Source organism: Vibrio sp. JZG10 (assembly GCF_054064075.1).
The window spans coordinates 57672-115342 of sequence record NZ_JBSUGE010000019.1 but is presented as its reverse complement, the minus strand read 5'-3'; the positions used below and the strand labels follow the sequence as shown (position 1 = coordinate 115342).

52 protein-coding genes (1 of these 52 only partly in view) are annotated in these 57671 nt (G+C 45.3%); 23 read left to right on the top strand and 29 right to left on the bottom strand.

The features are described 5' to 3' along the window. Positions 1-51: 51 nt before the first annotated feature. Positions 52-924 (bottom strand): Tim44 domain-containing protein, encoded by an 873-nt coding sequence (locus ACWYVB_RS19120; protein ID WP_046874203.1) that lies wholly within the window; start codon positions 922-924, stop codon positions 52-54. Positions 925-1302: 378 nt separating this feature from the next. Between ACWYVB_RS19120 and ACWYVB_RS19115 the strand changes: the two genes are divergently transcribed. From ACWYVB_RS19115 to ACWYVB_RS19105, 3 genes are all read left to right on the top strand, one after another. Continuing rightward, the gene (locus ACWYVB_RS19115) at positions 1303-1893 is read left to right on the top strand and encodes a TetR/AcrR family transcriptional regulator (RefSeq protein ID WP_006743255.1); all 591 of its coding nucleotides are present in this window, start codon (positions 1303-1305) and stop codon (positions 1891-1893) included. 13 nt (positions 1894-1906) lie between these two features. After that, complete coding sequence (locus ACWYVB_RS19110; protein ID WP_046874204.1) at positions 1907-3781, top strand: MFS transporter; 1875 nt, start codon at positions 1907-1909, stop codon at positions 3779-3781. A 116-nt stretch (positions 3782-3897) separates the two neighbouring features. After that, positions 3898-4833 carry a YeiH family protein gene (locus tag ACWYVB_RS19105; RefSeq protein ID WP_457529783.1) on the top strand — a complete coding sequence of 312 codons (936 nt, stop codon included), beginning with the start codon at positions 3898-3900 and terminating at the stop codon, positions 4831-4833. Here ACWYVB_RS19105 and ACWYVB_RS19100 read toward each other — a convergent pair. From ACWYVB_RS19100 to ACWYVB_RS19070, 7 genes are all read right to left on the bottom strand, one after another. Next, positions 4823-5011 carry a hypothetical protein gene (locus tag ACWYVB_RS19100; RefSeq protein ID WP_005390556.1) on the bottom strand — a complete coding sequence of 63 codons (189 nt, stop codon included), beginning with the start codon at positions 5009-5011 and terminating at the stop codon, positions 4823-4825. The two genes, ACWYVB_RS19105 and ACWYVB_RS19100, sit on opposite strands and share 11 nt — an antisense overlap. A gap of 100 nt (positions 5012-5111) precedes the next feature. Next, complete coding sequence (menE, locus tag ACWYVB_RS19095; RefSeq protein ID WP_457529781.1) at positions 5112-6539, bottom strand: o-succinylbenzoate--CoA ligase; 1428 nt, start codon at positions 6537-6539, stop codon at positions 5112-5114. After that, a complete protein-coding gene (gene menC, locus ACWYVB_RS19090) occupies positions 6524-7513 on the bottom strand; it encodes an o-succinylbenzoate synthase (RefSeq protein ID WP_282150370.1) in 990 nt (329 codons plus the stop codon). The genes menE and menC overlap by 16 nt, the downstream gene beginning before the upstream one ends. 126 nt (positions 7514-7639) lie before the next feature. After that, a complete protein-coding gene (gene menB, locus ACWYVB_RS19085; RefSeq protein WP_005390550.1) occupies positions 7640-8506 on the bottom strand; it encodes a 1,4-dihydroxy-2-naphthoyl-CoA synthase in 867 nt (288 codons plus the stop codon). Then, complete coding sequence (menH, locus tag ACWYVB_RS19080; RefSeq protein WP_457529779.1) at positions 8499-9326, bottom strand: 2-succinyl-6-hydroxy-2,4-cyclohexadiene-1-carboxylate synthase; 828 nt, start codon at positions 9324-9326, stop codon at positions 8499-8501. The genes menB and menH overlap by 8 nt, the downstream gene beginning before the upstream one ends. Further along, complete coding sequence (gene menD, locus ACWYVB_RS19075) at positions 9313-11031, bottom strand: 2-succinyl-5-enolpyruvyl-6-hydroxy-3-cyclohexene-1-carboxylic-acid synthase (RefSeq protein WP_457529777.1); 1719 nt, start codon at positions 11029-11031, stop codon at positions 9313-9315. Before menD ends, menH begins: the two co-directional genes overlap by 14 nt. Next, positions 11028-12335 (bottom strand): isochorismate synthase, encoded by a 1308-nt coding sequence (locus ACWYVB_RS19070; protein ID WP_258620870.1) that lies wholly within the window; start codon positions 12333-12335, stop codon positions 11028-11030. Before ACWYVB_RS19070 ends, menD begins: the two co-directional genes overlap by 4 nt. 217 nt (positions 12336-12552) lie before the next feature. Here ACWYVB_RS19070 and ACWYVB_RS19065 point away from each other — a divergent pair, with 217 nt between their 5' ends. The 3 genes from ACWYVB_RS19065 (at position 12553) to ACWYVB_RS19055 (ending at position 15780) form a co-directional block, all read left to right on the top strand. Next, positions 12553-13767 carry a pyridoxal phosphate-dependent aminotransferase gene (locus ACWYVB_RS19065; RefSeq protein ID WP_005390543.1) on the top strand — a complete coding sequence of 405 codons (1215 nt, stop codon included), beginning with the start codon at positions 12553-12555 and terminating at the stop codon, positions 13765-13767. Positions 13768-13857: 90 nt separating this feature from the next. Continuing rightward, positions 13858-14442 carry a 5'-deoxynucleotidase gene (gene yfbR, locus ACWYVB_RS19060; RefSeq protein ID WP_047009477.1) on the top strand — a complete coding sequence of 195 codons (585 nt, stop codon included), beginning with the start codon at positions 13858-13860 and terminating at the stop codon, positions 14440-14442. A gap of 15 nt (positions 14443-14457) precedes the next feature. Continuing rightward, positions 14458-15780, top strand: a complete 1323-nt coding sequence (locus ACWYVB_RS19055) for an anti-phage deoxyguanosine triphosphatase (RefSeq protein ID WP_005390538.1) — start codon at positions 14458-14460, stop codon at positions 15778-15780. A 6-nt stretch (positions 15781-15786) separates the two neighbouring features. Here ACWYVB_RS19055 and ACWYVB_RS19050 read toward each other — a convergent pair whose 3' ends face one another. Continuing rightward, positions 15787-16401: a tRNA-uridine aminocarboxypropyltransferase gene (locus tag ACWYVB_RS19050; protein ID WP_047009479.1), complete on the bottom strand. Its 615-nt coding sequence runs from the start codon at positions 16399-16401 to the stop codon at positions 15787-15789. A gap of 3 nt (positions 16402-16404) precedes the next feature. Here ACWYVB_RS19050 and rrtA point away from each other — a divergent pair, with 3 nt between their 5' ends. Then, entirely contained in the window at positions 16405-16956 is a 552-nt protein-coding gene (gene rrtA, locus ACWYVB_RS19045; RefSeq protein ID WP_005390532.1) for a rhombosortase, read from the top strand. Between the two features lie 98 nt (positions 16957-17054). Here the strand turns inward: rrtA and ACWYVB_RS19040 are convergent, their stop codons facing one another. From ACWYVB_RS19040 to tig, 7 genes are all read right to left on the bottom strand, one after another. Then, complete coding sequence (locus tag ACWYVB_RS19040; protein WP_031780151.1) at positions 17055-17339, bottom strand: ComEA family DNA-binding protein; 285 nt, start codon at positions 17337-17339, stop codon at positions 17055-17057. Positions 17340-17563: 224 nt separating this feature from the next. Beyond that, complete coding sequence (gene ppiD, locus ACWYVB_RS19035; RefSeq protein ID WP_005390530.1) at positions 17564-19423, bottom strand: peptidylprolyl isomerase; 1860 nt, start codon at positions 19421-19423, stop codon at positions 17564-17566. A gap of 201 nt (positions 19424-19624) precedes the next feature. Further along, positions 19625-19897 (bottom strand): HU family DNA-binding protein, encoded by a 273-nt coding sequence (locus ACWYVB_RS19030; protein ID WP_005382341.1) that lies wholly within the window; start codon positions 19895-19897, stop codon positions 19625-19627. Between the two features lie 191 nt (positions 19898-20088). Beyond that, positions 20089-22440 (bottom strand): endopeptidase La, encoded by a 2352-nt coding sequence (lon, locus tag ACWYVB_RS19025; protein WP_005390529.1) that lies wholly within the window; start codon positions 22438-22440, stop codon positions 20089-20091. A gap of 129 nt (positions 22441-22569) precedes the next feature. Continuing rightward, entirely contained in the window at positions 22570-23850 is a 1281-nt protein-coding gene (gene clpX, locus ACWYVB_RS19020) for an ATP-dependent protease ATP-binding subunit ClpX (protein WP_005390528.1), read from the bottom strand. Between the two features lie 70 nt (positions 23851-23920). After that, on the bottom strand, positions 23921-24547 hold the full coding sequence (gene clpP / locus ACWYVB_RS19015; protein WP_005382347.1) for an ATP-dependent Clp endopeptidase proteolytic subunit ClpP: 627 nt from the start codon (positions 24545-24547) through the stop codon (positions 23921-23923). A 105-nt stretch (positions 24548-24652) separates the two neighbouring features. Then, the gene (gene tig / locus ACWYVB_RS19010) at positions 24653-25960 is read right to left on the bottom strand and encodes a trigger factor (RefSeq protein WP_457529770.1); all 1308 of its coding nucleotides are present in this window, start codon (positions 25958-25960) and stop codon (positions 24653-24655) included. Between the two features lie 526 nt (positions 25961-26486). Here tig and ACWYVB_RS19005 point away from each other — a divergent pair. The 3 genes from ACWYVB_RS19005 (at position 26487) to ACWYVB_RS18995 (ending at position 29895) form a co-directional block, all read left to right on the top strand. After that, positions 26487-28292 carry a sensor histidine kinase gene (locus tag ACWYVB_RS19005; protein WP_457529768.1) on the top strand — a complete coding sequence of 602 codons (1806 nt, stop codon included), beginning with the start codon at positions 26487-26489 and terminating at the stop codon, positions 28290-28292. Positions 28293-28296: 4 nt separating this feature from the next. After that, entirely contained in the window at positions 28297-29634 is a 1338-nt protein-coding gene (locus ACWYVB_RS19000; RefSeq protein ID WP_005390512.1) for a sigma-54-dependent transcriptional regulator, read from the top strand. Between the two features lie 78 nt (positions 29635-29712). Further along, a complete protein-coding gene (locus tag ACWYVB_RS18995; protein WP_046874352.1) occupies positions 29713-29895 on the top strand; it encodes a hypothetical protein in 183 nt (60 codons plus the stop codon). Positions 29896-29937: 42 nt separating this feature from the next. Here ACWYVB_RS18995 and ACWYVB_RS18990 read toward each other — a convergent pair whose 3' ends face one another. The 9 genes from ACWYVB_RS18990 to ACWYVB_RS18950 form a co-directional block, all read right to left on the bottom strand. Beyond that, the gene (locus ACWYVB_RS18990) at positions 29938-31299 is read right to left on the bottom strand and encodes a TRAP transporter large permease (RefSeq protein WP_047009484.1); all 1362 of its coding nucleotides are present in this window, start codon (positions 31297-31299) and stop codon (positions 29938-29940) included. Positions 31300-31302: 3 nt separating this feature from the next. Continuing rightward, positions 31303-31977 carry a TRAP transporter small permease gene (locus ACWYVB_RS18985; RefSeq protein ID WP_005390505.1) on the bottom strand — a complete coding sequence of 225 codons (675 nt, stop codon included), beginning with the start codon at positions 31975-31977 and terminating at the stop codon, positions 31303-31305. A 70-nt stretch (positions 31978-32047) separates the two neighbouring features. Further along, positions 32048-33046 (bottom strand): TRAP transporter substrate-binding protein, encoded by a 999-nt coding sequence (locus ACWYVB_RS18980; RefSeq protein WP_005390503.1) that lies wholly within the window; start codon positions 33044-33046, stop codon positions 32048-32050. Between the two features lie 212 nt (positions 33047-33258). After that, positions 33259-34728 (bottom strand): protein adenylyltransferase SelO, encoded by a 1470-nt coding sequence (locus ACWYVB_RS18975; RefSeq protein ID WP_457529764.1) that lies wholly within the window; start codon positions 34726-34728, stop codon positions 33259-33261. 176 nt (positions 34729-34904) lie between these two features. Further along, positions 34905-35717, bottom strand: a complete 813-nt coding sequence (locus ACWYVB_RS18970) for a sugar transporter (RefSeq protein WP_253643800.1) — start codon at positions 35715-35717, stop codon at positions 34905-34907. Between the two features lie 173 nt (positions 35718-35890). After that, complete coding sequence (locus ACWYVB_RS18965) at positions 35891-38875, bottom strand: M6 family metalloprotease domain-containing protein (protein ID WP_457529762.1); 2985 nt, start codon at positions 38873-38875, stop codon at positions 35891-35893. A gap of 356 nt (positions 38876-39231) precedes the next feature. Then, a complete protein-coding gene (locus ACWYVB_RS18960; RefSeq protein ID WP_457529761.1) occupies positions 39232-40599 on the bottom strand; it encodes a TrkH family potassium uptake protein in 1368 nt (455 codons plus the stop codon). Beyond that, positions 40596-41258 carry a potassium channel family protein gene (locus ACWYVB_RS18955; protein WP_006742864.1) on the bottom strand — a complete coding sequence of 221 codons (663 nt, stop codon included), beginning with the start codon at positions 41256-41258 and terminating at the stop codon, positions 40596-40598. Before ACWYVB_RS18955 ends, ACWYVB_RS18960 begins: the two co-directional genes overlap by 4 nt. 252 nt (positions 41259-41510) lie before the next feature. Next, positions 41511-42719: a DEAD/DEAH box helicase gene (locus tag ACWYVB_RS18950; protein WP_457529758.1), complete on the bottom strand. Its 1209-nt coding sequence runs from the start codon at positions 42717-42719 to the stop codon at positions 41511-41513. Positions 42720-42895: 176 nt separating this feature from the next. Here ACWYVB_RS18950 and ACWYVB_RS18945 point away from each other — a divergent pair, with 176 nt between their 5' ends. Next, positions 42896-44200 carry a hemolysin family protein gene (locus tag ACWYVB_RS18945; protein ID WP_085343440.1) on the top strand — a complete coding sequence of 435 codons (1305 nt, stop codon included), beginning with the start codon at positions 42896-42898 and terminating at the stop codon, positions 44198-44200. Positions 44201-44209: 9 nt separating this feature from the next. Here ACWYVB_RS18945 and ACWYVB_RS18940 read toward each other — a convergent pair whose 3' ends face one another. From ACWYVB_RS18940 to ACWYVB_RS18925, 4 genes are all read right to left on the bottom strand, one after another. After that, complete coding sequence (locus tag ACWYVB_RS18940) at positions 44210-44950, bottom strand: transglycosylase SLT domain-containing protein (protein ID WP_079855598.1); 741 nt, start codon at positions 44948-44950, stop codon at positions 44210-44212. Positions 44951-45170: 220 nt separating this feature from the next. Continuing rightward, positions 45171-46415: an NAD(P)/FAD-dependent oxidoreductase gene (locus ACWYVB_RS18935; protein ID WP_457529756.1), complete on the bottom strand. Its 1245-nt coding sequence runs from the start codon at positions 46413-46415 to the stop codon at positions 45171-45173. A gap of 7 nt (positions 46416-46422) precedes the next feature. Then, positions 46423-47490 (bottom strand): methyltransferase, encoded by a 1068-nt coding sequence (locus ACWYVB_RS18930; RefSeq protein ID WP_181869460.1) that lies wholly within the window; start codon positions 47488-47490, stop codon positions 46423-46425. A 27-nt stretch (positions 47491-47517) separates the two neighbouring features. Next, positions 47518-47916, bottom strand: a complete 399-nt coding sequence (locus tag ACWYVB_RS18925) for a hypothetical protein (RefSeq protein ID WP_005390458.1) — start codon at positions 47914-47916, stop codon at positions 47518-47520. Between the two features lie 77 nt (positions 47917-47993). Between ACWYVB_RS18925 and ACWYVB_RS18920 the strand changes: the two genes are divergently transcribed. The 12 genes in view from ACWYVB_RS18920 to ACWYVB_RS18865 are tightly spaced (at most 15 nt apart) and all read left to right on the top strand, a layout consistent with a single transcriptional unit that may run on beyond the window. Then, the gene (locus ACWYVB_RS18920; RefSeq protein WP_457529753.1) at positions 47994-48722 is read left to right on the top strand and encodes a beta-ketoacyl synthase chain length factor; all 729 of its coding nucleotides are present in this window, start codon (positions 47994-47996) and stop codon (positions 48720-48722) included. Beyond that, on the top strand, positions 48719-49486 hold the full coding sequence (locus ACWYVB_RS18915) for a lysophospholipid acyltransferase family protein (protein ID WP_085343439.1): 768 nt from the start codon (positions 48719-48721) through the stop codon (positions 49484-49486). Before ACWYVB_RS18920 ends, ACWYVB_RS18915 begins: the two co-directional genes overlap by 4 nt. 13 nt (positions 49487-49499) lie before the next feature. Further along, positions 49500-49760: a phosphopantetheine-binding protein gene (locus tag ACWYVB_RS18910; protein WP_005382278.1), complete on the top strand. Its 261-nt coding sequence runs from the start codon at positions 49500-49502 to the stop codon at positions 49758-49760. Positions 49761-49775: 15 nt separating this feature from the next. Continuing rightward, positions 49776-50033, top strand: a complete 258-nt coding sequence (locus ACWYVB_RS18905; RefSeq protein WP_005382279.1) for an acyl carrier protein — start codon at positions 49776-49778, stop codon at positions 50031-50033. Then, positions 50033-50593 carry a COG4648 family protein gene (locus ACWYVB_RS18900; protein WP_182032652.1) on the top strand — a complete coding sequence of 187 codons (561 nt, stop codon included), beginning with the start codon at positions 50033-50035 and terminating at the stop codon, positions 50591-50593. Before ACWYVB_RS18905 ends, ACWYVB_RS18900 begins: the two co-directional genes overlap by 1 nt. A 4-nt stretch (positions 50594-50597) precedes the next feature. Further along, on the top strand, positions 50598-51998 hold the full coding sequence (locus tag ACWYVB_RS18895) for an AMP-binding protein (RefSeq protein WP_457529750.1): 1401 nt from the start codon (positions 50598-50600) through the stop codon (positions 51996-51998). Between the two features lie 10 nt (positions 51999-52008). Continuing rightward, positions 52009-52377, top strand: coding sequence for an ApeI family dehydratase (locus ACWYVB_RS18890; protein WP_114322567.1), 369 nt, complete (start codon positions 52009-52011; stop codon positions 52375-52377). Beyond that, positions 52370-54076 (top strand): glycosyltransferase family 2 protein, encoded by a 1707-nt coding sequence (locus ACWYVB_RS18885; RefSeq protein ID WP_457529748.1) that lies wholly within the window; start codon positions 52370-52372, stop codon positions 54074-54076. Before ACWYVB_RS18890 ends, ACWYVB_RS18885 begins: the two co-directional genes overlap by 8 nt. After that, the gene (locus ACWYVB_RS18880; protein ID WP_457529746.1) at positions 54060-55613 is read left to right on the top strand and encodes an HAL/PAL/TAL family ammonia-lyase; all 1554 of its coding nucleotides are present in this window, start codon (positions 54060-54062) and stop codon (positions 55611-55613) included. Before ACWYVB_RS18885 ends, ACWYVB_RS18880 begins: the two co-directional genes overlap by 17 nt. Continuing rightward, positions 55613-56059: an acyl-CoA thioesterase gene (locus ACWYVB_RS18875; RefSeq protein ID WP_005396015.1), complete on the top strand. Its 447-nt coding sequence runs from the start codon at positions 55613-55615 to the stop codon at positions 56057-56059. Before ACWYVB_RS18880 ends, ACWYVB_RS18875 begins: the two co-directional genes overlap by 1 nt. Beyond that, positions 56059-56679, top strand: coding sequence for a LolA family protein (locus tag ACWYVB_RS18870; protein WP_104974347.1), 621 nt, complete (start codon positions 56059-56061; stop codon positions 56677-56679). The genes ACWYVB_RS18875 and ACWYVB_RS18870 overlap by 1 nt, the downstream gene beginning before the upstream one ends. After that, positions 56651-57671 carry the 5' end (the start) of an MMPL family transporter gene (locus ACWYVB_RS18865; protein WP_258460471.1) on the top strand. It continues 1322 nt past the right edge of the window, so the window shows 1021 of its 2343 coding nt (coding positions 1-1021); its start codon is at positions 56651-56653; the stop codon falls past the right edge of the window. The genes ACWYVB_RS18870 and ACWYVB_RS18865 overlap by 29 nt, the downstream gene beginning before the upstream one ends.

Below are 57671 nucleotides of genomic sequence, written 5' to 3'. Positions count from 1 at the left end.
CCCGCAGGGGGTGCGGGATTTTTATTAGTGACTAAATTGGTTTAAAGGTGACTAGCCTTGAATACCAACGATTAACCATGGTGCATTAGGCACAGTCAGGTCACGCTCTAGGTGCCAGATATCTTCGATTTCTTCTTCAACACCTTCTACTGTGTCACGGTAACGACCGCTAAACTGCAGGCTAAGCTGTGCTTTATTTGCATCATAATCGGCACGGACGATCTCTGCATCAACGTACATTACATCAGTATGCTGCTCACCGTCGAGCTTCGCGCGCTCTGCTTTCAGATCTTCAAACAAGCTTGGAGAAACATATTCTTCAATAGTTTCCAGTTGATTGTGATTCCACGCTCCTTGCAGGATTCGGTAGTGTTCACGAGAGCCGTTAATGAACGCTGCTTGGTCAAAGCCCGGTGGGTAGTTATGTGGTACGTCCGTTTGAGCGCCGAAACCACCAAAGCCACCATTATTTGTGTTTGGCTGTTGCTCAAAGTTTTGCATGTTTGGTTGCTCAAACTTAGATGCGTTACCACCAAATGCAGGTTGCTGGCGATGCTGGTTCATACTGCCCTGCTTCGCACCTAGCATACCGCGCATTAATTTAAAGATGACAAAGGCAATCAAACCAATAATTAAGATATCCATAAACTGGATACCTTCAAAAGCACCGCCAAAGAATGCAGCAAGTAGACCACCAGCAAGAAGTCCTCCTAGCAGACCACCCATTAAGCCTTTTTTACTTGAAGACTTCGCCGTCTGATCTTTGCCGACCGTATTGGTGTTTTGTTGCTGTTGTTTTGGTGCTGGCGCTGTTTTGTAGCTCTTACCGAAAGACTTACTGCCACCAAACTTCTTCGCTTCCGCGATAGGCGTTACAGCAACGGTAAACATCAACAGAGCAACAATAGAAAATAAACGTTTCATCGTTATCCTTAAAGTTAGCTATCTAAGATTGTGCTCTATCAGACGAAACAACGATTGTTTCAAACAGTAGCACGCCAAAGATTATTGTTGCGTCATCATACTCTGTATGCCTGTTGATGAAAACAGCTTACAGAAGCTGACATGTATCAGAATATTGCCAACGATACAGACTGCTCTCGGTTAACTTCGAGATACTTGGTTCGTTTAGAACTGCTGGGAATGAACTCGCTACTACTCGGGGATGTTTTACTTGAATTAGAATCAGTGACACAGCTCAGAATCCTGGACCTTGACGTCACTTGAGTATATTGCCTTGTTGACGGTTAATAGGTAGCTGACTATCATATTGAACGATGTTCAATAAAGCAGTTTGAGAGTATGGCGCGCAGAAACGATCACACCAGAGAAGAGTTAGTGAATTTGACTTTAACAACAGTCAAAAACTTTTTAGATGAGAATTCTTACCACGAACTCAGTCTTCGTAAAATCGCTAACATGATTGGTTACGTGCCAAGCACATTAGTCAACATTTTTGGCAACTATAACCTGTTACTTTTACACGTAGTCGCGCAAACTTTAGACGAACTCTCACAAGAAGCACTGAAGGCGACCAATAGCAGTAAAGACGCTCATCAAGCTCTATTTGAGCTGGCTTATTGCTACCACGATTTCGCTCAAAAGCACCCTTACCGTTGGCAGTTAGTCTTCGAGCACAACATGAATGGTGCAGAGCTTCCAGAATGGCATGCCAAACGTATCGACGGGATGACAGGAATGCTGGAGTCACTATTGGCTCAAATCGCACCACATCGTACCGAGTCCGAAGTGATTCAAGCCAGTCGAGTGCTTTGGTCTGGCGTACACGGTATTACTTTACTCAGTGTTGATGATAAATTTTTCTCTAGTGAACCCATTGATGGTAAAGAATTAATCAGTAACCTGCTTTCTAACTACCTCACAAACTGGTAACAAAGGATTATCCATGTCGTCCGACAGACAGCCGTCCTTACTTACGCAAAGAAAGTTCCTACCCTATTTTATTACTCAGTTTTTTGGCGCATTCAACGACAATATTTTTAAAAACGTTTTGCTGCTGTTTGTCGCCTTCGCGGGATCCAGCGCACTACCTATTTCGAGCAACTTGTTCATCAATTTAGCGGCTGGCTTGTTCATTCTACCGTTCTTTCTATTCTCCGCTTCAGCTGGCGTATTAGCCGATAAATATGAAAAATCATGGTTTATTCGCAAGGTAAAGCTGTTTGAAATCGCCATCATGCTTTTGGGTGCCATTGGTTTTATAACCGAAAGTTATGGTGTGCTTTTGCTGCTACTGTTCTTAATGGGCACACAGTCAGCATTCTTTGGACCGGTTAAATATGCCCTTTTGCCCCAAAAATTAAACGCGAAAGAGTTAGTGCCAGGCAACGCCCTTGTTGAAGCTGGTACCTTTATCGCCATCCTTATTGGTACCCTAGGTGCTGGAATTATCGCCTCAGCAGACAACGCAAAATACCTTGCCGCATTTTGTGTCGTACTCTTTGCATTGTTGGGATATTTGTCGAGCCGCTCAATACCCTTTGCAGCCGCCAGCGCACCTAACCTTTCTTTTCGTTGGCAACCGTATAAACAAACTAAACACACGCTATCCATCGCAAAATCAGATCGTGTTGTTTTTCAATGCATTATGGCGATAAGCTGGTTCTGGTTTTTAGGCGCCGCCTATCTAACCCAGTTCCCAAATTTCACCAAGATTTACTTAAATGGCACCGAGAGTGCGGTGTCTTTCTTACTTGCTCTGTTTTCTATTGGTATCGCGCTAGGGTCGCTTCTTTGCAATTGGATCTCGAATCATCGTATCGAAGTCGGTATTGTGCCTATTGGCGCACTTGGCATTACGGTATTTGGGTACTTGATGGCAACCTCCATTCCAAGTGACCTACCTATCTTCCATAACTTTGTAGACTTCTTTAGATATGAGCCTTTTTGGCCATTATTTTTCTATCTATTGATGATTGGCGCCTCTGGCGGGCTGTTTATTGTACCGCTTTACGCATTAATGCAGCATAGAGCAAAGGAAACCGAGCGCGCACAAGTCATCGCAGGGCTCAACATCTTTAACTCTCTGTTTATGGTCGGCAGTGCTGTCTTAGGTATTGTGTGCCTGAGTGTAATCAAGATGACAATTCCTCAGCTGTTTGCATTGTTAGCCATTTTGAATTTCTTGGTCGCCGCTTACATTTTTTTGCAAATACCGATATTCGTTGTCCGTTTTGTGGTTTGGATGCTAACTCATACTATTTATCGAGTGAAACATAAAAACCTACATAACTTGCCAGAACAAGGCGGTGCGTTGATCGTATGTAATCACGTGAGCTATATGGACGCCTTGCTACTTAGCGCAGTATGCCCAAGGTTGATTCGTTTTGTGATGGAGGAAGATTACGCCAACCTACCGCCACTAAGACGCTTTTTACGCAGAACTGGGGTAATTCCGATTTCAGCGAGTAACAGAAACTCCATCAGGCGTGCATTTAATGATGTAGAAACCGCATTAAGCGAAGGACATATCGTCTGTATTTTCCCAGAGGGGAAATTAACCTCAGACGGTGAAATGAATGAATTCATGCGTGGCATTGATATTATTCTGCGTCGCAGCCCAGTACCTGTCATACCCGTGGCACTCAAAGGCTTATGGGGAAGCTATTTCAGCCGCGCGAAAGGCCGCGCATGTTGTGGCTTACCGACTCGATTTTGGTCAAAGCTAGAAATTGAGGCCGGACAGCCGGTTCCACCAAATGAAGCAACGGCAAAAACGATGTTCGATAGAGTGCATCAACTTAGAGGCGACTGGCGATAAAAATACATTTGAACACATGTTTAGAATAACTGAACATGTGTTCAAATCATTAAGACAAACTGACCACACTCAGTGCGATATACTCGCGCTTTCATTCACAACAGCGAATAAAAACCTTGAATAGAAACTACCTCTTGTTTGGATTGGCGTTACTCTTTTGCTTAACCCCTTTTGTCTCCTCTCCTATTGCCCTAGTTATTGGTTTTCTACTCGCAAGTTTTGGTTTTGTGCCTTCAGAACTGCCCATTGCTTCTTTTACTAAAAAGCTGTTGTCCTACTCGATTATTGGTTTAGGCTTTGGCATCAACTTTGAGCAAGCACTCTCTGTTACATCGGATGGTATCGGTCTGATTATCGCCACGATTGCGGGCACACTGATCATAGGCACTATCATTGCCAGAATAATTAAGTTGGAGCGAGTAACCGCATACTTAATCTCGTCAGGTACAGCAATTTGTGGTGGTAGTGCAATTGCCTCGGTGGCACCAGCGATTAAAGCAAAAGACGAACAGATTGGATTAGCACTGGCAACGGTATTTGTCCTAAACTCCATCGCACTATTCGTGTTTCCTGTGGTTGGGCATGCTTTAGGGCTAGATCAACACACATTTGGTACATGGGCCGCGATTGCTATTCATGACACTTCTTCTGTTGTTGGGGCTGCCTCAGCCTACGGTGAAGAAGCACTAACTACAGCAACAACGTTAAAACTCGCACGAGCTTTGTGGATCATCCCTGTCGCACTGATCAGTGCCGTGATCTTTTCGAGAGACCAGAAAGAGAATGGGACGAAAAAGTTAGTTATTCCTTATTTCATTTTTTGGTACTGCGCAGCCATCGCGTTTAGCGACTTCTTCCCTCAATTTGAAATGGTCTATCACGGTATTTTCGTTGGAGCGAAACAAGCTTTGGTGGTGTGCCTGTTCCTGATTGGTTGCAGCATTTCAATTTCGAAGCTGAGGTCTGCTGGAGCTAAGCCACTGTTGTTTGGTGTAACTCTGTGGGTGTTAATTTCAACCACTTCTCTAAGTTGGTTATTGTTTAGATATTAGTGGTCTTCTCATCGTGTTGAGATGACGACGGCTCAAGTTTGCTGTTTTTGTATGTAACAACCAATGCGATAGCGATCAAAAAAGCCGTCAGCTCTGCAAGAGAGCGGGCGAGCCCTTCACTGCTTATTGCAATACCAATTTGTAGTGCTACCGCCGCAATTAATACTAGCTTTACCATCCTGAACCTTATGCCTTTTTTCTCCTCGAAGAAGCATAATTATGATTCAGAGTTATAAGGATACGAAATTCCCTTTCTGACTAATACATAGCAAAATTGACTAATGATTAATTGATGGCAATAGCCACTCCTTCACTGCCTTCCGAGAAACTTTGATCCCACTTTCTAGTAGCACTTGTGGCATTAGATGGTATTCCACTGGCCATTTAAACTTCTCTAATCTGGGTTGCAAATGCAGGTCATATTCCGCTTTGCTGCGCAAATCATTGGTCTGAATCACAGCAACAGGGCGATGACCAAATTCCGCATCTTCGACTGGAACCACTATGCTCTGCACCACGCCATCAATTTGGTTCAATGCTGCCTCAATCTCTTCACAATGAATGTTCTCACCACCAGAGATAAATTGATTGTCGGCACGGCCGATGATCTTTAACTCGTCACCTTGCCACTCACCAAGATCCTTGCTGTCAAACCAGCCTTTCTCATCCAGAAACGGAGTAACATGACCTTGATGAAAATACCCTGCCGCTAATGTTTTACCACCGACAAAAATGCGTTGGTCAACCAACTTTATCTTACGGTGATTCAATACGTGTCCAGCATTACTGGTACTGTCAATTCTCTTTGCGGTAACGGTAGAGGCTGCTTCCGTCATCCCATAACCTAACCACGCCTCAATCCCTCGTCCTGTTGCTCGCAACGCCAACTCGTGAGCAACGTGGCTGCCGCCCAATAGCACATGCGTCAATGACAAGTGAGCATCATCATCCAATAGCCGTTTGAGTTGCGTTACAACCAAAGATGCGTGTGACACGCCCTGAATATCTTCGACAAGTTTTCCTGTACCGATTTTCAATGTCGCTCCGACATATAGCCAACGATATACAATCGCCAATCCAGAGACGTGATAAAGCGGAAGCGACAATAGCCAAGAATCTTGCTGAGTGAAAATGAACTCTTGCAACAAGCCTTCTGCGGATGCAAGGTGTTGTCGATGTGTATGAACCACGGCTTTAGGCTCCCCTGTCGAGCCAGAGGTAAATACCACAGAAGCGAGCCTGTCATGGTGATAGGCATCTTCAATCACCGCATCACGCTCTTGTTGTGAAACTAAGGGCGGTGAAAGCAATGTTGCCTTGAGTTTTTGTATATCATGTTCAGAAAAGGTCGAAGCGCACTCCTGAGCAAACCAGATAAACCGAGTTTGTTCAGGTTTATAAAGGGTCGCAAGTTTACTCTGTAGCGTATCGAGTGGTTGTACCATGGTCAGCGCGGCAAGTGCGCCTAACTGCTTGGAAGCAAGATAAAACAGCAGAGTTTCGACTTGGTTTTTACCTACCAAAGTCAGCACATCTCCCCGCGTTACGCCCAAGTCATTCAAATAGTGAGCGTATTGGTCAATACGTACTGAGAGTTGTTGCCAGTTTAATGTTTCTGTTGGTGTCTTGAGTGCAATAGAAAAAGGGCTCGTTTGAGCCCAATATTTCCACGGTGCCTTCGCAACATTGTCTATGCAGAATGCCACACAATCTCCTGATCTTTCAGAGGAAGAACGGGAAGTTCACACTTAGGCCAGCCTTGCTCTAACTGAGCTTTGAATAGGCCAATCGTATCCAAACCTGGAACTTCATCAGGCAGCTGCCATTGGGCAAAGCGCGCTAATTGCGTTAAACCGAGACTGGATTCAATGCTCGAGCTAATAACCGCTTTCATCCCCAGTGACTTCGCCTTCTCTATCAGTGTAATACAAAAATCCACCGAACCAATGAGTGTGGGTTTGATGATGATCGTTTTCACACCAGTTAGATCTTCAAGACGGAAATCCTCTCGACGAACCGCATCTTGCAACGTTTCATCCCAAGCAATCGCAATACCAGTATTGATAGCAAAAGAGAGACTATCGCCAGGAGAGCGGCACGGCTCTTCCAAAAAGGTAATGCGCTGACGCAGAGACGGAGTAATGTATTTAGCAAACTGCTGCGCTTTTTCTGGTGTCCAAGCGCGGTTTGCATCAAGTCGAAGCGTTAATTGAGGGATAGATTCAAGAAAAAGGTTCACAAGCATGCCATCGCGAATTGGCTCATAAAGCCCGACTTTTACTTTCGCGACTTTCTCGCCTTCCATTTCGTTCAGCTTTGGAATGAGCTCGTCTGGGTCACCAGTACACAGCGGCGCTGTTTGATACTTACCTTGTTGGGGTAAGCCACCAGCTAACTCTAACTGTGCCATCGATAAACCAAACGCGACCGATGGATACATGTTGGCGTAATCCACATCCAATCCAGCAACCCAACGCTCCGCTTGTTCCTGTAGCTGAATACCAGCATCTTCGGTGCTCTCTAAACTAAAACCAGGAAGAGGAGAGACTTCTCCAAGCCCTATTTGGTCACCTTCAGAAAGCACAACAACATAACCAACACGTTCTGTTAGCTTATTGTCTCGCAGGATGACACCACTATCCATGGGCAAGATATAACGATAAATTTTCGCTTCACGCATAATTCGAGTCCTATGTAATGCCGTATATTTGAGCGTTCTGGCGAGCAATCTCACCAGCCTCCCAGAGGGCGAGGCGCTCAGGAAAAATGGAACAGAGGAGCTAAAACACTCCTCTTTTTATACGGATTATGGGTTACGAGGGAATTTGTCGAAGTCTGGGCGACGTTTCTCGTTGAATGCGTTACGACCTTCTTGGCCTTCATCGGTCATGTAGAACATCATCGTTGCGTTACCCGCAAGCTCTTGAAGGCCTGCTTGACCATCACAGTCCGCATTCAAGGCAGCTTTCAGGCAGCGTAGCGCCATTGGACTATGCTGAAGAACTTCACGACACCAACGCACGGTTTCTTTCTCTAGCTCTTCTAGCGGCACAACCGTGTTGACCAAGCCCATGTCTAACGCTTCTTGCGCGTTATAGAAACGACATAGGAACCAGATTTCGCGAGCTTTCTTCTGGCCTACGATACGAGCCATGTAAGACGCGCCCCAACCACCATCAAATGAACCTACTTTAGGGCCCGTTTGACCAAACTGTGCGTTGTCCGCTGCAATTGTTAGGTCACACATCATGTGCAGTACATGACCGCCGCCAACAGCCCAGCCGGCAACTGATGCGATCACAGGTTTTGGACAAGTTCGAATATCGCGTTGGAAGTCCAATACGTTTAGGTGGTGTGTACCTTGCTCATCTTTATAGCCGCCGTAGTCGCCACGGATCTTCTGGTCGCCGCCAGAACAGAATGCGTCTTCACCTAGACCTGTCAGAATGATCACGCCAACACCAGAGTCATAACGCGCATCTGCCAACGCATCAATCATCTCTTTTACTGTTTGAGGGCGGAATGCATTACGCACTTGTGGGCGTGCAATGGTAATTTTCGCGATACCATCTTCAGATTTATGGTAGTGAATATCCTCGTATTTCTCGCTGCAATCTTTCCATTGAACCGGAGCGTAAAGTTCTTCTTCAGAAATGCCTACTGTTTTAGCCATGGTGATTCCCATTGTTCTCGTTACTCTCACCAAAGTGAGATTGAATTATGTGCTTAATATGCATCGCAAATTGTTGGGGCTGCTCTTGATGAACGTTATGTCCTGCGCCTTCAACTTGTCGATACGCCAACCCGCTACGTTGTGCCAGTTGGCTAAATTTTTGGTCTTTCGCGCCACACAAGTAATACATCGGTATATTCTGCTTTTTCAGTGTGGGCAACAAATACGCCTGCTTGGCTAACGATGTTGCCATCAGCATGCTCGCGACCGCCGAGCCAAGATTATCACTTCGCTTCGCAATTAATGTTTGTCTTTGCTCATGGTTTAGTGAAGAAAACACCGCTTGCTGATACCAATCGTTCAAAACACGTTCAAGTGGTTCTGTTTTGAAACGCTTTGCCCAGCGAGCATCATTCTCCAATCTCACCTGTTTCTCTGACTCAGTTTGAAGCCCGAAGTTTCCCCCTTCAACAATTGCGCCCACAATATTGAGATCTGAGAAGCATTGATTGGCAATACCATGCATCGCAATACGGCCGCCCATCGAGTAACCAATCAAAATAAGTGGTTGTTGCGGAGGAAATAATAAAGATAGTGTGGAATTAAGCAGTTTGCAGCAATCATCGAGATCGTTGCACTTTGTAAACTGGCTACGACCATGACCAGGAAGGTCTATAACGACTCGTTCAAACTGAGTCAGCTCATCCAAACAAGCTTTCCAATCAGCACCACTTCCTAAAAAGCCATGCAAAAACACCAGAGTGGGAAGGTCGCCACTTTGGTGTTTTTCAGTTGAAGAGAGACGCTCAGAGTGAAGCATGCAGGCTCTTATTAAATGCCTTTATCAACTCTGCGGCTTGGCTTGGTGGGGTTTGAACTTCCACCAGCAGTGTGCCTTGGCCGCTCGACAGGTGCTCGGCAACCATTGCTTGATACATTTCTAACGTAGTTGGCTTCTCATACTTTAAACCAAACTGTTTGGCTGCATGTTCAAACTGATAACCGTGGGGCATTTGGTAGTAAGCAGTGTGATGCTCCTGAGGCACCGGTAACATATCGAAAATTGCGCCACCATCATTGTTTGTGACCACAAGCACCGTCGGCAGTTTAGTGTGAGAAAACAGCGCTAGTGAATTGAGATCATACAGTGCTGATGTGTCACCAATATACATCAGTAACGGATTACCTCTTGCTCGCTGCACACCAGATGCGGTAGCAAACAAACCGTCAATTCCTGACGCGCCTCGGTTAGTGAACACTTCTACATCATCAAGTTTGCCGTACATATCGACAAGTCGAACAAACAAACTGTTACCCAAAAAGACATCAGCGTTTTTATTGCGCTCGTTGATGTCTGCTGCCAACGCGATTTCATCAATGGCAGAAGCTGAATCAGATAGGAAGGCTTCTTCGATACGTTGATGAACTCGCTTAACTCCATTCGCTAACCTATCAGCCCAACCAGCAAATATTGGCTTCTCAAAGCTAATGCGAGAAACCCAAGTTTGAGGAAACTCAACCCAGTGCATTTGCGCCAGATGATTTTGGTTATTACGGTCCATACGCGGCGAGATATACCAGTATTGAACGTCTTTACTTTGTTGATTTTTCGAAACTTGTTTATCAATCCATTGGTTCAAACGTTTGGAGATGATTCGGCTACCAAATTGGATAATAAGTTCACAAGACTCAAGCGCGTTTGCGAACTCGGGAAGTTGAAGCCATACATCGTAATGCGCCCAATCCGAACTGAGACCACTTTGCGGGTCTGCAAGTACTGGCCATCCCATCTTTTGTGCAAATGCCTGCGCCGACCGCGCTTGTTCAAGCGGTAAGCTGCCAATCACAACCAAGCCTTTTTTATCCGCACAAGACGGGATTTTCGCCTGTGACAAGTGGCTAAAACGCTGGGTATAACTACCACTTCCTTTTCGCCATCCGGCTACCGAGTCTAAGTAGGTTTGATAATCCGCTTTTGCACCATTGGAATACAAAGGTTCTGGAAATGCACAGTTAATATGAACAGCACTGCCTTGAAGCTGCTGAGTAAACATCACTTCGTCAACAGAGGTCAGCAACCAATTAAGCGATGTTGTTAAAGTTGGGCTTGGTAAATTCAAGCTGGCCGAGACATGATGTGAAAAAATACCCAACTGGTTAATCGCTTGGTTTGCGCCACAGCCAACGAGCTCCATCGGACGATCCGCAGTGAGCAGCACCAGCTTTTCACCAGTAAGCCTAGCCTCCGCAACGGCTGGTAATAAGTTCGCCACTGCCGTACCAGAGGTAACGATGATTGCCACTGGCTCTTGAGTAGCTTTCGCTAAGCCAAGAGCCATAAAGCCGAGACCACGCTCATCAAAGTGAGTATGAATAGAAAAATTGGACCGTTCTGCCACCTCTAAAGTTAAAGGAGTAGAACGAGAGCCAGGAGCGATACAAACATGCTTAACGCCAAATCGCTGAAGCTCAATCAATATGGTTTCTGACCAAATTCGATTGAGCACCGCTTGGTCATGATTCATGATGCGACTCCCAACGGGGGGTGATCAGAAATCAGCGTAAGTAACGTCGACATTTTCTTATCAAGTTCCGCCCACTCATGCTCTGCCACAGAGCCTGGCACAATACCTGCGCCCGCAAACAGTTGTACTTGGTCACCGAGCACAAGCGCGCTTCTGATCGCGACACAAAACTCTGCTCGTTCATGGCTTATGTAACCCATTGACCCCGCGTACCAGCCGCGCGCAAAGGGCTCATTATCAAGAATAAACTGCATGGATTCTTGTCGAGGTAAGCCAGCAACCGCCGCGGTCGGCTGAAGCGCCGATAACAACTGAACACCGTTTATTCCCGTCTTTAGGCTCGCGTGAATATTTCGCTTGAGGTGTTGCACTTTTCGTAGCCTAACCAAACTTGCCTCGGCCTCCACTTCAACCGCTTCGGAATGCGGTGATAGGCGATCAATAATGTCATCAACCACATATTGGTTTTCATTGAGGTTCTTTTCATCTTGGGATAACCAATTCGCCAACTCCATATCGTGAGTGGCATTGTCCCCTCGACCAATCGTGCCTGCTAACGCTTCGGTATGAAGTTCGTGCCCTACGCGAGAATACAAACGTTCTGGCGTAGAACCCATAAAGCTGTGTTTGCTGTCTAAGCTCAGCATGAAATGGAAACTATGATGGTTATTTAAGTAACTCGCTTTCAGCAACTGTGCAGCACTTAATGTGTTATCAAGCTGCACGGTAGAGCGACGCGCCAATACCACTTTCTTAAAATCATCATTCTTTATACCAGTCAAAACCCTATGAACTAACTCATTCCATTGAGGCTGACTTGGCGTATGAACAATAGAGCGGATGTGAGAAGAAATCGGAGCTAAGGTCGCGACCTCACAAACCAGTTTATTCAGTCCTGCTAGGGTTCGTGCTTTATCTTCTGAAATATTAACTGCGAGAGACCATTGTTGGTCAAAACGAATTAACTCAATTTGAGGCAAAAAGAAGAAAGAAGGCATACAGCGACGATTCTTCTCATGCTGGCCGTCAAAAGAGCGTCCGCCCCAGACTCGTTGCCCTTCACCTAGAATGGTATAAGCAGGGCCTGGCTCAACAAAAGCGTGTAATTGCCCTAGTGCAACGACCTCTTCACGAGTATCGCGGGACTGCCAGTAGAATTTAGGGAAAAGTGGTTGTGCATCAAGCCAATCAATAAATGAGAAATTAGGTTTCTCGCTCAGGGGCTCGACCAGACGTGTTTGATTGCCTTCCGCTTGCTGAACTCGCTCGATAATTCTCTTTACGGCTTGATGGAACTGTGACAAATCAACCTCGTAGTATGTGAGGATAAATGGTAACTGACGGCTACTCTAAGTTTAGACCCAAAGCAAATCAAGGTCGTATGCGATCTTTTGCAAAATCCTGTGATAGCAAACGAGCAAAACTTAACCAGCAAACAGATAATTTACAGATATATATTCTAATAAAAAACAAATTATTGTATTTTAATAAAGAAATTAACGAATTTTTAGGAATTATACAATGCAAAATATCGGGATGTCGTCAAAACTCGATAATGTCTGCTACGACATTAGGGGTCCTGTACTCAAACATGCTAAGCGCATGGAGGAAGAAGGGCATAAAATCCTAAAGCTAAACATTGGTAACCCTGCCCCATTTGGTTTTGACGCCCCTGATGAGATTTTAGTCGACGTGATTCGTAATCTGCCGACTTCTCAAGGCTATTGTGATTCCAAAGGCATTTACTCTGCTCGTAAAGCCGTGGTCCAACACTATCAACGTAAAGGTATCCGCTCGCTAGATGTCGAAGATGTGTATGTGGGTAACGGCGTGTCTGAGCTGATCGTGATGGCCATGCAAGCGCTGTTAAACAATGGCGACGAAATGCTGATCCCAGCACCTGATTACCCGTTGTGGACAGCTTCAGTTGCACTATCAGGCGGTAAGCCGGTTCATTACCTATGTGATGAAGGTGCAGACTGGTACCCTGACCTTGAAGACATCAAAAAGAAAATCACACCGAAGACACGTGGCATTGTTCTGATCAACCCGAACAACCCGACAGGTGCGGTATACAGCCGTGACTTCCTACTTGAAGTGATTGAAATCGCGCGCCAGCACAAACTGATCATTTTCGCAGATGAGATCTACGACAAAGTGTTGTACGACGGTGCAACACATACCTCAGTCGCAACACTCACTGAAGACGTGCTAGTCATGACATTCAATGGCCTTTCAAAAGCCTACCGTGTTTGCGGTTTCCGTGGTGGCTGGATGTTCCTAACGGGGCCTAAACATCTAGCTCAAGGGTACGTGAATGGATTGGAGTTGCTTTCATCGATGCGTTTATGTGCAAACGTACCAATGCAACATGCGATTCAAACTGCGCTAGGTGGATACCAGAGTATCAATGAACTGATTTTACCTGGCGGACGCTTATTAGAGCAGCGCAATAGAGCGTATGAACTGATCAATCAGATTCCTGGTGTTTCTTGTGTCAAACCTAAGGGTGCGATGTACCTCTTCCCGAAAATCGACACAAAAATGTACAACATCAAGAACGATCAGCAGATGGTTTTAGATTTCTTAAAACAAGAGAAGGTCTTACTGGTGCAAGGTTCCGGCTTCAACTGGCCGAAACCAGACCATTTCCGCATCGTGACACTGCCGCACGTTGAAGATCTAGAAATCGCCATTGGACGTTTTGAGCGATTCCTATCAACCTACAGCCAGTAATGAATCACTGGTAGTAATTAGTGCTGATCTCTCATATGCTTAGAGGAACTCCTAGTGAGTTCCTTTTTTACACCAGAAACGGAGAAAGCCATGAAAGAAAGCCATTTTTTCGCTCACCTGGCTCGAATGAAGCTGATCCAACGCTGGCCTTTAATGCGGTCCGTCTCACCAGAAAACGTTTCAGAGCATAGCTTACAAGTTGCTTTTGTCGCTCATGCCCTTGCCCTAATTAAAAACAAAAAGTTCGGCGGCAACCTTAATCCAGAACGCATCGCGATTCTTGCTATGTACCATGACTCCAGCGAAGTATTAACGGGTGACCTTCCAACCCCAGTGAAGTATTACAATCCTGAAATTGCCAAAGAATATAAGAAGATAGAATCGGCAGCGGAACAAAAATTACTCTCAATGTTACCGGAAGAGTTCCAAGATGATTTTGCCCCCTACCTTCTTTCCCACTCTGCACACGAAGAGGACGCAAAAATCGTCAAGCAAGCCGACTCCATCTGTGCCTATTTAAAATGTCTCGAAGAACTAAGCGCAGGCAATCATGAGTTCGCTCTGGCAAAAAAACGCTTAGACATCACTTTGCAAGAACGTAGAACGCCTGAAATGGATTACTTCCTCAATACCTTTGCCCCAAGTTTCGAATTATCGTTAGATGAAATCAGTTAGCTTACGGAGATAATCGTGTCGTTTGAATTACACCCACAATGGCAAGAGCGCCATGATGATGAGCATAAAATACGTCGTGACGACCATCGAAGCCCGTACCAAAGAGACCGAGCGCGCATTCTTCACTCGGCTGCATTTCGACGCTTACAAGCAAAAACCCAAGTACACGGCAATAGCTTGGAAGACTTTCACCGCAGCCGGTTAACACACTCCTTAGAAGCGTCACAACTCGGGACCGGTATCGTCGCCCAGTTAAAGAAAAAACAACCAGAGTTCCGTGATCTATTACCATCAGACAGCTTAATTGATTCATTATGTTTGGCGCACGACATCGGGCATCCTCCATACGGTCATGGGGGAGAAGTCGCTCTAAACTACGTAATGCGCGAACATGGCGGTTTCGAGGGGAACGCCCAAACCTTTCGTATCGTCACTAAGTTAGAGCCTTATACTGAGCATTTCGGAATGAATTTATCACGCCGCACACTGCTTGGTTTGATTAAGTACCCTGCCCTCATTAGTCAAACACGCTCCGTCAAGTTGCCTCAACCAGCTGAGCATCAACGTAAACTAAAAGCCAAAGATTGGAGCCCAGCTAAGGGCATTTATGATTGTGATAAAGACTTATTTGATTGGGTAATTGCACCGCTTTCTGACAACGACAAGGCATTGCTTAGCTTAATGCGCTCAAAACCAGAATCGGAGTTTGAGCACAGTAAAACGCGTTTTAAATCACTCGATTGCTCAATCATGGAGCTAGCGGACGATATCGCCTATGGCGTTCATGATTTAGAAGATGCAATCGTGCTTGGTATGGTGACACGTCAGCAATGGCAAGAAGGCGCAGCAAGTCAATTAGCGGACTGTGGCGACCCGTGGTTTGAAGCACATATCGATTCCATCGGACAGATGCTATTTAGTGGTAAGCATCATGAACGGAAAGATGCCATCGGTGGTATGGTTAACGCCCTCCTGACCAGCATTTCAATCAAGGCGGTGGATGAGCCTTTCAATAATCCATTACTGTCTTGGAATGCGTGTTTAGAGCCACAAATGGCACGAGCACTTGACGTACTCAAACACTTTGTCAGTACTTTTGTTATCCAAGTCCCGCAGGTCCAGATCGTTGAATATAAAGGTCAGCAAATTATTATGGACATTTTTGAAGCGTTAACAGCGGACCCAGAGCGCTTGCTGCCTGTTCATACAAAAGAACTGTGGTGCCAAGCGAAAAGCGAGAGCAATAAGATGAGAGTCATCGCCGATTACATTTCTGCTATGACCGATGGACACGCGCAAAAGCTTCACCGTCAGCTATTCTCTTCCATCGTTCTTTAGTCACACTCAACCTTTCAAGTAATTCTTTTCAAATACGCCCGGCGGCATCTGGGCGATTTGGAATTCGATCATCTTTTCAAAGGCATGCATAAGCGGTGTAAAGTCTCTCTCGGGTTCAAGCAAACGAAGCGAATGATAACCCGCCTCGACTGTCGATAAGCTATTCTCAGAGGGCGCCTTACGAATGGTGTAATGCCCTTGCAATTGCTTCGGTAATTGCACGGTTGGGAGTGGATGTAAATTGCTAGAAAGCTGCCACATTTTGTACGCTTTTTTCCACGTCCCATCGAGCAAAACCAAACGTATTTTCTTAGATACACTACGGCTCACTTGATTGATTTCAGAGATGCATCGTGACTGTTCCGATGGGTAAAGAACAAAATGTTGATATGATTCATCCGCCAACAAGTGATTTAAGACATCATCACCAGAAAAGTCCTCTCCTATCAGACAAATACAGTTATCTAAACTCAAATTGAGAATCCGTGCCGTACCAAGCGGACGATGTTCTTCACTCGTGTGCTGAAGAATGATAAGTTCTACCTCGCTTGCCAACGGTACAATCCATTGGCAAATACACGCTTTTTGCGATTTTCCACAACGAGAACAATAACGAGACATAGAGTGAACCTTTATACCTTGCTGAGTATTATCAGCGTGATCTGTTTGATACTTCAATTCGAACCAATGGCAAGCCTAACCGAGTGGCACAGCTACAATATACGCCATGGCGAATGGTGGCGAATCGTAACAGGAAATCTCACACATACCAACTTTGCGCACTTAGGGATGAACCTGGCAGGATTGTGGATCATTACTTTTATTTTTCGTCCAAGTACTCGCAACTTCCTTATCGTTTTCTCACTCTTGTGCGCATTTGTTGGAGCAATGAATTTGTTTACCAACATGTCGGTGTACGTGGGATTATCTGGCGTACTACACGGACTATTTGGATTCTGGGCACTCAGAGAAGTCTTTGAAAGCAGAAGAAGCAGCTTGTTGTTGGTCGGCGGGCTTATTGCCAAAGTAGCATGGGAGCAGATCTATGGTCCATCAAGCAGCACTGCTGCGCTTATCGGCGCAAACGTTGCTATTGATGCTCATTTATTTGGCGCACTCGGTGGGTTAACAATGGCTCTAATGGAAAAAGGCTTTCGCCGTCGTTTATTCGGTTAAAAAATCCCGAACCACGAAAGAGGGGTTGGTTCGGGAAAGCAGTAATAGGGAAACAGATATTGTTCTGAATTCAGACTCAATATCTGAAATACATCAAGCTACAGTAAAATGCGGTCTTCGTTTTTCTTAACTGTCGCTTCACCAATGCCTTTTACGCTCTTCAAATCTGCTGCCGTTTTAAAAGGGCCATGCTCCTCGCGGTAGTCCACGATACTCTGCGCTTTCTTCTCACCAATACCTTTCAACATGGTCGCTATTTCTTCAGCAGAGGCCGTGTTGATATTTACGGTAATTTCAATTCCTTCATATTTGTCAGTGGCTGAATCCGCAGCCATGCTAAAAGGCGCAAAAACAAATAAGCACAATGTCAAAATCCATTTCATATTGAACATACAATCTCCAAAATAGTAGGCTAAAACTAGTCATCGGGAGCAAGTCACTATCAGTTAACAAACCTAGATGACCCGATATTCGCAATGACTGGTATCACTTAAACGCGCACTAATTTAAGTAATGCTTATTGATGATTGAAGTTAATAAAGACAAAAATAAAACGGACCGCTTATGCGGTCCGTTTTAGTTAACATGCAAATTACACTAATTGTGCTTAGTTGCTCACAATAAAGTACTCAATGTCAGTGTTTGCGCGCAGTACAGCTAGCACAGATGATAGGTCTTGCTGAGAAGATGCTCGCTGCATTTGCATCGCAACTTGCTCTTCTAACTCACTATCTAGCTCAGCATTTACAGCATCAAGCTCGATGATAACAATGTTACCTTCAAGATCTTTAGACTGACCATATACTGGCTTACCATCGACTGGTTTTGCCATCGCGAATACCGTTGTTGCCAACGGAGAACGGCGATCTACTGTCTCTTGTTCACCAAATGCAAGGTTGTTTTCAGTAAGCACATCTGTCTTACCTTCTTTCAATGCAGCAACAACCTGTGTACCAAGTTCCATCGCATCTTGCTCACCCTTAACGCGAGATAGCTCTGCAATAACCTGATCTTTCACTTCTTCTAGTGGAAGAACCGTCTCATCACGTGCGTCTTCAACACGAACAACAATAATATGTTCAGGTGCAACTTCGATAGCTTCAGAGTTTAAGCCATCTTCTTTTACTTCAGGGCTAAGGATAGCTTGCATTACCGCAGGGTTACGAAGCACTTCAGGTGCGTCAACTTGAGAAATAAAGTCCGTTGTCTTCACTTCTTGGTTAACGGCTTGAGAAGCGTCATACAATGAGTCTGGGTATTCAAACGCTACGCGCTCAAGCTCACTTTGTAGCTCGTAGAATTGATCAACCGCTTGTTGGTCAACCATTTCTTGTTTGATTTCAGCGGCTACTTCTTCAAATGGCTTCGCCACAGAGTCTTTTAGCTCTTCAAGCTTGATAATATGGTAACCAAAGTCCGACTTTACTAGACCTGACGTATCGCCTGGATTCTTCAACGCGAATGCCGCTTCTTCAAAAGCAGGGTCCATCACATCACGCTCAATCCAACCTAAGTCACCGCCGTTTTCAGCACTGCCAAAATCGTCAGATTTCTCTTGAGCAAGCGTCGCAAAATCTGCTCCCGCATTTAGCTCATCTAAGATAGCCTGCGCTTTTGCTTCATCGTCCCCTTCTACAAGAATATGAGCGACACGGCGCTGCTCTTCTGAAGAATATTTGTTTAAGTGCTCATCGTAGTACTTTTTCACCTCAGCGTCAGAAACATTAACTTGTTCCTTTAGCGCTTCAGCAGACAGTTCGATATAAGCGACTTTAACCTGCTCTGGGCGAGTAAAGTTGTCAGGGTTTGCTTTGTAGTACTGTTGAATTTCTTCGTCAGTCAATTCAATGTTTTTCGCAAACTCTGCTAAGTCGATTTTAATCGTGCGAATATCACGAGTTTGAGTGAACAGCTTACCTTCTGCCTGTACTTCACCTGGCAGAATAAATTCACTGTTTTGTAGTGCATTCAGCAGTTGTTCACGAACCAATTCACGACGCATGTACTCAGCAAAAGAGTCTGGCGAAAAGCCTGCACGACGCAGAGAAGCTTGATAGATCTCTTGATCGAACTGACCATTAGATTGGAATTGAGGCATGTCTAGAATCATGCTGCGAACTTGGGTGTCGCTGATTCGCAGACCTAAAGCTTCTGCTTGTTGGTCAAGCAACACGTCATTGATCATTCGATCTAAAACGGATTTGCGGAAAGATTCAACATATGCAGGGTCAGCCAGCATTTGAGAGAAGTAGTCACCCAACTGAGCTTGCATACGGTTACGCTCATTTTGGTATGCCATCTCGAACTCACCACGAGGAATCTCAGTGTTACCGACTTTCGCTGCAGAGTTGTTGTTACCACTAACGATGTAGCTACCCACACCTGCAAATACGAAAGACAGGATGATAAGCCCAAGGATAATTTTGACCGCGATGCTATTCACGCCTTCGCGTAGTCGATCCATCATAATTTAACTGCTCTCCACAATTGAAGCCTACTGCTTCTATCTAATAGAAATAATGGCGCAATAATATCAGAAAAAGAAATGCGCATCAGTATGATGCGCATAATTTAAGAAAGTTCGGCTCGAAGTTTGTAAATTTTTGTTCGAAACTTATTGTTTGAGCAAAAGTTAAGCAAATGGCCGGTTACAGAATTAACGCTGTGATTAGTTACAAGCGTCTTTCAGTGCTTTACCAGCTTTAAAAGCTGGTACTTTTGCTTCTGCGATTTGGATTTCTTCACCAGTTTTTGGGTTACGACCAGTACGTGCAGCACGAGTACGAACGCTGAATGTACCAAAGCCAACTAGAGCAACTTGATCACCAGACTGAAGAGTGCCGCTTACTGCTTCGATGAATGCATCTAGAGCACGACCCGCTGACGCTTTAGAAATGTCTGCATTTTCTGCGATTTGTTCTACTAACTGAGTTTTATTCACTGTAATTTCCCCTTTGTGTCATCTGTGATTATTTTTGTGATGACTTTCGTTCCATTGTTAAGAAAATATGCTCCATCCCTTATTCGTCAAGGGCTGGCAGCTATCGAAACTAACTTAGCGCCCAAAAAAAACGCTGACAAGCCTTTTTAGACTTATCAGCGTAAACTTTTACTTATTTTTGCTGCACATCACTATTTTTGAGACTCAAACTCAACGCCCGTCGGGTCTCGCTCTAGTGCGACTTTCAGTACTTCATCAATCCACTGTACAGGGATGACTTCCAGATCAGCGATAACATTATCAGGAATCTCTTCCAAATCACGCTCGTTGTCTTTTGGAATTAGCACAGTCTTAATGCCGCCACGGTGTGCCGCAAGTAACTTCTCTTTTAGGCCACCGATAGGTAGGACTTCACCACGCAGTGTTATTTCACCCGTCATCGCTACCTCTGCTTTCACAGGGTTACCTGTCAGAGCAGAAACCAAGGCAGTACACATTGCAGTACCCGCACTTGGGCCATCTTTTGGCGTCGCGCCTTCCGGTACGTGCACGTGAATATCTTTCTTCTCGTAGAAGTCAGTATTGATACCCAGTTTTTCTGCACGAGAGCGAACTACTGTCATTGCGGCTTGGATAGACTCTTGCATCACGTCACCAAGAGAACCCGTTTGCGTCAGCTTACCTTTACCTGGCATGGATTGAGTTTCAATCGTTAGCAGGTCGCCACCCACTTCTGTCCAAGCTAGACCTGTCACTTGACCAATTCGGTTACTTTCATCCGCTTTACCGTAATCGAAACGTTGAACACCCAAGTACTCTTTTAGGTTGTCCATCGTTACCGTGACTGACTTGATGTCTTTATCCAGCAAGATGTTCTTCACGGCTTTACGGCAGATCTTAGAGATCTCACGTTCTAAGTTACGGACACCCGCTTCACGAGTGTAATAACGGATGATGCCAATAATCGCAGAGTCTTCAATGATGATCTCATCCGGTTTTAGACCATTGCGCTTCACCTGCTTATCAACAAGGTGACGTTTTGCAATGTTCAGCTTCTCGTCTTCGGTGTAACCAGATAAACGAATAACTTCCATACGATCTAACAATGGACCTGGAATGTTCATCGAGTTCGAGGTTGCAACGAACATAACGTCAGAAAGGTCGTAATCCACTTCTAAGTAGTGATCGTTGAACGAGTTATTCTGTTCAGGATCAAGTACTTCTAGTAGCGCTGATGCCGGATCGCCACGCATATCTGAAGACATTTTGTCGATTTCGTCCAATAAGAACAATGGGTTCTTCACGCCAACTTTCGACATCTTCTGGATTAATTTACCTGGCAATGAGCCAATGTAAGTACGACGGTGACCGCGGATTTCTGCTTCATCACGTACACCACCCAGCGCCATACGAACGTACTTACGACCTGTAGCAGAAGCAATTGAACGACCAAGAGACGTTTTACCCACACCTGGAGGACCAACAAGACAAAGGATTGGACCTTTTAACTTATTGATTCGGTTTTGAACCGCCAAGTATTCAAGAATACGCTCTTTTACGCGCTCTAGACCGTAGTGGTCTTCATTAAGAATCTCTTCTGCTTTCGCTAAATTTTTCTTAACTTTTGAGCGTTTAGCCCAAGGCACGCTGACCATCCAATCGATGTAGCTACGAACCACTGTTGCTTCGGCAGACATCGGAGACATCATCTTAAGCTTTTGAAGCTCTTGCTCAGTCTTTTCACGTGCCTCTTGAGGCATTTTTGATTCGTCAATCTTCTTCTGCAGCGTTTCGAACTCGTCTGGTGCGTCTTCCATCTCACCAAGTTCTTTCTGAATCGCTTTCATTTGCTCATTCAGATAGTACTCACGCTGAGATTTTTCCATTTGCTTTTTAACGCGACCACGAATGCGTTTTTCAACTTGCAGCAAATCGATCTCTGATTCCATCTGGCCCATTAGGAATTCCAGACGCTCAGTGACATCAACAATTTCAAGTACTTGCTGCTTATCCACCAGCTTCAACGGCATATGAGCTGCAATAGTATCCGCTAAGCGAGCCGCTTCGTCGATACCGTTGAGTGAGGTGAGAACTTCTGGTGGAATCTTCTTGTTTAGCTTAATAAAGCCTTCAAACTGATTAATCGCACTGCGAACAATCACTTCTTGCTCACGCTCATCCAATTCTGGCGTAACCACAAATTCCGCTTCCGCTAGGAAGAAGTCACTCTCTTTAAAGTGATTGATTTTCGCACGTTGCTGGCCTTCAACCAGTACTTTTACTGTGCCATCCGGAAGCTTCAGTAGCTGGAGAATGGTGGCTACCGTACCTACTTCAAATAGGTCGTCAACCGTAGGCTCATCAGTATCAGCTTGCTTTTGTGCCACAAGAAGAACTTGTTTGTTGGTTTCCATCGCCGTTTCTAAACAGCTAATCGATTTCTCACGACCAACAAACAATGGAATAACCATGTGCGGGTAGACCACTACGTCACGTAGAGGTAGTACCGGGATCTCGATACGCTCGGAACGTTCCAAGTTCATATAATTCTCTCTTCCGCTTTCACGTTTACGTATTACTTATCGATTTATATGGGGGCTAATTGTTTGGATTCAATAAGAGAAATAAAAAAAGGAGGTAATTACTTACCTCCTTTTTCATTACGGCTGAATTTATTCTGCTCCAGCGGCCTGATTGTCTGAGTTGCTATAAATAAGCAATGGCTCTGACTCACCATTGATGACGGACTCATCAATCACGACCTTACTTACGTCTGTCGCAGATGGCAGTTCGTACATGGTTTCCAGTAATACGCCTTCAAGGATCGAGCGTAAACCACGAGCACCTGTTTTACGCTCCATTGCTTTCTTAGCGATAGCGCGCAGCGCATCTTCTCGGAACTCAAGTTCAGCGTTTTCAAGCTCAAACAATGCTGCGTATTGCTTGGTTAATGCGTTCTTCGGTTCACATAGGATCTGAATCAACGCTTCTTCATCAAGCTCAGTCAGTGTTGTTGTCACAGGAAGACGACCAATGAATTCTGGAATGAGTCCGTACTTCACTAAATCCTCAGGCTCAACCTGAGTGAATAGCTCACCCACGGTCTTCGATTCGTTTTTAGAACGAACTTCAGCACCGAAGCCAATACCTGTACCTGTTGCAACACGCTGCTCAATCACCTTATCTAGGCCAGCAAATGCACCACCACAGATGAACAGGATCTTCGACGTGTCCACTTGTAGGAATTCTTGCTGAGGGTGCTTACGACCACCTTGAGGTGGAACCGATGCAACCGTGCCTTCGATAAGTTTTAGTAGCGCCTGCTGAACACCTTCACCAGATACGTCACGCGTAATAGATGGGTTTTCAGCTTTGCGTGAAATTTTATCAATTTCATCAATGTAAACGATGCCACGTTCAGCTTTAGCTACATCGTAATCACATTTTTGCAGAAGCTTTTGGATGATGTTTTCAACGTCTTCACCCACATAACCAGCCTCGGTTAGTGTGGTTGCGTCTGCCATTGTAAATGGCACATCCAAGAATCGAGCTAATGTCTCAGCAAGTAGTGTTTTACCGCTACCTGTTGGGCCAATTAGAAGGATGTTACTTTTACCAAGCTCCACACCTTCACTCGTTGTATCACCATTGCGTAAACGCTTGTAGTGGTTATATACCGCAACTGCGAGCACTTTTTTCGCGTAATCTTGCCCGATCACATAGTCATCAAGGTGTTCACGGATCTGTTTTGGCGTTGGTAACGCTTCAGATTCTTTCTTAGGGAGAACATCCTTGATTTCTTCGCGAATAATATCGTTACATAAGTCGACACACTCGTCGCAAATGTACACTGACGGACCTGCGATTAGCTTGCGAACTTCGTGCTGACTTTTGCCGCAGAAAGAACAGTACAGCAATTTACCGCTGCCACTTTCTTTGCTTTTATCTGTCATTCGCTAACCTCTTAGCCTTTACTCTTCATGAATGAGTGTATATCAATTTTTGCCAAAATGCGCTGGCTAATTACTCGCCGCGGTGGCTTAACACTGCATCCACGATACCGTATTCCACAGCCTGCTCTGATGACATGAAGTTATCACGATCAGTATCGCGCTCAATGACTTCAAGAGGTTGGCCAGTATGTTCTGCTAACAACTTGTTTAGCTTCTGCTTAATGGTCAGAATTTCCTGAGCATGGATTTGGATATCAGAAGCTTGACCCTGGAAACCACCCAATGGTTGGTGGATCATTACACGAGAGTTAGGCAGTACGTAACGCTTACCTGGCGCACCACCCGCAAGCAGGAAGGCACCCATTGAACATGCTTGACCCATACATACAGTGCTGACATTTGGCTTAATAAACTGCATGGTATCGTAGATAGACATACCAGCTGTTACGCTGCCACCTGGCGAGTTGATGTATAGGAAAATATCTTTATCTGGATTTTCAGATTCTAGGAAAAGTAGCTGAGCCACGACAAGGTTTGCCATGTGGTCTTCCACTTGACCCGTTAAAAAAATCACGCGCTCTTTAAGCAGACGTGAGTAGATGTCGTAAGAGCGTTCGCCTCGGGAAGTTTGTTCAACCACCATTGGTACTAGCGCGTCCATAATTGGCGACATTGCATTTTTTTCTTGGTAGCTCATATTCTTATGTCCCTAAAATAAATGGCCCGGATGATGACTATCATACGGACCATTGTTAGCAGAATAGTTAACGTTAAGTCAACCTTCTACGCAAGATATTGCTTATTAAGCAGCAGGTTGTTGTTGGTTAAGTAGCTCGTTGAAGCCTACTTCTTTCTCAGAAACCTGTGCTTTAGCGATGATCGCGTCGATTGCTTGCTCTTCTAGAGCTACATTGCGCATGTTGTTCATCATTTCTTCGTTTTGCTCGTAGTAAGCAATAACTTCTGATGGATCTTCGTATGCAGTAGCCATTTCTTCAATTAGAGCTTTAACTTTCTCGTCGTCCGCTTTTAGCTCTTCAGACTTGATTACTTCACCTAGTAGAAGACCAACTACTACGCGACGTTTAGCTTGCTCTTCGAACAGCTCACGTGGAAGCTGAGCAGCAGCTTCTGGGTTACCACCGAAGCGTTGTGCAGCTTGTTGACGTAGAACTTGGATTTCTTGCTCGATAAGCGCTGATGGTACGTTGATGTCGTTTTGCTCAACTAGACCGTCAATCGCTTGCTCTTTGATGCGGTTCTTAACAGCTTGCTTAAGCTCGCGTTCCATGTTTTTACGAACTTCAGCTTTAAGTGCTTCAACACTGCCTTCAACAACACCGAACTTAGCAACGAACTCGTCGTTTAGTTCTGGTAGTTCACGAGCTTCAACTTTGTTCACTTTGATTGCGAACTTAGCTGCTTTACCTTTTAGGTTTTCAGCGTGGTAATCTTCTGGGAAAGTCACGTCGATGTCGAATTCCATACCTGCAGTTTTCCCTGCGATACCGTCTTCGAAACCAGGAATCATGCGACCAGCGCCCATTTCTAGTGGGAAGTTCTCAGCTTTACCGCCCTCGAATTCTTCACCGTCGATAGAACCAACGAAGTCAATGCTTACGCGTTTGCCATCTTCTGCTGCTTCTTCAACTTCAACCCAAGTAGCTTGTTGCTTACGTAGAGTATCGATCATCTCTTCTACGTCTGCGTCTTTAACTTCAGTTAGCGGTTTTTCAACAGTGATGTTTTCTAGGCCTTTAAGCTCAACTTCTGGGTAAACTTCAAAAGTTGCAGTGAAAACTAGGTCTGAACCTTCTTTGTTTTCTACAGGAGCGAAAGTTGGAGCGCCAGCTGGGTTGATTTTCTCTTTAACGATAGCTTCGATGAAGTGGCGTTGCATAACTTCACCAAGAACGTCTTGACGTACTGCTTTGCCGTACATCTTAGCAACCATTTTTAGAGGCACTTTACCCTTACGGAAACCATCGAAACGACGGTTTTTAGCGATGTTGCGTAGTTCAGCTGTTACAGCGTCTTCGATGTTTGCAGCTGGAACAGTAATGTTTAGACGGCGCTCTAGGCCCTCTAGCGTTTCAACAGTAACTTGCATTATATATAAACCTCTAAAGTGGCTCGGTTTTCCGAGCGTATGAGCGAAACTCAGCGGAGCTTACGCTTCATCCTTGTGTAGTGTTCTGTCCGAACACCTAATTTAAATCGAGTATCGATACTGTTTGTCAGTACCGGACTAATCAGTGATATCTTCGATAAAATTACCAAAGGTATCTCCTATTAGCCTCAGGACAGAATTTTTAGACGCGACATTCTAGCGATCTGTCGCAACCCTGTCGAGCCAATAGCCACTATGTGGACATTGTCTGCGCTAAATTCTCGAATGCTGACCCATTTTTTCTTCAAAAATGCGATTCAAACACCGTCTAAGTATCGTCAGCATATCTAGAATGGGGACAATAGCGACTTTTTCAAGAGAATCGACCGGTTTTTTTATCGAAAAGCCTAAAAAGAGATCTTGCTCTTGTTTTACTCCACAGAGTTGAAAACTAAATCCCTAATCCTCCCTACAAACTATTAACATTTTCTTACGTGACCAAAGGAAAGGTTTAAGGAGTGTAAGGATGTCGCAAAAAAACCGGATTCTGCTGACTTTTTTTGCCTTCTATTTCCTTTGCGCAATCATAGGTGGTCATTGGGTTTGGCAGACTAGTTATCAATCATTGCTTGATAAACACCAGTCCCAACTTGAGCAATTTTCTAGTCATATTAAAAACAAACTCGATAAATACGCCCATATCCCTAACCTTCTGGCCAAAGATGACCCTCTCCATCAAGCGTTACTGCATCCAAATAACAGTGCCCAACTGGAACTCACCAATCGGTATTTAGAATCCGTTAATGACGTGATTGAAGCGGCAGATACCTATTTAATCGATCAATGGGGTACGACGGTCGCGGCCAGCAACTGGCGTAAAGAGCGATCTTTTATTGGACGAAATTTTGCGTTCCGCCCTTATTTCAAACTAGCAATCGTTGGGGAACGAAGCCAATACTACGCGCTGGGTTCGACTTCGGGTAAGCGTGGCTACTACTATTCTTATCCGATCATATACGCGGGCGGCGTCCTTGGTGTGGTCGTGGTTAAGATGGACTTGAGTAAGATAGAAGACAACTGGCAGCAGCCAAATAGTGTGTTCGTCGCGAGCGATCCGCACGGGATTGTTTTCATGAGCAGCCGAAGTGATTGGCTACTCAAAAGCTTACAACCACTGACTGAGAATGAAAGAAAACAAGTTTGGGCAAGCCGACAATACCTTGATGAGCCAATTGAAACTCTAGGATTGGTGGGCAATGTGGAGGAAACGCATTCTGAGCTTAAACAAGGTTACCCATATAACAAAGGGACCTTGGTGGTCTCTTCGTTGCCCCTACCAGAGCTCAAGCTGACCATCCGCGTACTATCTCCTAAGCAGTCTATCGTCTGGCTCACTATGGGTTACATTTTTGTACTTACTCTTGCATTCACAGTGTTGTTTTTAATTGGCCAGCTCATCTATCACCGTCAACAACGCCACTTACAACTTGAGAGAATTCAACAAGAGGCCAATCAAAAACTTGAATATCAAGTCATGGCTCGCACCGCAGAATTGCAAGCAGAAATCGCCCAGAGAATAGAAACCGAACAAACACTTCGCCTAACGCAAGACGAACTCGTTCAAGCTGCGAAACTAGCAGTATTAGGGCAAATGTCAGCCAGTATCAGTCATGAACTGAATAATCCACTTGCGGCCATTCGCAGCTTTGCTGAAAACGGCAAGCTGTTTCTCCAAAAAGAAAAATATGAGCGAGTGGAAGATAATCTAACTCGCATCTCAGCCCTCACTGATCGCATGGCAAACATCAGTCAGCAGCTTCGTTCTTTCGCTAAAAAAACCAGTGGAAACGAGCTGGCTCAATCTCGTTTGTTTCCAGTAATTGCCTCAGTCAAAGAGCTGATGAAACCCGCACTTAAATCTGCACGTGTCACGCTAGAAACGCAGGTACCAGAGCACGATGTTGAAGTTCAGATCAATATCATTCAACTTGAACAAGTGTTGGTTAATTTACTGACCAATGCGATAGAGGCTCTCAAAGAGCAACAAGACAAACAAGTACAGTTATCCATAGAGCAAGACGAACAGGCCGGTTTGGTTTGGATTCATGTAGATGACAATGGTCCAGGGCTTGGAGATTTCTCACTTTCGGACTTATGTGAGCCTTTCCTAACTACCAAACAAAATGGGTTAGGTTTAGGACTCTCTATCTCGCAACAAATCTTAGCCAGTATGAACGGAAGATTATGTGCCCAAAATCGAGAACAAGGCGGAGCTCGATTTTCATTGTGTTTACCTATCGCTCCTAACAACACAGAACAATCAAAAGGATGAGATCATGTGTCAGGTGTTTTTTATTGATGATGAAGCCGATCTTAGACTGGCAATAGAACAAACGTTTGAATTGGCAGATATCGATGCCACATTCTTTCCAGACGCTGAATCTGCCTTACTCGCCATTAAGCAGGGAGCCGAGCCAGGTGTGGTGATTACCGATATTTGCTTACCCGGTATTTCAGGGATGGATTTACTAAATACCCTTGTGCGAAAAGACACCCATCTTCCCGTGATTATGATTACTGGTCATGGCGATATCTCAATGGCGGTTAATGCGTTACACCAAGGAGCGTATGATTTTATCGAAAAGCCATTCCCACCTGAGCACTTAGTTGAAACCGTCAAGCGCGCCATTGAGAAGCGCCAATTAACGGTTGAAAACGAGAAGTTACGCCTGTCTCTCAAGGCAAGTAAAACGCTCGGACCTCGTGTTATCGGAGAAACGTCTAGCATTCAAATGTTACGCGAAACCATTGCTCACATCGCCGATACTGATGCAGATATCTTATTGTTTGGCGAAACTGGTACAGGTAAAGAGTTAATCGCCCGCTCTTTGCATGAGCAAAGCTCTCGACGGAACCAAAACTTTGTCGCAGTAAATTGTGGTGCAGTACCAGAGAATTTGATTGAGAGCGAACTCTACGGGCATGAAAAAGGCGCATTTACTGGCGCAGAAAGCCGCCGTATCGGTAAATTTGAATTTGCTCAAGGCGGTACACTTTTCTTGGATGAAATCGAGTCAATGCCAATCCAAGCCCAAATCCGTTTACTGAGAGTACTGCAAGAGCGTGTGATTGAGCGTGTCGGCTCGAATGAACTCTTGCCCTTAGATATTCGAGTAATTGCCGCAACCAAAGTCGATTTGAAACGCGCTGCTGAAGAGGGAACCTTTCGCCAAGATCTTTACTATCGACTGAATGTGGTTACCTTAGATCTCCCGCCACTGCGTGAACGGAAAGAAGACATCCCTGCCCTCTTCCATCATTTCCTATTGGTAGCGGCTTCACGTTACGGTAAAAGCTCTCCTAGCTTGTCATCCCACGACCTCGCCCAACTGATGAACCATGACTGGCCAGGCAATGTTCGCGAGCTAAGAAATGCAGCAGAGCGTTTCGTGCTATTGGGTAAATTAATTCAGTTAGGAGAATCGACTCCGGTTGCCAAGCCTTCTTCAAGTCTTGCAGAACAAGTTGCAGAGTTCGAGAGAGCAGCCATTGAAGGTGCATTACTGGAAAATAACGGCAGCATTAAACAGACAATGGCGCAATTGAATGTGCCTCGAAAAACTCTGTATGACAAAATGCAACGCTATCAAATAGATAAAGAGCTCTATAAATAAAACGATTCTCAAGGATTGGTATTATATCCAACTTGAATCATAATTTTTAATAATTGATTCATCATGGTTGTTACGGATATGAACGAGAAAGTGAGAATACCGATCATTACAGATACCGTGATGGTAGACGGGCAATATCAAGAAGAGAGACGTTCAGGCGAGGAGCGGCGCAAGAATAAAAAGAAGTGGCGAAGCTACGAGCGGCGAGTCCACCCAGACCCTCGTAGGCCTAACTACAAACCCATAGACGAAGAGGTGTGAATCATCACACCTCTTTTGTTTTTCTTCAAATATCTGGTGCCATTACTTAGTAATGATTTCTGGCCCCATCAAGGTCGTTGGTAACCAAGTCGACACCCATGGCACGTACGTTACAATAATGAGGAATAGGAACATCACCGCCACCCATGGCAGTGCGGCTTTTACTACATTCATCATCGACATTTTGGCGACACCTGCAGTAACAAACAAGTTAAGCCCAACAGGTGGTGTTATCATACCTATCTCCATATTCACCACCATCATAATACCTAAGTGAATTGGGTCGATCCCCAGTGCTATCGCAATTGGGAACACCAGTGGTGCAACAATGATCAATAAGCCTGATGGCTCCATAAATTGACCACCAATCAACAGCAATACGTTCACCACAATCAAGAAGGTGATTGGTCCTAAACCAGCTGACATCATCGACTCTGTGATCATTTGCGGGATGCGTTCTTCCGTTAGAACGTGCTTCAAAATTAACGCATTGGCAATAATGAAAAGCAGCATGATGGTGAGTTTACCCGCTTCATACAGCGTGTGTTTGGTGTCTTTATGAACGAAGGTTTGGAAGATTTTAACGAGCGCAGGTTTAGTGTTTTTCTTGTCTGCAAATGGCCCCATGTCTTTGTATACAAAGTTGGCAATAAAGAACGAGTACACAGCAGCAACTGCAGCGGCTTCTGTTGGGGTGAAAATACCGCCATAAATACCACCGAGAATGATCACCACCAGCAACAAGCCCCAGCTTGCATCCTTAGCTGCATCAAACGTCTCTTTCCAACCGACAAATGGTTGTTTTGGCAGGTTCTTAATACGGGCAGCAATATAGATCGCTATCATCAGCATGACGCCCGCTAGCAAACCGGGAATCACACCACCGAGAAACATGCGTCCAACTGATACATCGGTCGCGGCAGCGTAAACTACCATAACGATAGACGGCGGAATCAAAATCCCTAGCGTACCTGCGTTACAAATTACGCCGGCCGCAAACTCTTTTGAGTAGCCGTTTTTGATCATACCTGCGATAACGATACTACCAATAGCAACAACCGTTGCTGGAGATGAACCTGACAGCGCGGCAAACATCATACACGCGACAACCGAAGCCATCGCTAAACCACCACGGAACCAGCCTACAATAGCAATCGCGAAACGAATGATCCGTTTTGCTACACCACCTGTCGACATAAAGCTTGAAGCTAAAATGAAGAATGGAATTGCTAATAGAGTGTAGTGTCCAGCAAATGCATTAAACAACGTTTGAGCAACAGACGCCAAAGACGCATCCGAATGAATCAAAAGGAAAAGAATACTGGAAAGACCCAGAGAAACTGCGATTGGCACGCCGACGAGCATGAAGCCAATCACCATCAAAAATAGAAATAAGATATCCATGGCTTATTGCTCCTTGCTCTTAGAATTGTCTGAGGCCTTTGGAGCCATAAGATCACCAGCATCACTCATCTCTTCTTGAAGCGCCTCTAGCTCTTCTTCCGCTTCATGCCCTGCAATCAGTCGGTCGAGCTTTCCGGTAGCAATTTGCCATGTTGCCTGAGCAAATCTCAGCGTTAGCAACGCCATACCAAGCGGTAAAGCGAAATAAGGAATAAAACGTGGCAGCTTTTCGTAACGCTCTCCCTCGTTTAACCAATCCGCCATAAACTGAAGCATTTCCGGCATTGGAATATCATCCGTTTCATACCACGCTCGGTCTGTGGCGAACGGATACCAGTAGTTCCAAGAGCCAATTAAAAGCAAAATAGAGAAGGCTAAACAGCATATTGCAGCAAATAACGCCAAGGCTTTTCGTTTGCCCTCTGGCACTATGTTGATGATCACATCAACACCAATATGAAAGTGTTTTTTCACACCGTAAGAAGCGCCGACCAACACCATCCATGCAAACATAAAGACGGTGAGCTCAAGCGCCCAAAGAATATTGTCGTTAAAGACATAACGAAAGATGACATTGGCAAAGGTTAACAAGGTCATGGCACCTAAGAAGAAAGCAATCAAAGTCTCTTCAATGGCATCGGTGATTCGTCCAGCCTTGGCAAAAAAAGTCTGTTCCATAATTACATCACGTCGTCTGTAGGGGAAAAGAGCCCCCTCTAATCGAGAGGGCTAAGCGTGCTAGGCGTTATTATTTTTGGTTAGAAGCCAAAGCGGCTTCAATTAGGTCAGAACCAATGTCTTTTTCAAACTTCTTCCATACTGGCTGAAGTGCAGTGACCCATTCTTGGCGCTGCTCTGGCGTTAACGTGCGAACCACACCACCAGCTTCGATGATGTTGTTTTTGTTCGCCAGATTCACTTTGGTCGACTCAGCATTACGCTGCGCTGTCACCTCTTGGATGATTGTGTTTAGCTGCTCGCGCTGATCGTCTGGTAAGTTTTTCCAGAAGTCGTTTGACGTCACCACTAGGTAATCCAGAATCCCGTGGTTCGTTTCCGTAATGCCATCTTGAACTTCGAAGAACTTTTTGCCGTAGATGTTTGACCAAGTATTTTCTTGACCATCAATAACCTTAGTTTGCAGGCCACCGTACACTTCTTTGAATGACATTTTTTGCGGGTTTGCGCCTAGCTGTTCAAACTGAGCAACGAGAACGTCAGAAGCTTGAACACGGAACTTAAGCCCTTCAGCATCGGCTGGAGAAATGAGCGGCTTGTTGGCTGACATTTGCTTCATGCCATTATGCCAAAACGCAATACCTTGTAGACCACGTCGTTTCATTGAGTTTTTCAGCTTTTCACCGGCTTCAGAGTTTTGGAAGCGGTCAACAGCGTCGACATCGTCGAATAAGAAAGGCAGATCGAAAAGGCGGTACTTTTTGGTGAATTTCTCAAACTTAGAAAGAGAAGGTGCAGCAAGTTGAACATCACCATTTAGTAGTGCTTCCAACACCTTATCATCATCGTAAAGCGTTGAGTTCGGAAACACCTGCATACAGACTTTACCGTTCATCTCTTCGTTAACGCGTTTTTCAAGTAACGAAGCCGCAATACCTTTTGGGTGTTTGTCCGCGTTCGTTACATGGCTAAATTTGATGACCGTTTCACCTGGGTCACAATTCGCGGCAGCGTTAAAGCTCGTTACAGCAAGCGCAGAGACAGATAGTAGAGTTAGAGGCTTAAACATTATTATTCTCCTTGTTGAATCACATCCCATCCCGTCCATGAATAACTAGGTATTAGGCGATGGGTACGGATGTTCAACAAAGAGCAATTAATGGACCATGTTAAAATTCATATGTATTTCAATAAATTAACAAAGCCCATTAACATGAACACAGAGTATAACGAGTGAATTCCACCCAAGAAAAAGATTCAAATGGGTGGGAAATGACCCATTTATGAAGAACAGCTTATCTCCATTTTCTTCCCCCATTCTGGTGGCAATTTCGCGTAATCATCAAACTCGGGTTGCTCATCAAATGGGCGCTTTAACAGTTCGGCCAATCGGTGTAATTCACTAAAGTCCCCTTCTTCCGCTTTATCAATCGCCAACTGAGCCAAGTAGTTACGCAAGATGTATTTGGGATTGGCTTGACGCATCTGTTCGCAACGCTGTTCGGCTGAAATCAGATCCCCTAGTTCATCAACCTCTAGTTCACATCGAGCTAAGTACAGATCAAGCCAAGCTCGCGCAGCTTCTCGGTCAAGAAACAAGTCGATTACGGATTGAGAAGAATCAGTATCAAGATTTGAAAGCGTTCTAAAGAAGCGAGTGTAATCCGTGTTATTTTGGTGAAGGAGCTCAAACATTGCTTCAAATAAACGTCCATCTTCCGCGATCTGGGTTTTTAAACCCAACTTCTCACGCATTAGGCGGCTGAACTGCTGACTCAACCGGACTTCAAATTGACTCAACGACGCTTCTAAATCTTCTCGCTCAACGAGTGGCGATAGCGCATGCGCGAGTGCTGATAGGTTCCAAAGCGCAATTCTTGGCTGTTGGTCAAATGCATAACGGCCTTGGTAGTCGGAATGATTACAAATATATCCCGGCTCATAATCATCAAGAAAACCAAACGGGCCGTAATCAAACGTTTGACCAAGGATCGACATGTTGTCGGTGTTCATTACCCCATGAGCAAACCCATACGCTTGCCAATAAGCAATCATGTCCGCTGTTTTCTGAACAATTTCACCAAACATTGCAGCGTATGGCTTCTCTGCCGATGCACAATCAGCAAAGTGCCACTCGATCACTTTGTCCGCCAGTAACTTCTGCTCTGCCAATTGATTGGTATAGAAAAAATGCTCGAAATGGCCAAAACGCACGTGGGTCTCCGCCATACGAATCAACATTGCGCCGAATTCTGTTTTCTCGCGATAAACCGGCGTGTCACTGACCATCATGCCAAGAGCACGAGTCGTCGGGATCCCAAGCCCTGCCATGGCTTCACTACATAGATACTCACGAATGGTTGAGCGCAACACCGCCCTGCCGTCCCCCATTCGCGAGTAGGGGGTTAGCCCCGCGCCTTTAAGGTGAATATCAAACCAAGTGCCATCTTGATGCTCAATTTCCGCCAACAGCAATCCACGTCCATCGCCCAAGTCTGGGTTGTAAACGCCAAACTGATGTCCTGCGTATTTCATCGCCAAAGGACGAAACGGTTCGAATTCGCTTTGCCCAGAAAAAACCGCCAATAGCTCATCGCTTTGCTCTGCTGGTAAACCAAACTGCTGCGCAAACTCACTATTCCAAGCGACCCAACGAGTATTATCCAAGGGTTGCGGCTCGACCAAAGTATAGAAAGCTGACGGTAATTGACTAAAGCGATGGGTGAAACTGACCCGTTGCCAAATGGACATGTGGGGTTCCTTAATAAAAAGAAGTACTGCTGTCAGTATACGTGTGAACGTCACTGTCATTCAGCCATGAAATGGGCATGGGTATTTTGCGTGAATAACGCGAAGGCGATAGGAAGGTATTAACCCGCTGCATACCACCTCACAAACGGAAGTGGTATGTAAAAGCGATCAAATGATTAAGCGGAAAACTCTTCACCCGTTTTTGGTGGCTCTGATGGTGTATCAAAACGAGCGCGTTCAATATCCACGACCGTTTTATAGCTCAACGATAACAAAGCCAACTGGTACGCACCGAAAATACCATAGGCAACACCCACAAGACTCAGCATGAAGAGGTTAGTAAAGTGACTAAAGATAAGCTGACTGAGCAATCCCGCGCCCAATGGAATTAAGCCCATCAAAATGAATACTTGTTTGTTGTATGGTCTGCTTTGGTTCCACGAACGACGCAAGCTGCGCGGCTGATGATCCATCGCGGTCGCTGGCAACACGAACGACCAGCGCGCCATCACCCAATAGCCCGGAATGCTTGCAACCGTTGTGATAAACGCCATGGCGACAAAATCGGGTTCACCACTTTCTGCAATATAGAGAAACGACAACACAAAGATTGGGATACCAATGACGAGCATCATCATCAACCCAAATAATATCCACCAGCCAATGAAACGGAATTCTCTGGCTGACAAGCGAAATACATCCAACACTGAGTGCATGTAATCGCCAACCAAATAAATTCGGTGTACACGCACAGCCGCCATCGCGGCAACAAGTGGGTATAAAATGATTGTGACGAAATAAAATCCCGCGATGTTTCCTTCTTGAGCGTTCGCTTGATCTTGCCCCGTCATTTCAGGATACATAAACACAAAAATTGAGTGCACGATGATCAATGGAATACAAGCAATGACAATTGCGAGTAGGTTCCTTCTGACCATCACTGCTGCTTCTCGGCATATTGCCGAAACAGAAAAGTCCTCGGTTGACATACAACATCCTTAATTTATAAAAATCAGCCCATAGGGTAACCGCTGAATAGAAAAATCGCTTTAAAAATAATGAGAAACACATCTCATAAGATAATGAGAGGTACTAGGAAGCAAAACGGGTACAAAAATAAGCTACTCAATGTGAGTGGCTTATAACGTAATTCGATATCGTTTTAGACGCGGCGTCGCCAGCCCAATGCAACAAGTAACATCAGAGCCCAATAAGAAACACTGCCACTACCTTCAGAGTTCTTGAATGTCGTTGTTTTCAAAGAAGCGACAACCGTCACGGTCACTTCACCTATTGCGGTAGCACCGTTGCCATCTGAAACCGTATATTGCAGCTTGATGTTATCAACCGCACTATCCGGAGCTTGAAAACGAATTTTGCCATTTTCTACACTCGCACTTCCCACGCCCGTTAGGTTCTGTACGCTTTCTACAACCAGTTTATCGCCATTCACATCCGAATCATTGCCAGCAGCATCAATCACAATGCTTTCACCAACGGCAACGGTCGCCGTATCTGCTAACGTGACTGGCGCTGCGTTTTGCATGGTTAAATTGACGGTAGCACTGGAGGTTTCATTACTTGGATCAGTAACGGTTAGACGGAATGTCAGAATCTCACCCGCTTTTATACCTTGAGGCACTGTAAAGCTTGCCGTAGCACTGGTCGAATTTCCGATAGAAACTGAAGTACCAGCCAATTGCTCCCATCGGTAGTTCAACACATCGCCATCCGCATCTGTGCTGTTTGCCGCCGACAACGTTATTTTCTGTCCAGCAGTAATCTCCTGGCTATCCACATCGATGAGCGCTTTTGGTGCTTCGTTACTACCAAGTACTTCGACCTGCACGCTCACAACCGAAGACGAATACACGCCATCCGTAGACAGCAAACGATATTGGAAGCTGTCCAAACCAACAAAGTTTGCTTCAGGTTGGTATTGGTTGCCAGAAATGGTGCCGTGCTCAGGCTTCTGCACAATGTCCACATTGAACTGATACCCTATGGCCATGAAATCATTGTCCATCAAGTTCAGATCGATTGGCGTATTCTTATCGGTTTGCAGTGAATCAGCTTTCGCTTCAACAATGTTGTTCACCTCCACATTCAAGAGTGCTGCGAACGGAACATAAGAGAACCCGGCTTGCTCCAAACCAAACGTACCTATCTCGTTGTAATTACCAGTCCACATTGCAGGCAGGGATGATTTTTCAGTTTTTAGTAAGCGGCCAAAGTCAAAGTTCGATTCAAATTCACCGCCTTCTAATTCCACTACTAACAGGTGCTGACCCGCACTTAATTGGCTCGGTTGAGGGAATAAAATTCGGGATGGCTTTTGGAAGCTACCTTGCTGTAAAAGTTCAGCATTGTTCTGATCCAATATTAATCGGTAGCCCACGTTACCTGAGAATGGGAATCGCCATACTCGATAAGTCATGTCACTTTGAGCGCTATTGCTTTGCGCGTAAAGTTGAAGACCATCAAGCTTTGTCTCAGCATTCAAATCCAATGACACCGCCAGAGTGTTACTGCCACTTGCGTACACATAACCTTGGTGAAGAGAGTTCAACCATGCCGATTTATTTGGCTCGTTTATATGCTCAAGAGAAAAACTGCCGCCGTTGGTATTGCTGGCAATGTTGGAAATACGAACCCCAGTATCAAACCCGGCGATCGCTCTCAGACCCGGGGTCGATGTATCTGAAATGACATTACCACCATTAGGATACAAATCGCCGGCATCACTGCTTCCATCATGTTCTAACTCATTCAGACCATCGGCCTGCATGATTTGAACCTGCATCGCGCCAACATCGTTAAAGCGATTCTGGACATTAACCGACGTCGCTAGTATGCCTTCTGCCGCCAATGCTCGGTCGTAACCGCTAAAGGTACGGTTTTCCAAATAAACGCGTGGGCCAAACTCTTTCAAGTACGGGTCGAGATACACCAGTTTGACATCGTCGTTATTCACGGAAATAGGCATCGGGCTTTCATGAGTGATCGTTGGTACAACGAAACCAGCGGCGTGTTTACTCCAGGCGCTCATGTTCACTGGCGTGTCTCCTGCGTATGAGTCTCCCGGTTTCTGTGCCCATGAACCACCACCCATCACGCCCCAAGAACCGATCGAAGCATCACTGTTCCTTGCGTACAAATCCGGCAAGCCAAGCATTAAATGGCCAAGCTCATGTACGATCACGCCTAACGTCGCTTGATGATCAACTTGGTAGTCAGCAAACACACAGTAATCGGCAATTTTTTTGCCATCTAAGGTCACATCATCGTGAGAGAATTTATGCGGCCAAATAGAAGGACGATCAAGGAATCCGGTTGAACGGTCGCCACCCGCAAAAATAAACATAACTGAGAGTTCTGACGGTTCTACGGTACCATTTTGATTGCTGTCGTAAGCCGAAAGATTAAAGTACGGATCCAGTTTTTGATATGCTTCGGTGAAGACCGCATTCAACTTGGCAGTGCAAGTCTTGTCAGTTGAGCTAGAGTGGCAATTTGGGTGGCTTTGCGCCACGGTCACATTGATCACACCATCATTCGCGGTACCATAACTCTCAATCGCAGGGACAACTTTGAATTTCCCTTGAGAGTTTTTATCAAAATAATCGACAACGCTTTGGCCATCGGTATTAAACACACGTTGTTCGAAGTCATGCACCATTGCTTGGTCATCAAAGGAGACTTGCACAACCAACAGTGGTTGTTGCTTCACCGATGAGCTACTCATCGCCTGATAACCTTGCGCCGAACGCAATAGATTTTGGCGCGCCATCGGTTCAATGGTTTTTAGAGAAGATAACTGCGGCTTAACTTGTAGATCCGGGCGAAACTTCGCCAATTCAGGCGCATCACTCGATTGAGTTTTAGCAACACCCGTCGAGCGTAACGTTGGGATGTCTGACTCGCGCTGAATCTGTGCAAAAAACCAAATGCCATCTTCATGAACCAAGGCATTACCTTGTTTATCTTCAAACCAGTGGAAATCGGCAGTGCCGCGTAAAATTGCCTCACTAGAGGTACCATCGCTCAACGCAATAGTATGCCAAACTGGTGATGGCGGAGTAGTTGCCAGGCTCTTACCTGCAAGAAGCGCAGTTAGCATAGTCAAGGCGAGTGTGTTGAATTTCAAAGTACGGCTCCATCTTTTCGATTCGTTTAATACCAAGCACAGCCAGTACAAAATAGCCCATAAACATAGAATGAGGTTGAGTGGCTAACGACTAAGGCTGGTATCAATTCGCTCAGATAACACAATATTATTTAGCATCACGTTACAAAAGCGTCGGATGCCCAAATACTTTTGTAAGTGTGGCTTCCGAGGGTATAAATTGAGTGAATGAATAGTATCGAAACAAAAGGAAGAAGAAATAAACTTCTGCGACTTTGTAGATAAAATTGGGCAACGTCCCACATATTTTATAAATGTACGAGCACTGCTATTAATCAGTGCTCGTTATGGTCGGTGGGGTGCTAATAAACGCTACTTTACCCTGTAAGAACGGCGTCTTCTGGGTATTTGATTAAGGTAGGTTCAGGGCGGGCCAACATGTAGGCAAGCGTGAGTGGCCCGATACGACCAATGATCATCACCACGATCATAATGTACTTGCCAGGTTCAGAAAGCTCTGCCGTCAAACCAGCGGTAAGTCCTACCGTCGCAAATGCGGAAATGGTTTCAAACATGACCTTATCAAAGCTTGCCTTCTCTGTGAGCATCAATAAAAACATCGCGCTTGTCAGAATGGCGCCGCTCACAACGATAATGGCAAGTGACTTAGTCACGGTTTGCCAGTTTATGGTTCGTTTAAACATAACCACGTGTTTCTTTTGGCGCAAAAAGGTCCATGTAGCCATGAATGCAACGGCAAATGTGGAAACCTTAATACCGCCCCCCGTTGAGGTGGACCCAGCACCAATCAACATCAGAACAATCATGATCAATAACGCTGGCTGGGTAAACTGCGCCAAGTCGACACTGTTGAATCCGGCCGTCCGAGCACTAGCGGATTGGAAGAATGCCGCCAACCATTGACCCGCCACAGGTAACGATTCCATTGTATTTGGATTACTCCGCTCGAGTAACCAAAACATCACCGTTCCAACGAGGAGCAATATCGGTGTCGCGATAAGCATGATTTTGGTATGAAGATGCAAAAAGTGGAAACCTTTACGCCAGTTCAGCCAGATGTCTCCGACAACAGTAAAACCAAGCCCACCAAAAATGAATAACCCGGCCAGGGTAAAGATGACCAGCGGGTCATTCACAAAGCTCATCATACTGTCTGAAAACAGAGCAAACCCTGCGTTGTTAAACGCAGAAATCGCATGAAATAACGCGTAAAACATGCCAGTTTGCCAGCCCATTTCAGGAACCCAACGAACGGAAAGGAAAATAAACCCAATAGATTCTGCGACAAGCGCAAAAATCACAATCCGCTTCACCAGTCGGTTTAAGTTGACCTGTCGATCTTGCCCTAGCGCTTCTTTCGCTAACGCTTGCTGGCGTAAGCTTAAACGCACACCAAACATATAGAGTAAAACCGCCGACAACGTCATCTGCCCCAATCCACCGATTTGCATTAAAAACATCAGCAAGATCTTCCCGGCTAACGTAAAGTGCTGCCCGGTATCGACAACACCAAGCCCTGTCACACTTATGGCGGATGTTGCGGTAAACAAAGCGTCCGTTATCGAAAGGCCCGTAACTGAAAAAACCGGCAAAGTTAACAGCACGGCAGAAGGCAGCAACACACCGAGAAAACTCAGCAATATAATCCGCGGCTCGTTACCCTTACCTTTTTCTCGTTTACCATCTGGCGCGTAAAAAACGCCTTTTTGATGAAACTGCGTCATAGTGATTTTAATTTATTTGCCAGCGCATCTTGCGGGCCAACCACAATAATGAGATCGCCAATTTCCAGCTTGGTATTAAGGTCTGGCGCCTTGGTAATTTCTGGGCCCCGTTTAAACCCGAGTACTTGCACACCGTCGACTTTGCACAGTGCGAGGTCACTTAATGTCTTACCCATCCAACGAGATCCAATCACAAACTCCGTCATGGCTAAGCCACTACCTAAAGGGTGGAACTCAAGAACCCGTTTATCGAGCATTTTACGCGCGACACGTATCCCCATGTCACGTTCAGGCATGATAATGTGGTCCGCACCAATCTTTTGCAGGACACGCGCTTGAAATCGATCGTTGGCTTTAACCCATACAGACTTCACTCCCGCTTCTTTGGCGATCAGTGTGGCGAGAATACTGGCATTAACGTCCGCTCCGATAGCAATCATCACCATGTCGTAATCATCAAGCTTAAGCTCAGCAACCGTCTCTTCGTGAGTACAATTAGCCACAATTGCCTGACTAACAAAACTGGCAGCTTCTTTGACTCTGTCTTCGTTGATATCAACCGCTAAAACTTGAGCTCCTGAATCTTGTAGCTCTTTACACACTGCCAAACCAAATCGGCCAAGACCAATAACGGCGAATTGCTTATCACCTGTTTTCATTTATGCCTCATCTTATGCATTCACTAGCAGGAAAAAAAGTCTGCGCCCATTCCTAACCTTGTGCAAACCTGAGGACAGAGAATTGACAAAAGCTTTACGAAAGCTGACTCACTTTGAGTGTTAAGCGTATGACATAAATTAACTTTTTTCCTTATTACGGCATAAAAGCCAACACTGTCAACCCATGATTGAATCTCCCTAAAACGCAAAAAGCCGCAACAATGCGGCTTTTGGATCGTAGGGGTAAACAGGCTATTTTGATTCGCGTTTATCGTGCGGTTTACGCTTGTTCTTAGGTACGTAATTTAAAATAGAAATCGGCACTGGCTTTCTTGGTGCAAAGCCGTTAATTTCCACTCGCTCTAGCAAGTGCCCTAAACGGCTCTCGATCATACAAAGGTTTTTAAAGTCATCTTTTGAGACTAATGAGATCGCTTCACCTTGTGCGCCAGCCCGACCGGTACGACCAATACGATGTACATATTCATCTGCTGGATAAGGTAAATCGTAGTTAATAACAACGGGCAAGTTATCGATATCAATACCGCGCGCTGCAACACCAGTTGCAACTAGGTACTGGATTTCACCGGCTTTGAACTTTTCTATTAATTCCTGGCGAACACGCTGATTACGGCCACTGTGAAACGCTTCAGCCACAATGCCACGCTTTTCAAGTTGGCTAACAAGCTTGGCAGCACCGTGTTTGGTTTCAATAAATACCAGTACTTGTGACCAGTCGTTTTCTTTGAGCATGTGACTTAACAGCGACGACTTCATGTCCTTATCGACGGTGGTGATCCACTGTTTGATGTTCGACTTAGATGCACTGTGTTTTGCAATCGTGATCTCTTCAGGATCAATAATCGCGTTTTTCGCCAAATCACGAACAGGGTTAGATAGCGTTGCCGAGAACAGCAGACTTTGAACATGTTCTGGCATGCAATCAACGATCTTATCGATCGCATCGATGAATCCCATGTCCAACATCTTGTCCGCTTCATCAAGCACTAGCATTTCCACTTCATCAAAGTGAATGGCGCGTTGACCGTACAGGTCAATCAAACGTCCCGGCGTACTTACCACAATATCGACACCTTCGATCAAGGCTTGTTTTTGTGGCGCATAATCCACACCACCAAACATCGCCATTGAGCGCAGCGGTAAGTTTTTACCATAAGCTTCAATGCTTTGATGAACCTGAAGCGCAAGTTCGCGTGTGGGCGTAAGGATAATAGCGCGAGCGCGTTTTTTACGTTGCGTTTCGCCTTGACTAAGCTTTTCTAAGATTGGTAGAACAAAACTGGCCGTTTTACCTGTCCCCGTTTGTGCTGCGGCAATTAAGTTGCTACCACGCAGTACGATTGGAATGGCTTTTTGCTGGATAGAGGTCGGTTTTTCATAACCTAGCGCTTTTACTGCATCAGTAATCGATGCGCTTAAACCAAGCTTAGAAAATGGCATAGAAACGTCTCAACAGAGGAAATGGGCGCGTAGTGTATCAGAATCCCAGTGAAGTAACAGAAGGATTCATGCGCGTAGAGCCCGATAATAGAGCGCTGCATGATTTACTCGCAACATCACATTTCTTGCGCGTGAATCTAGTTATGCTGCTAACGTGTACATTACTGGGAAACGTTATGGACGTATTACTGCTGGTTGGATTAATCGCACTCAATGGCGCGTTTGCTATGTCAGAGATCGCTCTAGTCGCAGCCAAAAGCGGAAGGCTAAAATTAATTGCAGAACACAACGCCTCTGCCGCTTTAGCGCTCGAACTTAAAAACAATCCGACTCAGTTTCTTTCCACGATCCAAATAGGCATTACCGTCATCGGGCTATTAAGTGGTATTTTTGGTGAAGCAACGCTTTCAGTACCATTCGAAAATTGGTTAGTAACCCAAGGGCTAGAAAGAGAGATAGCAACGGTACTTTCAACGACCAGCGTCGTGCTCATGATCACCTACTTCGCGATTGTGGTGGGAGAACTCGTTCCCAAGCGCTTTGCACAAAACAACGCAGAAACCATCGCTATTATCGTAGCTTATCCGATCCACTGGCTCGCCAAGCTCACCACTCCTTTTGTCTTCTTATTGACGTTTTCAACCGATACTTTTCTCCGATTATTGCGCCAAAACGACAGCAACGGTGAGATTGTTACCGAGGAGGATATTTTTGCTATTGTTAGCGAAGGCTCTGAGTCCGGTGCGATTGAGCCACAAGAGCAATTGATGATTCGCAACTTACTCCACCTTAACGATCGTTTAGCATTATCGTTAATGACACCACGGTGCGATATCCATTACCTAGATGCCAACCAACCTATTGATGTCATCCTTACTGACCTTCGCCAAACCCAACACTCCGTATGGCCAGTCTGTAAGGGTAGTTTGGACAATATTATTGGCACCATTTCATCCAAAGTCCTGCTCGATGAATATGACGAATTGTCTATCAGTAAACTGGCCAAACAGCTCAAACGCCCACGTTTTGTACCCGAGTCCATGAAAGGTTTACCTCTCCTTAACTACATGCAACAAACCAGTGCGGAAATGGTCTTTATTGTCGATGAGTATGGTGATGTACAAGGCCTAGTAACCCTTTACGACTTGTTAAAGTCAATTGCTGGAGAACTGGGCATGGCGCCACAGCAAGTGTGGGCCAAGCAACAAAAAGATGGCAGCTGGTTGATGGACGCGTTGATCCCGCTCAATGAGCTCAAGAACAAACTCGAACTGAGCAGCATAGAAGGCGAAGAGCGAGAAGGCTTTCAAACATTAAATGGGCTTTTGACATGGCTTTATGGTCGAGTCCCAAATGTTGGGGAGCACATTCACTACCAAGGTTGGCGATTTGACATACTCCTCGTTAAAAAACATCGCATTATGCAAGTCAGAGCCACCAAAGACACCGATACACCAACCAACAATAGCGAAGTGGAATAAAGCACGGCCCTATCCCATCAAATTGGGCTGTAAACCTTTCTCTAGTTTTTTCCTCACTTTATAGGAAACATCATTAAGCGTGATTTTTCCTGTATTGTGACGATCGATACCCGCATTTTGTCGGTATGCAATCGAGCCTTGCTTGAACAAAACGAAAGAAGACGGTTTGCCAATCGCAGCAGGATAGAGAATTGCCATATACGCATCTTCCAGACTATTGATTTTATGGCGATATGGCCAGTAATAGGCTTTTACATAGTCAAGTTGCTCGACCGCGCTCATCCTCGCAAGAGTTTTCGTACTCACTCCTAATGACTCAGCGGTAGAGGGCATAAATTGAATTAACCCTGTCGCCCCACTTCCTGAACCATTTTTGATGCTTGGACTGAAGGTTTCAGCGGTTTCAAATGCCATGCAGGCCATCAGATGATTAGGGTTGATCTCCAGCTCTTCACTAATACGAATGACTTTGCATTTGAACTCTGGAGAAACTTTGCCTCCCCACGCCACCGCGTTCTCGGGATCAACAACCGAAGAGACCGTTGACGCGTCGTGTTCTTTGACAATTCGAGAAAGTAAAGGAAGTGTTTGGCGCAGTCGATGGTTCGAACTCACCAAGCGAATTGATTTGGCAAGAAACTTATCTTTTTTTTGGTGCAGCTTTTGGAACTTTACTAATTTATACAGTTGCTTATAAACCGTTTTCACAACGAAGCCGGATTTAGGGAACACTCCCAAAATGTAATCCATTTCCTACACGTTTAATATAAATATCAGCAACAATGAGTATGTATGTGATCATAATCACTATAAATTTTCTCAAATTCGATACACCTCGAAACAAGTGGTCAAGATGTCTCCAGTAAGCTCGAAGTACAAATAAAAAGGTATTGTCGAGAATAAAAAAGGTCTTACCAATTTCTCGGTAAGACCTAGGTTTACGCATCCTCAGCTAAGAGAATTTATACTCTTACAGTTCCGCTTCTCGAACCAGCTCAGCGAGCGTCGACAAACGTTGTTCGCTTTGTTTTACGTAAGGGTTGTTTGTATCCCAAGCGTACCCAGCCAAAATCGCGCTAATCATCTGCTTAATACGTGGATTCGGGTTTTGGTAGAAAATCACATCTTGCAATGTGCCGTTGTACCACCCCTCCACATAAGTACGGAATGTGTTCACCCCCACCATCAAGCGTTCCGAATACTCTTCTTGCCAGTCAACCACTTCACCATTTAATTGACGAGCTACGCAATCGGCCGCAAATTCCGCTGACTTCATGGCAATAGTAACGCCAGATGAAAACACAGGATCAAGAAACTCGCCGGCATTACCAAGCAGTGCGTAGTTTTCTGTCGCTAAGCGTTTGACGTTCGCTGAATAGCCACCCAACTCTCCTGTTGGATTTGGGTAATTCGCATTTCGCAACAAAGAAGCCAACCCCGGCTCTTCATTCGCCAACTGCTGCAAAGCTGCAAGCTTATCTTCTGGGTATTGCTCGAAAAACTCAGGCTCACCCACCACACCAAACGAACACGTACCATTCGAGAATGGAATTAGCCAGTACCACACATCGTGATTTTCAGGATGCACGGAAATCAGAATTTTATTACGATCGTACTCTGGCTCTTGTGGAGAGATACGATCTTCAATGTGAGTAAATATCGCTTTTCTTGGAGGGAGACAAGAAGGCTCTTCAAGATCCAACAAGCGTGGCAAAACACGGCCAAAACCACTCGCATCCAAAACAAAATCAGCTTCGATTTGATAGGTCTGTTTATCCGGCCCAACAACTTCTAAGCGCGATTTTTTGCCTTCAAACGCCAAGCTAACTAGCTCATGTTGATAACGAATATCGACGCCCTGCTCTGCGGCACTGTCGGCGAGCACTTTATCAAAACTGGCACGTTGCACCTGAAACGTCGTACCCGGCCCTGGGGTATATTTGTCCGTAAAATCGAACTGGGTGTAAACACCATTGCGACGAAATGCAGCGCCATCTTTATATTGGAAGCCAAACTGCTTTACCGCATTGGTCATTCCGGCTTGCTCGACAACTTCCATACATGCAGGAAGCAGGCTTTCTCCGATAGAGAAACGTGGAAAGGTGGCTTTTTCTATGACAACGATATCTATGCCACGCGATTTTAATAACGCAGAAACGGTGGAGCCAGATGGGCCCGCTCCTACGACGACAACTTGCTTGAGCTCTGTTTTCATTCTGAATTTAGTTTGCTTGTAGTTTTAATAAGGTGTGACCAAGGCCAATGTTGTCGGTTCTTTCGACGACAGATAAACCTGCCGCTTCGACAATTTCTAAGAAATCATCACTGCGATAAAAACGACTATTGCCGTTGGCTAAACAGGTAAAGTAGAGAGAGGTTGCATTAAGGCTATAAGAAGCACCCGCGTATTTTTGGGCATCCCAAAATAGCTCCAATACGTAAATAGTATCTCCCTTCGTTAACTGGGCTTTGACTTTTTTAAGGATATTTAGGATCTCAATTGGTGAAAAGCAATCCAAGAACTGGCTCATCCACCATACGTCAGCATGCTCAGGCAATGTTTGTGCTTTATCAAGCATGTTAGCAGGGTATGGACGTACACGCTCGGCGAACTGGTTTTCTGAGACATTTGACATCGCCACTTCTAATTGCTGCGGCAAATCGACAATAGTAACTTCAACATCAGGATCATGCTTACAACACTGAATAGCCCATTTCCCGGTATTTCCACCAATATCCACTAGGTGCTTTGGCTTGCTTGCAAACACTTCTTTAAGCAGTAATGGAAACGAGCGATCCGAATAGAAGTGATCGAACTTAAACCAACTCTGCTTAGCTTGGTCTGGCAGCGTCGACAGACCTTGATAAATCGTCTCCCAATTGCCCAACTCTTTCAAACCTGAAGGCTTACCTTCTTGAATCGCTTCCGTCAGATGCATCATCGCGGCGTAACAGACATCAGCCGTAAAATCCATGTTTGCGTTCGTCATACCATCGTGAAGAAGGTAAAAACCAAGGTTCGCAAGCGAATAGTTAGGTCTTTCCCATAAAACAATATGTGCGCTAATCGCCATATCCAACAATACTTTGACACCATATTCTGACACACCCGTTTTCTCGGCAATGTCCGTGGCACTCATGCCTTGTGGACCGGCGCTGTCTAGCGCGGCTAAAATACCTAAATCTCGGAGCGTTCTGGCGGTCTGGAACACGATTGGTGCAAAAGATAACTTCTGAGCTTCTGTTTTTGCTTCAAAAGCATTAAAAGGGTCATTATTTTGATTTAACACGGAAAAACCTAACTGCAATTAATATTTTTATTGTTTAGACTGAGAGCCTAACAATGCAATAGCTCGTTGAATATCAACATTCAAGTTGTTTATCCAACGATTGTAATTGCGATGGATTTTGCCATCACTGGCTTTTAGATTTACTGAGTTGAGATAAATAATTGAGTAATATTTGTTGTTATATGGAATTTTTACTTCTGCAAAGTGTTTACGAACGTGAATTTTTGCAATAAGAACGCCTGGGCTTACTTCTTCAATCGTCCAACCTCGGTTGGTTGCCGATTGCACAATGGCCATTTTTACTTGTTTATTTTGAAGATCATAAGCAACTGGAGTATCCTCCACATTCATTACAGGTTGTACTCGTCCACAACCGACAAGAAGCAAAGTTAATAATAACGAGACATACAGCTTAAAACGCGACATGATAATTTCCTTTTTTATTATGACTTTGGGTAAAGCCCAATTTGTATCGAGCTGTAAAATAAACAATTTAACCCAATATGCCAAACTCGAAGATCAACATTTCGTTCAATATTGATGCGTGGACAGCGAATTCATTCGGTTTATCCGAATCCAATGAATGGAAACAATGGGCAACAGAGATAAAATGGCCAGAAGATGGCAAAATCAATGTTGCAGATATTCCTGCGATGATGCGCAGAAGAATGAGTCCACTTAGCAAACTGGCAGTGCAAACGGCAATCGAATTTCTTAATCAACATCAGGTTGATTACCTCGTATTTTCGAGTCGTCATGGCGAATTGCATCGCAGTGTTGCGTTAGTTAAAGATATTATTAACGGTGAAGAAGCGTCTCCGATGGCTTTTTCTCAGTCAGTGCATAATACCGCCGCAGGGCTTGCCACTATTGCAACCAAACAGCCCATCCCTCTCACTTCGATCGCTGCGGCAGAAAACACATTCCAAAGTGCAATATTAGAAGCATGGCTGTTTTTGTCCGACAATCCTGACAAAAAAGTCCTGCTTGTTGATTTTGATGAGCCTATGCCTGACTCTTATTTAGAATATGAAAACCAACAATACCAAGGGTTTGGACTCGGCTTGATACTTTCTCATGGAGATGGCTTCACGGTGCAAAGCGGCATCAGTGCAAAATGCTCAAACCACCCGTTGCCACAAGGCTTAGCGTTTTTGCAACACTACTTGTCAGATGAAAATCAGTGGACTATTCACGCTCCGCAACAAATTTGGGAATGGCACAAGCAATGAGTCGCTTAAATCAGTATTGGCGTGTGCTAGCAACCGGCTTTTGTTTTTCAGTATTTGGGTTAGGTGGTTTAGCACTGAGCTTCATTGTTATTCCGACTATTCGTATTTTCGTTTCGGATCAAACCGAACGTGAATATAAAGTTCAAGGTGCGATTCGATATTCATTCAACACCTTTTGTAAATTGATGAAGTTAAGTGGAGCAATCGATTACGAAATTATTGGTGCCGATATTCTTCAACAAGATCGTAATTGTTTAATTGTTGCCAACCATCCTAGTTTAATCGATTACGTTCTCATCGCTTCACAATTAAATCGCTGCGACTGTTTAGTAAAATCGGCAATATGGTCGAATCCTTTTATGAAGCACATCGTAAAAGCAGCCGGATATATTCCCAATGAAGCGCCGGATGATTTATTAGCACTTTGTGATAAACGGTTTAACAAAGGCAACGTGTTGCTTATATTTCCTGAAGGGACAAGAACAACACCAGGTGTAGAACCAAAATTACAACGCGGCGCTGCGCAAATTGCGGTAAGAACAGAACGAGATTTAAGGGTTGTCCATATTACGGTAACGCCAAGTTTCCTCACAAAAGAGAAAAAATGGTATCAAGTACCGGCAACAAAGCCTTTTTTCAGGGTTGAAGTTAAGGATAAAGTTGAGATTGACCCTTTTATAAAGCAAACTACGTCGCCGACAATAGCGGCGCGACGCTTACAACAGCACCTAGCTGAAAACATTTTTCCAGAAAACTTTTATTAATAAGCAGGTCCCAGTGGAACAGTTACACAACGACATTAAGCAACTTATTATTGATGCTTTAAACCTTGAAGATTTAACCGTAGATGATATTGAAACGGATGCACCACTTTTTGGTGATGGACTTGGCTTAGATTCTATCGATGCACTTGAGCTAGGACTCGCAATTAAAAAACAATACAACATCGTTATTGATGCCGACGACTCTAACACGCGCGAACACTTTGCTTCTGTAGCAAACCTAGCGAAATACGTTTCTTCTCAAACTAATGAATAAGTTGTAGGTATATTCATGACTGATGTAAATAAAGATCAAGTATTTGAACAAGTTAAAGATGCGCTTGTTGAGCTGTTCGAAATTGACGCAGCCGACATTCAGTCAGATGCGCACTTATACCAAGATCTCGACCTTGATAGCATTGACGCCGTTGATTTGGTCGTACACCTACAGAATGTCACTGGCAAAAAAATCAAGCCAGCAGAGTTTAGTGCTGTAAGAACCGTTGACGATGTGGTTAACGCCGTCACTGAGTTATTGAAGGAAAGTTAATGCGCCAATTGCTGACTGGTCTGTCTGCAATTGTACTGTTTGCCTACCCCTTCGCCGTCTATTTCGGTATAGATAAATTTGGCTTGAACTTAGTCGGGGGCTTGTTAATTGCTGCGTTACTTTTGCGTGTTTTCGTCGCAAATAAGACCCCACTAAAAGAGTTTAAATTCTTGGCGCTCGTCACGGGCGCTGTTGGCATTGTTCTAATTACGCTTGGCATGGTGTTTAAACAACACGGGTGGCTTCAGTTTTACCCTGTAGTTGTCAATGTATGTATGCTGTGTGTCTTTGGACTGAGCTTAAAACAGCCGCAATCGATCATAGAGAGGCTTGCTCGCTTGCAAGAGCCCGACCTTCCAGCTAGTGGCGTGGCTTACACTCGCAAAGTGACGATGGTTTGGTGCGTTTTTTTTACGCTCAATGCTGCCGTTGCGCTCTATACCTGTTTCCTACCAGTAAAAATATGGACGCTTTATAACGGCCTCATCAGCTACTTACTTGCTGGTGGCTTGTTCGCTGGAGAATGGATCGTGCGTCAATTTGTTCGAAAGGAACACTAATCGTATGAATACAACGTATTCGAGCTTTACCTCCCTAGCGACCTTGTTCATCGCAGAGAGGTCTGAGCAATCCCCTGTCTCTTACGATCGCGACACAGTTATCACTTGGGGTGATTTCCAGCAGCACGTTGCAACACTTGCTCGGCAGTTAGAAACCCAACCAACGCAAAACATTGCGTTGTGTTTTAGCAACAGCTACCTGTTTGCCGTTGGCTTTTTTGCTTGTTGTCACGCAGGAAAATCCATTGTATTGCCTGGTAATTACCAACCAGAAGCACTCAAAGAACTCAGTGAGCACTACGATTTATTGCTGCACGATGCCGATGTCTCGGTTCCAGAACAGGTGAGTTCACTCCTAGTAAAAGCTCAATCATTGTCAGACATCACCTTGATTCACGAGCAACAGGTAGAACAACCTTTTGTTTGGCGTGAATTGAATCTGGCAAAAATACCAGTAACACTATTTACTTCTGGTTCAAGCGGCAAACCAAAAGCCATTGCAAAAACGCTGAAACAGCTCGATATCGAAGTGTCTATTCTAGACAACCTATGGGGCGACACGGTTGCCAACACACGCGTTGAAAGCACCGTCTCTCATCAACACATTTACGGCTTGCTGTTCCGCGTATTGTGGCCTTTGTGCTCTGCACGTCCATTTTCAGCACACAACCTTGAGTTCCCTGAGCAAATTGTCCATCACGCCGATACTGACACCGCGCTAGTAAGCAGCCCTGCGTTACTAAAACGACTCAGTGAAGAGCATAATCCGGTTGCGATTCGGTGCGTATTTTCTTCTGGTGGCCCCCTGCCAAACCAAGCCGCGCAACACAGCCAGTTGTTGTTTGGGTCACTTCCTATTGAAGTCTTTGGCAGCACAGAAACCGGCGGCATCGCTTACCGTCAGCAGCACGTAGCCAGCACTCCTTGGACGTTATTCCCTGGTGTTGAAGCCGAGCTTAACCATGAAAATTGTTTAAAGCTCCGCTCGCCACACATTGATGAAAACACTTGGTACCAAACTGCGGATGAATGCTATTTCCATGATAGTATTTCTTTTGAATTGCTTGGACGCACTGACCGAATCGTCAAAGTCGAAGAAAAGCGTATTTCCCTTGTCGAAGTGGAAAAACGTTTAGAGCAATTGCCGTGGGTTCAAGAAAGCGTGGTGATCCCAATGGAAGAGTCTGGTCGCCTCACGTTAGTCTCGATCATCGTACTTAACGATAAAGGCGGTGATGTGCTTGATGAACTTGGTAAAGGCAAGTTTTGGCTTGAACTTCGCAAGGCACTTCGCAATTGGTTAGAACCGATCGCTATCCCGAGAAAATTCCGAGTGGTCGACGAAATTCCATTGAACAGCCAAGGCAAACGCCAAGTTGCTGAAATTGAAAAATTATTCCAATAAAGCTAGTAACATGGAAAAAAGAAAACCAACTATTCAGAATATTGAAGTGAGTGACCACACCGCAGAGCTGTCGCTGCGTGTGGATGCTGACATCTTAGATTTCCAAGGTCATTTCAGTCACTTCCCTCTTTTACCCGGCGTCACTCAAATTGACTGGGCGTTGTTCTACGCCGTTCAATATTTGAACACTCCCAAGGTATTTAAAGGAATGGAAGTCATCAAATTTCAAGAGCCGATTCTGCCAAACACCGACGTTTGTCTCTCACTCTCTTGGGACAATGAGCGTGAGAAATTGACCTTTAAGTACACATCGAAAAGCGGTGAAACCTTGGTGACTCACTCGTCAGGAAAAATGAAACTGGGTGAGTCACGTGAGTAATTACCGTCCCTGCTTTTTAATTCCTTGCTACAACCACGGCAGCACAATTGCAGACGTGGTTGCGTCGTTATCCTCTTTCGCTTTGCCAGTGCTGGTCGTGGACGACGGCAGCAATGAAGACACCAAACAAGCGCTTTCAGCTTTGAGTGAGCAAGGGCTGATAAAACTGATTAGTTTGAGCGAAAACCAAGGTAAAGGTGGCGCGGTAATGGCTGGCCTACATCAAGCTCACCAGCTTGGTTTTACGCACACCATTCAAATCGACGCAGACGGTCAACACGACCTAGAAGCACTACCCAAATTGCTCAGCGCCAGCGAAACAAAACCAGATAACCTGATTTCTGGCCAACCGATATACGACGAGAGTGTACCTAAATCCCGTTTGTATGGTCGCTACGCTACGCACATTTGGGTGTGGATAGAAACCTTGTCACTGTCTATCAAAGACAGCATGTGCGGCTTCCGCGCCTACCCAGTGGCGAAAACGGTCGCCGTGTTGAACAAGGACAACATCGGCAAACGCATGGATTTTGATATCGAAATTCTGGTGCGAATGTACTGGGAAGGGGTCGATATTGATTTTGTTCCAACTCGCGTGATCTATCCTGAAGGTGGCATTTCCCACTTCGACGCATTGTGGGATAACGTCAAGATAAGCTGGATGCACACTCGCCTATTTTTTGGCATGTTGCCGCGCATCCCTTCGCTACTCGCCAGAAAGCGCCATCACACAGACGACAGCAATGCCCACTGGTCGAAACGAAAAGAACAAGGCACGATTTTAGGCATCAAAACCTTGCTTGCGGTTTACCGCTTGTTCGGCAGAAAAGCGTTCGACCTGATTTTGAAGTTAGTCATGCGCTACTACCACTTCACGGGTAAATCTGCCCGTGAAGCGTCTGAGATTTACCTGCAAAACTTGCAGCGCTACGCAGCGCAGCAGAACATCGCACTGCCAAAACAGTTGGACAGCTATCATCATCTGCTTTCTTTTGGGCAAACCATGCTCGACAAACTGGCAGCATGGCAAGGTGACTTTAATGTCGACAACCTAACCATTCACGGCCAACATCATTTCGAAGAGATGGCGCAGAAAAAACAAGGCGTGGTCATTTTGGGCTCGCACCTTGGCAACATCGAACTCTGCCGCGCGCTTGGTCGTCGACATTCTCATGTCAAAATCAATGCCTTGGTATTTACCCAACACGCTGAACAATTTAATGCGGTAATGAAGGCGGTAAACCCAAATTCGGAACTGAATCTGATTCAAGTCAGCTCAATGGGACCAGACACCGCGATTCTGCTTCAACAAAAAATCGAGCAAGGCGAATGGGTAGTGATCGTTGGCGATCGCACTTCCACCGGCAAAGAAAATCGTGTCGTTTGGGCAGATTTTCTTGGTAAACCCGCACCATTCCCGCAAGGCCCATTCATGCTGGCCTCGGTATTAAAAGCGCCGGTTTACCTACTCTTCGGCCTACGCGACGACGAAGCAAACACTCCGCATTTTAATGTGTACTTTGAACACTTTAGTGACCAAATCACGCTACCACGCAAGGAGCGTCAGCAGGCACTAGAACACGTGGTTCAACAGTACGCACAAAGATTAGAACACCACACACTGCAAGCGCCGTTACAGTGGTACAACTTTTTTAACTTCTGGACTTTAAGTAATCAGCCACATGACAAACAACAATAATCACAACATCACTTTTGGTGCCCAATCTTTAACCATCGAAGATGTCGTTGCCATTGCTCAAGGTGCAAAGGCAAACATGAACACCTCGCCAGAATTTATCGCGAAAATCGATCGTGGCGTGGCGTTTCTGGAACGATTACTGAAAGAAGAAGGCGTTATTTACGGCGTGACCACGGGTTACGGCGATTCATGTACAGTGGCGATTCCACCCGCTCTTGTGGATGAACTTCCGTTGCACCTTACGCGCTTCCATGGCTGTGGCTTAGGTCAGATCCTTTCTCATGAGCAAGCTCGCGCGGTGCTGGCAACCCGTTTATGTTCATTGTCGCAGGGCGTATCTGGCGTGTCTCACGATCTGTTGAACCAAATCGTTACGCTTATCAATCACGACATTGCGCCGCGTATTCCACAAGAAGGCTCGGTGGGTGCAAGTGGCGATTTAACGCCTCTGTCTTACCTAGCGGCGACCTTAGTTGGCGAGCGTGAAGTGCTTTACAAAGGCGATGTGCGACCAACACAAGAAGTGTTTGCAGAGCTGGGCATTGAGCCAATTCGCCTAAAACCAAAAGAAGGTTTGGCGTTAATGAACGGTACATCCGTGATGACTGCCCTCGCCTGTCTTGCCTACAAACGCGCAGAATACCTAGCGCAGCTATGCACCAAGATTACCGCGATGGTCTCTGTGGGTATGCAAGGTAACGATTTCCACTTTGATGAAGCGTTGTTTGCGGTAAAACCTCACCCAGGTCAACAACAAGTTGCGGCTTGGCTGCGTGATGATCTCAATGCTGAACGTCCGCCACGCAATAGTGACCGACTGCAAGATCGTTACTCGCTGCGTTGTGCGCCACACGTAATTGGCATGGTGCAAGACTCACTGCCTTGGCTACGTCAATTGATTGAGAATGAACTAAATAGTGCCAACGACAATCCAATTATCGATGGCGACAACGAGCGCGTTCTGCACGGCGGTCACTTCTACGGTGGTCATATCGCAATGGCGATGGACACGTTGAAAGTGAACATTGCCAACTTAGCTGATTTGCTGGACCGTCAGATGGCGCAACTGATGGATTACAAGTTCAATAACGGCCTGCCGTTTAACTTAACTGGTGCAGAAGGCGAGCGAAAACCGATCAACCACGGCTTTAAAGCGGTTCAGATTGGTATCTCAGCTTGGACGGCAGAAGCGTTAAAAAACACCATGCCAGCGAGCGTTTTTTCTCGCTCAACCGAATGTCACAACCAAGACAAAGTGAGCATGGGCACCATTGCAGCTCGTGATTGCCTACGCGTACTTGAGTTAACAGAGCAAGTTGCTGCGGCTTCACTCCTAGCAAGCGTTCAAGCGATTGAGATTCGTCGTCGTCATAACGAATTGGACGAACACCACATGAGTCAGAGTTTGCGAGTAATTCGTGACGCCGTACTGAGCGAGTTTGAATTTGTGATTGAAGATCGCCCGTTAGAACAAGATTTGCGTCATTTTATTGAACGCATTCAGCAACGTCATTGGCCACTCTACGCGGAGGTATAATGCAAGAGCAGGTTCTCTACCCATTAGAAGCGGAGGTGACTATAGTCACCTCATTCCAAGATGCTGACCCGATGGGCGTGATTTATCACGGCAACTTCTTTCGATATTTTGAAGAAGCGCGTCGTGTGCTGATGGAGAAGATCCAATACAGCTATCGCGATATGCAAGACTCTGGGTACATGTGGCCGATCATCGACACGCGCGTTAAATACGTCAAGGCGATTCCGTTTAATCACACCATTCGTATTACCGCACAACTCACTGAGTGGGAAAACCGCTTGCGTGTGGATTACGTGATTTACGACGCCGAAACGAATCAACGTATGTGCAAAGCGCATACAACGCAAGTCGCCGTATCCATTGAAAAGCAAGAGATGTGCTTTGTGTCTCCAGCAGTTTTTTTAGATAAAGTAGAGCAATGGCACAACCATGGGAGCCTGAACTAATGCAAAAGTGGTTACTCTCTTTTTTGCTGATATTTTCTGTTTCAGCACTGGCCACACCGACAGCAAACGTAACAGATTTGGCATCGCTTCAGCAGCAGTTGTCTCAGCATGAAATCGTACGCGGAGATTTTACGCAGCAGCGTCATCTGGAAATGTTTAGTCAACCTTTAACCTCTAAAGGTCAGTTCACACTGAGCAAAACACATGGCTTGTTGTGGCAACAAACAGAACCTTTCGCAGTCAATTTGGTATTGACGGAAAACAAACTTCGTCAAACTTTTGCCGACCAAGCACCGAAAACGATCTCTGCACAAGAAAACCCAATGGCGTTCTACTTTAGTCATGTGTTTTTATCCGTGTTCCACGGGGATACTTCTGCACTGCAAGAACAATTCACACTCGATTTTTCAGTTGAGAACAATCAATGGCAGCTCGTTTTAGTGCCCAAACAGTCGCCATTAAATGCGGTGTTTCAATCCATTACTCTTTCCGGTAAAACGCACATTGATCGCCTAACCCTACAAGAGCTGCGTGGCGATAAGACCGAAATCACGTTTACGAACCAGACCTCTCTACCTCAGGAACTCACGGATGCCGAAGACGCTCAATTCCGTTTCTAAACTCAGTCTCGGCACTCACACCTTTGCTCTGGTTTGGCTCAATCTCGTTGTTTTAGCGGGCGCGTTGCTACTCAAACAATGGGTTTGGAGTGCAGAATCTCCGATTGAGACCAACATTTTAAAACTGCTGCCGAAGAATCAGCAAAACCCGGTGGCTGAGCAAGCCTTTGAGTCGGTCTCGGCAAGTATGAGCGACAAAGTCATTTTCGTGATCACAGCGCCGGACAAAAATGCCCTTTTTGCAGCGGCCGCTGAATTTGATAAGGGGTTACGCCAAAGTAATCATTTTCGCGATGTGGTAGGAAAAATCTCACCTCAAGAACAGCAAGCTTGGGCGAGTTACTACTTTAAGCACCGATTCCAATTGCTGACGTCTGAACAACGAGAACGTTTAAGCCAAAACCCAGAACAGCAAGTGCAGCATGTGATTCAGTCGCTGTACAACCCGTTTTCTGGAGTGACCGGACAAGAGTTACAAAATGACCCTTTCTTGCTATTTCGTGATTATTTAAGCCAAGTTACCCAGCAATCGTCCTCTTTCCGATTGGATAACGGCTATCTGTCCGTCGAAAAAGACGGTGCTCAATACTTGCTTATTACTGCCGAACTAAAAGACTCGCCTTATAGCCTAACTGGGCAGCTTGCAGTCCCTGATATTCAAGCGCTAGAACACAGCGTCGCGCAGAAATATGGCGCTGAAGTCGCACATACTGGCGTTCTATTTTACGCCGACTTTGGTACGCAAAGTGCAAAATCGGAGATCAGTACCATCGGTGTGTTCTCTCTGCTCGGTATCATTGCATTGTTCGTGTTGGTCTTTCGTAGTGTGATGCCACTGTCTCTGGCACTGCTTTCCATCACCATTGGTTTGCTCGTTGCGTTGTCCGTTACGACGTGGATTTTTGGAAAAGTCCATCTGTTCAGCTTAGTGTTTGGCGCAAGTTTAATCGGTGTGTCTATCGACTACGCATTCCACTACCTAACGGAACGTC

Excerpts from the sequence above, each read along its gene's own strand:
- ACWYVB_RS18975 (WP_457529764.1), bottom strand. The coding sequence starts at position 34,728 with ATGTCCATTTGGCAACGGGTCAGTTTCACCCATCGCTTTAGTCAATTA.
- lon (WP_005390529.1), bottom strand. The coding sequence starts at position 22,440 with ATGAACTTGGAACGTTCCGAGCGTATCGAGATCCCGGTACTACCTCTA.
- tig (WP_457529770.1), bottom strand. The coding sequence starts at position 25,960 with ATGCAAGTTACTGTTGAAACGCTAGAGGGCCTAGAGCGCCGTCTAAAC.
- ACWYVB_RS19100 (WP_005390556.1), bottom strand. The coding sequence starts at position 5,011 with ATGGTAAAGCTAGTATTAATTGCGGCGGTAGCACTACAAATTGGTATT.
- ACWYVB_RS18970 (WP_253643800.1), bottom strand. The coding sequence starts at position 35,717 with ATGTCAACCGAGGACTTTTCTGTTTCGGCAATATGCCGAGAAGCAGCA.
- ACWYVB_RS18990 (WP_047009484.1), bottom strand. The coding sequence starts at position 31,299 with ATGGATATCTTATTTCTATTTTTGATGGTGATTGGCTTCATGCTCGTC.
- menB (WP_005390550.1), bottom strand. The coding sequence starts at position 8,506 with ATGGCTAAAACAGTAGGCATTTCTGAAGAAGAACTTTACGCTCCGGTT.
- ACWYVB_RS19040 (WP_031780151.1), bottom strand. The coding sequence starts at position 17,339 with ATGAAATGGATTTTGACATTGTGCTTATTTGTTTTTGCGCCTTTTAGC.
- menC (WP_282150370.1), bottom strand. The coding sequence starts at position 7,513 with ATGCGTGAAGCGAAAATTTATCGTTATATCTTGCCCATGGATAGTGGT.
- ACWYVB_RS18925 (WP_005390458.1), bottom strand. The coding sequence starts at position 47,916 with ATGTCGCGTTTTAAGCTGTATGTCTCGTTATTATTAACTTTGCTTCTT.
- ACWYVB_RS18945 (WP_085343440.1), top strand. The coding sequence starts at position 42,896 with ATGGACGTATTACTGCTGGTTGGATTAATCGCACTCAATGGCGCGTTT.
- ACWYVB_RS18905 (WP_005382279.1), top strand. The coding sequence starts at position 49,776 with ATGACTGATGTAAATAAAGATCAAGTATTTGAACAAGTTAAAGATGCG.
- ACWYVB_RS19120 (WP_046874203.1), bottom strand. The coding sequence starts at position 924 with ATGAAACGTTTATTTTCTATTGTTGCTCTGTTGATGTTTACCGTTGCT.
- ACWYVB_RS18955 (WP_006742864.1), bottom strand. The coding sequence starts at position 41,258 with ATGAAAACAGGTGATAAGCAATTCGCCGTTATTGGTCTTGGCCGATTT.
- ACWYVB_RS19005 (WP_457529768.1), top strand. The coding sequence starts at position 26,487 with ATGTCGCAAAAAAACCGGATTCTGCTGACTTTTTTTGCCTTCTATTTC.
- ACWYVB_RS18920 (WP_457529753.1), top strand. The coding sequence starts at position 47,994 with ATGCCAAACTCGAAGATCAACATTTCGTTCAATATTGATGCGTGGACA.
- ppiD (WP_005390530.1), bottom strand. The coding sequence starts at position 19,423 with ATGATGGATCGACTACGCGAAGGCGTGAATAGCATCGCGGTCAAAATT.
- yfbR (WP_047009477.1), top strand. The coding sequence starts at position 13,858 with ATGAAAGAAAGCCATTTTTTCGCTCACCTGGCTCGAATGAAGCTGATC.
- ACWYVB_RS18980 (WP_005390503.1), bottom strand. The coding sequence starts at position 33,046 with ATGTTTAAGCCTCTAACTCTACTATCTGTCTCTGCGCTTGCTGTAACG.
- ACWYVB_RS18880 (WP_457529746.1), top strand. The coding sequence starts at position 54,060 with ATGACAAACAACAATAATCACAACATCACTTTTGGTGCCCAATCTTTA.
- ACWYVB_RS18900 (WP_182032652.1), top strand. The coding sequence starts at position 50,033 with ATGCGCCAATTGCTGACTGGTCTGTCTGCAATTGTACTGTTTGCCTAC.
- ACWYVB_RS18995 (WP_046874352.1), top strand. The coding sequence starts at position 29,713 with ATGAACGAGAAAGTGAGAATACCGATCATTACAGATACCGTGATGGTA.
- ACWYVB_RS18895 (WP_457529750.1), top strand. The coding sequence starts at position 50,598 with ATGAATACAACGTATTCGAGCTTTACCTCCCTAGCGACCTTGTTCATC.
- ACWYVB_RS18960 (WP_457529761.1), bottom strand. The coding sequence starts at position 40,599 with ATGACGCAGTTTCATCAAAAAGGCGTTTTTTACGCGCCAGATGGTAAA.
- ACWYVB_RS19115 (WP_006743255.1), top strand. The coding sequence starts at position 1,303 with ATGGCGCGCAGAAACGATCACACCAGAGAAGAGTTAGTGAATTTGACT.
- clpX (WP_005390528.1), bottom strand. The coding sequence starts at position 23,850 with ATGACAGATAAAAGCAAAGAAAGTGGCAGCGGTAAATTGCTGTACTGT.
- ACWYVB_RS18890 (WP_114322567.1), top strand. The coding sequence starts at position 52,009 with ATGGAAAAAAGAAAACCAACTATTCAGAATATTGAAGTGAGTGACCAC.
- ACWYVB_RS18875 (WP_005396015.1), top strand. The coding sequence starts at position 55,613 with ATGCAAGAGCAGGTTCTCTACCCATTAGAAGCGGAGGTGACTATAGTC.
- ACWYVB_RS18935 (WP_457529756.1), bottom strand. The coding sequence starts at position 46,415 with ATGAAAACAGAGCTCAAGCAAGTTGTCGTCGTAGGAGCGGGCCCATCT.
- ACWYVB_RS19050 (WP_047009479.1), bottom strand. The coding sequence starts at position 16,401 with ATGTCTCGTTATTGTTCTCGTTGTGGAAAATCGCAAAAAGCGTGTATT.
- ACWYVB_RS18940 (WP_079855598.1), bottom strand. The coding sequence starts at position 44,950 with ATGGATTACATTTTGGGAGTGTTCCCTAAATCCGGCTTCGTTGTGAAA.
- ACWYVB_RS18985 (WP_005390505.1), bottom strand. The coding sequence starts at position 31,977 with ATGGAACAGACTTTTTTTGCCAAGGCTGGACGAATCACCGATGCCATT.
- ACWYVB_RS19000 (WP_005390512.1), top strand. The coding sequence starts at position 28,297 with ATGTGTCAGGTGTTTTTTATTGATGATGAAGCCGATCTTAGACTGGCA.
- clpP (WP_005382347.1), bottom strand. The coding sequence starts at position 24,547 with ATGAGCTACCAAGAAAAAAATGCAATGTCGCCAATTATGGACGCGCTA.
- menH (WP_457529779.1), bottom strand. The coding sequence starts at position 9,326 with ATGCTTCACTCTGAGCGTCTCTCTTCAACTGAAAAACACCAAAGTGGC.
- menD (WP_457529777.1), bottom strand. The coding sequence starts at position 11,031 with ATGAATCATGACCAAGCGGTGCTCAATCGAATTTGGTCAGAAACCATA.
- ACWYVB_RS19110 (WP_046874204.1), top strand. The coding sequence starts at position 1,907 with ATGTCGTCCGACAGACAGCCGTCCTTACTTACGCAAAGAAAGTTCCTA.
- ACWYVB_RS19065 (WP_005390543.1), top strand. The coding sequence starts at position 12,553 with ATGCAAAATATCGGGATGTCGTCAAAACTCGATAATGTCTGCTACGAC.
- ACWYVB_RS18915 (WP_085343439.1), top strand. The coding sequence starts at position 48,719 with ATGAGTCGCTTAAATCAGTATTGGCGTGTGCTAGCAACCGGCTTTTGT.
- ACWYVB_RS18870 (WP_104974347.1), top strand. The coding sequence starts at position 56,059 with ATGCAAAAGTGGTTACTCTCTTTTTTGCTGATATTTTCTGTTTCAGCA.
- ACWYVB_RS18950 (WP_457529758.1), bottom strand. The coding sequence starts at position 42,719 with ATGCCATTTTCTAAGCTTGGTTTAAGCGCATCGATTACTGATGCAGTA.